The sequence below is a fragment of the Shewanella sp. SM101 genome, from assembly GCF_025654465.1.
GTDB lineage: Bacteria > Pseudomonadota > Gammaproteobacteria > Enterobacterales > Shewanellaceae > Shewanella > Shewanella oncorhynchi.
The window spans coordinates 1-57671 of sequence record NZ_JAKKRH010000006.1 but is presented as its reverse complement, the minus strand read 5'-3'; the positions used below and the strand labels follow the sequence as shown (position 1 = coordinate 57671).

The following is a 57671-nucleotide window of genomic DNA, read 5'->3' as shown; positions in this document are numbered from 1 at the left end:
CAATAATTCTATTTCCATAAAACAGGAGTGAGCATGCGCATTGCTATGATAGCCGCGATGGCAAACAATCGAGTCATCGGAAAAGATAATAAAATGCCATGGCATCTTCCAGAAGATCTACGTCACTTTAAAGCGATGACCCTAGGCAAGCCTGTTGTGATGGGACGTAAGACCTTTGAGTCAATCGGTAGGCCCCTTCCTCGTCGACATAACATAGTGATTTCACGCCAAACGGATCTGGTGATTGAGGGCGTGACCTGTGTGACCTCATTTGATGCAGCCAAACAAGCTGCTGGTGAGTGTGAAGAGTTAGTGGTTATAGGTGGTGGCCAGCTTTATGCCGAGTTATTGCCCTGCGCCGATATCTTATATTTGACGCAAATCAATCTTGAGGTGGAAGGCGATACATTTTTCCCCCACTGGGACGATGGGACTTGGAAGGAAACTGAATCTTTGTCGAGTATAAATGCGGCTGGTTTGGAATATCGCTTTATCAATTTGGTAAAAAAATGTTAAATTGCAGCTTCTGTTGTGTACCCTGTGTGTATGGGGTGTCAGTTTATCTAACGTATTGCATCATATCGGACATTTAGTTTTCACGGAAAGAGATAGCCTATTTCGTTATCCTAGATTTCGAACGAGAGCTAAAGCCAAGAGGTCAATATCATTTAGACAATAGATGCTGCCCATACAGAATTGATAATAAAACTATAAGAAAGTATTAAGGAGTATCGGATGCGTCTTATGCCTGTGGCCTTGGCTGCGTTGATTGGATTTAGTTCTATTGCTGTACCAACCTCTGCTGTTGCGGGGGAAGATCCACTCGTAGCGAGTCTTTGTGATTATGTAAAAGCTAACGACAAAAACCGCTTACGTAAAAAGTTAAAAGAAAGCCGCGTTAAGTTACGTCAGATTTACAGTGGTATCAGTTGCGATGGTGCAAGTCTATTGCGCACCGCTTACGGTGCGAGTGCGAACGATACCGGTGAGTTTGTGGCTAAGCGTTTGTCGGCGACTGAATTGAGTGTTGCTGAAGCTGATGGGATGACTATCCAAGCTTGGGCTGAAGCAAACGGTCATGGTGCTAGCCCAATTACCGCTGCAGTGAAAGAGCGTCTTGGCGCTGCTGCGGGCGGTGAAGAAGAGTAATGCGGATTTGAACTTAGCGGCACTTTAGCTCTATTTGCTGCTACGTTATATTAAGCGTCTAATATCAAGTATCTAGCATTAAGCTAGATAAAAATGCCAAACTTAAGTTTGGCATTTTTTATGGCCTTAATTTGTGCAAAGGCCGGACAGTTCGAGTCGTCAGTAAGATAGGCAAGTGAATTCGTCTCAAAAGAAAGGGCCGCTAAGCGACCCTAGGTTTTAGTGGTGATAAACATTAGACTCTAAATTCACCGACCGAAGCTTGGAGTTCTTCGGCTAATTTGGCGACTTGATGGCTAGACTGAGCCGTTTGATCTGCACCAATAGCGGTTTCTTCTGAAATTGCTGCAATATGCTCTAGTTTTTCAGAAACTTGCTGGCTTACTAAATTCTGTTCCTGCGCAGCATGGGCGATATGGGTGCCAGAATCATAGGCCTTATGCACAGATTGGCTAATGGTCTCGAGGGCAATGTTGGCTTGCTCCGTTTTTTCAACACAGGCGTTGGCTTGAGCGCGCCCCATATCCATGGCGGCAACGGCTTGCTCTGCACCTTGCTGCAACACTTCGATCATCTGTTGGATCTCTCGGGTCGACACTTGAGTGCGTGAGGCTAAACTACGCACTTCATCGGCAACTACCGCAAAACCACGACCTTGTTCACCCGCACGGGCGGCTTCAATAGCGGCGTTAAGGGCGAGTAGGTTAGTCTGTTCTGCAATACCACGGATCACATCCAAAATTGAGCCAATAGAGGCGCTGTCCGACTGCACTTTATTAATCACAACACCCGCTTTGGCCACTTCATCGGCTAAAGCCAAAATAGTCAGTTTGTTCTCTTGTGCAATGGCACGCATGTGCTGAGTTTCTTGATCAGCCTGTTTGATTTGCTCAAGGGCTTGATTGGCACTTAAAGACACCTGCTGAGCACTAGAGCTAAGTTCAGTTGTCGCAGTAGCCACTTGGTCAACTTGGCTTTTTTGTTCTTGTATGCCTGAGGTGGTTTGCGCTGTGATTGCTGATGTTTGTTCGGCTGCCGCGGCAAGTTGATTTGACCTATCTAAAATACCTATGATTAAACTGCGTAAGCTATCGACGAGACGATTACAGTTTTTTGCTAGTTCGGCAAATTCATCGTGTCCAGAGTCATCTAGTTTATGGGTAAGGTTGCCTGAGGCTAAGACGTTCAGGGCATTGTTCACTTGGCTGAGTGAGCGTTTTAACGGATTCACCACAGCAAAACTCACAATCACAGCGACAACGATTGCTATTAACACAACAATCATGGTTTGTATGCTGGCAGAGTCAATCTTGGCTATAGTGTCATTGCTCATGTTCGCGGCAACAAGTTCGATGTTATCGCTGACATCATTCATGTTGGAATTGATGACTTTCACATCATTTTCGATAATGCCTAGTTTTATCACAGCTTCTTTGGAGTGGGAGAGCTGACTCGATTTTAGCTGCAACATAGATTGCGGACCAGTGACGAGCGCTAATACTTTTTCGATATCTTTAGTGACCGAGCTTAAGGTATCCGCTTCGACGATACCTTGACCGTGACGATTCACATATTCAAGTTTGTTCTTGGTTTCGCTGATAATGTAGTCAAGTTCCTTTGAGATCAGTTCGTGCTTACTGTCTTCGTCATTTGTTACTAAATCTGCAATAGTGGTGATGATATTTCCGAGACTAGTATCAATAGCGCTGGCTGATGCAGCAAGACTCTGCTCATCGGGATTTTGACTGCTTTCTAAATCAACAATATCGAGCAGTTCTGATGAGGCATCATCGGCGGCATTTTCGAGCTTTTTCTTTAGTTCAACGAGCTGTTCTTGCTTGCTCAATGAGGCCTCACGTTCGGCGATCATGGCAATACTATCTCGCTCAAAGGTGGCAAAGCTGCCGCTTAATTGGGCAATTAAAGAAGATAGATTCTGCTGGCTCTTGACTAACTGAGTGAGGGTGGCAATTTCGTTTTTGAACTGAGTCCCATGGTCTTCGAACACTTTACGAATATTCGGGATATTTGCTGATCTAGGGGTGTTATAGGCAATGAGGATTTGTCTTTGTTGCTCACTCAATGCTTCACTAAGGTGGTTTGTCGATTTCAGCGCGGGCAAGCTTAATTCTTGCATCATAGCAGAGCTGGCTTTTAGGCTATTGTTGGTTAAATAAGATGTAAATCCTAGCAACACGAGTAAAAGTGTGACAATACCAAATCCGCCAATCACTCTGGTGGCTACATTAAATTTCATAGGATACTCCGATTTTTATTATATTTTTCCAAATGAAAACAGGGTGATATTCAGGGTTAGGCGGTTCAGTCTGTTATCGACTTTAAGCTGTTTTAGTTTAACTCTTTTTTAACTTTTTTTGCGTAATTTTTTGGTCTTTTTCAAGATGCCATAAGGTTAAGTGTTCACCCCAGCAACAGCCTGTATCTAAAGCCTTTAATTTAGTATCGTTGACTTTGCCCATCAGCGCAGCCCAATGGCCAAATACTAAGGTATGACTCTGACGCAGTGGCGAAGCAAACTCAAACCAAGGTTTGAGTTGTGGATTAGTACAGTTTTCAGGAGGTTGTTTGCAATCAAAATCAAGTCGGCCATCGACATAAAGATAGCGCATGCGTGTTAATGCATTGATGCAATAACGTAAGCGCTCTATGCCTATTGCACTTGGATCCCATTGCTCGGCGGTATCTGAATACATTTGGCTTATTAATGTCTCAAGATAATCATCGTGCTTGAGCGCGCGACTGACGAGTGCGGATTCTTCTCTTAATACCTCCAGCGACCACTGAGGTGGTACACCCGCATGACTCATAATGAGTTGGTGTTCAGGTAATTCACGCATAAGAGGTTGTTGTCTCAGCCAGTCAATTGAGGCTGAGATATCGGGGGATTCTAGAATTTCAGTGAGATTATCGCTGGGTTTAGCGCGCTTGAGCTTACCGTGTAATGCCATTAGATGGAGATCGTGGTTACCTAAAACCGTTTTAGCGGAATCACCTAAGGAGCGAAAAAAACGTAGGGTAGCTAAGGAGTCAGGTCCGCGTGCAACAAGATCACCTACAGCCCAGAGTTCATCGCGGGAAGGATTAAAATCGACCTTAGCTAGTAATTTTTGTAACTCAGCGAAACAGCCTTGAATATCACCAACAAAATAATGCGCCACAGTACCCCTTTCCTAACGATATTAATGTAGTAAGCCTGGGGTCGCTAAACGGAAGGGACGGATTGTCGCCTGAAAACGCTCACCCGATTCGCTGACCATACCATAAGTGCCGTGCATTATGCCAAGTGGCGTATCGAGCACAGTACCACTGGTGTATTGATAGGCAGTATTCGGCGCAATGGTTGGCGTTTCACCGACAACACCGGCACCTTGGACTTCACTGGTGTTGCCATTGGCATCAGTGATTATCCAGTGACGAGTTTCAAGTTTAGCCGCTTGCTCACCTAAATTGATGATAGTGATGGTGTAACTGAAGAGGTACTTTTCATCCTCGGGCGAGGACTGCTGCTCTATATACTCAGTTTTGACTTCGACCCGAATGGAGGTGTCCAATGCGCTCATTCTTGTTCCTAGGCTCTGGTATAAGGGCACCTAAGTGCCCAGACATATTTATGCTTTCTTATCGCAAACCATGTTAGCCATAGCAACATACTGCTGCACGCTAATCTGTTCTGGGCGTTGACTTGAGTCAATCCCTAACTGCTCGAACTCATCGTCAGATAACATGTGCTTTAAGTTATTACGCAGAGTCTTACGACGCATGTTGAATGCGGTAGTACAAAGGTGGCGCAGTACGGTCACATCTTTACAAGGGAACGGCTTTACGGCGTATGGCAATAAGCGTACGACTGCTGAGTCCACTTTAGGCGCAGGGGTAAAGCTGTGGGGCGGTACTTCGAGAACCGGAACCACTTGGCAGAAGTATTGTGCCATGACCGTTAAACGGCCATAGGCTTTACAGCCAGGGCTTGCCGATAGACGCAGGACTACTTCTTTTTGTAGCATAAAGTGCATGGTTTCAATCTGTTCGGCAAATTCGAACAGGTGGAACATCAGTGGCGTTGAAATATTGTAAGGTAAGTTACCGAATACTTTCATTTTTTTGCCAGGCACACTCAGTTGGCCAAAATCAAACTGCAGTGCATCACCTTGGTGAATAGTCAGTTTATTTTTAAGGACTGGGTGTTGATGTAAGCGTTCAACCAGATCGCGGTCGAGTTCGACGACAGTCAGATTATCCACAGCATCGGCTACAGGTTCTGTTAAGGCACCAAGGCCAGGGCCGATTTCGACCATCACATGGTGATTATCGGGTGCAATTGCACCCACAATGCGGTCAATCACATTGCCGTCGGTAAGGAAGTTTTGTCCGAAACGCTTTCTGGCCGTGTGGCCTAAATGTACTTTGTTGCTCATTAATAATGTAATCGTTTAGTTCTTTGAGGATAACTCAATGGCTTTATTCAGAGCACAGACAAAACTGCCAATATCGGCCTTGCCTGTACCCGCGAGATCGAGCGCCGTACCGTGGTCAACCGAGGTACGAATATAAGGTAAACCTAAGGTGATGTTTACCGATTTGCCAAATCCTTGTGACTTGAGAACGGGAAGTCCTTGGTCATGGTACATGGCCAAGACGACATCGGCGTCCTGTAAATATTTAGGTTGGAACAGAGTATCGGCCGGTAATGGGCCGACAATATTCATTTGGAACTCTTCACGCAACTCGTTGAGTGCAGGAATAATCACGTCGATTTCTTCACGCCCTAAATGGCCGTCTTCACCAGCGTGTGGATTGAGACCACAGACATAAATTTTCGGTGAAACTATGCCAAATTTACTGATGAGATCGGCATGTAGAATCTTGATAATATGCTGTAAGCGTTGGCGTGTTATGGCTTTTGCAACATAGGCCAGAGGAATATGGGTGGTCACGAGTGCCACTTGCAAACCTGGTGTTGCCAGCATCATCACTACATCGGGGCAATTTGCTTGATGGGCAAAAAACTCAGTATGGCCACTAAAGGAAATACCTGCTTGATTGATAATGCCTTTATGCACTGGGCCTGTCACGACAGCATCAAACTCGCCGCTCATGTTTTTTTCGCCCGCATAACGCAAGGTTTCAACTACATAAGTGCTGTTTTGCTCATCGAGCTGACCGCAAATCGATTCGCTCACTAATTTAAAGGGCGCTATGGTTAATGTGCCCGCTTCTTGTGGCTTAGGAGCTTGATTTGGCTGGTAAGGGCGGAAAGTCACTTGCAAACCGAGTCGTTTCGCACGGCTCGCAAGTAATTCTGGATCCGCACAAACGACTAACTCAGCAGGCCAAGCCTGCTGAGCGAGTTGTACGACTAAATCGGGGCCAATACCTGCGGGTTCGCCTGGGGTAACGGCAATACGTTTAGTGCTCAATTAGAATTAACCTCGATTGGTCTCTGGCTGGAAGATTTCAATGTATGCGTCTGAACGCATTTCGTCTAGCCAGTTTTGCAGTTCTTCGTTAAATTTGCGACGGAAGATCAACTGGTGCGCACGGTTGCTATTGAACTGATCCGTGGCGTCGGTTTTTCTGCGTTCTTCTAATTGAGTGATATGCCAACCGTGAGTCGTACGGAATGGCTCACTAATTTGGTCGTTTTTCAAACTATTGAGCGTTTGAGCAAACTCAGGTACGTAAATGCTTGGTTCTGCCCAACCTAATTCACCACCTTTTGTGGCCGAACCAGGATCTTCTGAGTACTGACGCGCTAGGTCTTCAAACTTAGCTTCACCTGAGCGGATTTGCTTCAGGAATTGCTCAAGCATGGCTTTAGCGCGGTCTTCTGACAGGATCGGCGATGGCTTGAGCAAAATGTGGCGCGCTCTAACTTCTTCGATTTCTTTGGTTTGTAGGCCGCGAGCATCCATGATCTTAATAATATGGAAACCTGCACCACTCTTAATCGGGCCGATAATGTCACCCATTTTCGCACCGTTAATCACTTCGGCGAACAGCGTTGGCATTTCGTTGATGTTCATATAATCCCAAATACCGCCTTCGAGTGCTTTAGGACCTGAAGAAGAAGCGATAGCGGTACGACGGAAATCCTCACCACTCTTCAAACGTTCTAAGACGATATTGGCGCGTTTGCTTGATGCTTCGAGTTGTTCACTGGTGGGGTTATTAGGCACGTCAATCAGGATGTGGCCAATTTGGTATTCCACATCTTTCATCCCTTGTTCTTGGATGAGTTTGACTAGGCTAGTAATTTCCTGTGGTGATACTTGAATACGGCGTTGTACTTGAATACGTTGAATTTCACCTAGAGTGATTTCTTCGCGCAATTGTTCGCGGTATTGGCTGAAACTTAAACCTTCGCTTTCAATTTTTTGTTGCATCTGCGCGACAGACATTTTTTGTTCGCGCGCGATGTTTTCAATCGCTTGGTCTAGTTGTAAGTCACCAATATTCAGCCCTATACGACTAGCCATTTGCAATTGTAGGCGAGTTAAGATTAAACGCTCAATCACCTGAGTGCGCAGGGCACTGTCAGAAGGTAACGATTGGTTTGCTGCTTTGGCATTCGCTTTAACAGTGTCAATCATGTTAGTGATTTCACTTTCGAGCACTATGCCGTCGTTAATTTGGACTGCAACGCGGTCTAGCGGCTGGGGTGCGGCCAATGTAGGCTGGCTGATCGCGAGTGCAAATAAAGCAAAAATCAGATGTTTACTGGGTTTCATCCACAAAATCCTTGGCACGTTCTAAGGTCAGGTTCGACGGCTTAATTGAAATAACTTTACCATTTATATCGAAATTACAGTGAGTTGCCCTAATGTAATTTTTTGGCGACGCATTTGAGTGCAAGGTTAGACCTTAAGATCCGTTTTTATTCGCTTTAGCAAAAGGTGAACGGTAAAGCACTCATTAATCTGTTTGGACTCTGAGTCCTTGTTGAGGTTCAGCAATCTATCACAATTCTTTGCTAATTCCTCAGATAAAGCGGTTTTCTGTAGTTAAACAGGCCGTCATTGAGCATATCGGATACGCCTAATGGGCCAGAACCACCGAGTCCCTTAATGATTAAGTTCAGGTAGACACCACTATCAAACTGCTCACGAGGATCAATTGTGGCAGAACCTATATTGTCGTCATAGTTGGTTTTAATACGGTAATGATAACTAAGTCTTACTGCGTAACAGCATGATTCGTACTGGATACCTGTGTAAGTTTCAATACTGCGACTTTCGTTAAGGTCATAATACCAATTACCAACAAAGTAGAGGTCGTCACTGATTGGCCAAGCGCCACGAACGCCCGCTTGGGAGATGTTCACTGTATCATTGGTATTTGAGTTCAATAAATCTGGGACATAGCGATAGCTAAATTGCAGCAATTTATTCGCTTCAGGTCTGAAATCTAAGGTGACTTCAGATTTTTTATTGTCACTGGTGTTGGTATCGTACTGAATCGCAGCCCCCATATACCAATCATGGGACAAGCGGGTATCTAACTCTGCAGCAAGTACTGAAGTTGATTGATTAGACTCAAAAATACTGTCTTCGTAACCGACTTTACTGTCTTGCAGATAAAAAATTTGTCCTAGGCTGAATTTAGTGGCTTCTTGGTTATGACTATCAAACAGACGTGTGGTAACACCTAGAGTGACTTGATTTGCATCGGAAATTCGATCCAGACCCGAGAAGCGACGATCACGGAATAGACCAAAGTAGTCGTCCTGTAATTGAGCTGTATCATAAATGCCTATGTTGCGTTGATCTTCGTAGCCGACATAAAGATATTGAAATTGTGGCTCGAGCGTTTGGCGGTAGTTTTGATCGAAAAGCTCAGTAAAACGTTCGAAGTTGATTTGACCATTAATCCGTACCTGCGGGATGGTGCGATTCACTGTATCGTCTAGTTCTTCACTTGGATTGTTATTTTGTTGCCAATAATTGGTCTGCATCAGCTTAACTTGGCTGGTGAGCGAGCCTGAAGGTCCATGTATTGGCAGAGTTACGCTCGGTGACATGTGCAAACGAGTCGCCGTATTAACATTGTTGTCCTGATGGGCAAAATTCGTTAGCTCTGAATTGAAACCAAAATCTAAATTGTTCCAAAAATCAGCAGCGCGATAGTTAAAGTTAACCTGAGGCATGACTTGATATGGTTTTTCATCCTCACCCAGTACTTTAATATCTTGTACTCGGGTGCTTAGATCCCAGTTACTTTCGAAGTAGCTGATTTCACCTATGCGTGATAACTGGTTATCGGTTGCACGGTTAACATCTGACTTTAAATCATTGAAATAATTGTTATCTGATACATCGGTAAAATTCGCTAACACGCGCCAATTTTTATCGATCGCCCCTTGATGCTGCCAGTTATATAGGTAGCGATTCGGGCTACCATCGATCAATTTGTCATTGCCTAGATATTCTAAATTGACTCGGCCATTTTGGGCTTCACCCGCCAGATAACCAAACTCTGTTTTAGTGAATAAACCACGGTTTGACATATAGCTAGGCGTAAATGTTAAATCGTACTCTGGGGCAATATTCCAATAATAGGGTGCAGAAATTTCGACACCATCAGTAGTGCTAGTGCTAAAACTAGGGTAGAGAAAGCCAGATTTACGTTTTTCTGAAACGGGAACTGTCATGTAGGGAATATAGAATACAGGTACACCGCCAATTCTTAGTTTGGCATTCCAAATTTCGCCCCATTCTTCTTCACTGTTGATCTTGATCTTTTCGGCCTCGAGTAGCCAAGACACATTGTCAGGAGGGCAAGTAGTGAAGTTGGTATTCGTTAAAATTAAATTGTTATTGATAGTAATTTGCAGTTTTTCGGCATCACCGTGAACTTGTTGGCCATGGATCCAATATTGTGCGCCTTTAAGGGTGGCACGGTTTGTCCGCATTTGAGCTTGTAAGGATTCGGCTGTAACGGTGAAGTTACTGTCTTGAAAGACTAAATTACCATTGGCATCAAACTGTTCAGTAGCTTGATCTAAAATCGCCTCATCGGCTGCTATGTGCCTATCGCCTTGGCTAAAAACCACATCGCCACGGAAAATCGCCTGCTTCCCCATTTCGGCATTGGTGTTATCAGACGCAATACGAATTTTGTTGAGTTCAGCCGCACTCATCCCTTGGGTTTGAGATACGATACGGGGTACTGGCGGTTCGATTAAGCATTGGGATGCCGAAGCGGTTAGAGAGTCGTCTGCCAGGACTAATTGCGGTAACAGGCTCAGGGCCAGAAGGTATCGGATCTGCATCTTTAGGTCAGTAATTATGATTTCTTATTCTGGACAAGTATGGATGGGGAAAGTTGCAATTGACAAACGCAACATCGCTTAATAAATCTCTCAATTTCTTAGCTGTTTCCAAATTCTATGCCAGCTATAATAAAGCAATTTTTCTTTAAGAGCCATGAAATGACTTTATCCGATCCGAGATTTCTTTCCCTTAATCAGTGGCTGAATGCTTATTTTTCCTGTGAGGTGATGCCTGTGTTGATTTCCGGAGACGCAAGTTTTAGGCGTTACTTTCGGATTTCGATGCCTGATGCTACCTTTATCGCCGCTGATTCACCGCCTCAGTTAGTGCCTATCGCCCCGTTTATTGCACTGTCGAATGCTTATTCAGCCGTGGGACTGACAGTTCCAAAAGTAATCCACGCCGATGCCGATTTGGGTTTTATGTTGATGAGTGATTTGGGCGATACCCAACTCTTATCTGTATTGACGGTACAAAATGTGGAAGGGTTTTACCGTCAGGCGCTCGATTTATTACCGCAAGTGGCCGCTGTGATTGAGTGCAAGAATCTTGATAGCGGTTTAGTTCAGGCATTACCTAACTACGATGAAGCCTTTGTGCGCCGTGAATTACACATTTTTACTGAGTGGCTGTTAGGAACACATCTTAATTTGTCTTTGGACGCGGCAGAGTTGCAGTTGCTGAATGATACTTTTGATCGCCTCGTCGGCAATGCGCTGTCTCAACCTAGTGTGGGAATGCATAGGGATTTCCATAGCCGTAATCTTATGCTGCAAGCGGACAAGCTGTGCGTGATTGATTTTCAGGATGCTGTCGTTGGTCCTGTGACTTACGATGCGGTATCACTACTACGCGATTGTTATATTCGTTGGCCACAGCCGTTAGTCGCAGACTTGATGCGGTATCATTATCAGCAAGCATTAGCGCTTGGTTTTATTCCCGCACAGACTCCTTTTGAGCAATATCAAACTTGGTTTGATCTCATGGGCTTACAGCGCCACATTAAGGCGGTGGGGATTTTTGCACGATTAAACTATCGCGATAGTAAACCTGCGTATATGGCGGATATTCCACTGACATTAACGTATATTGTCGACATCTCGCTGCAGTATCCCGAACTCGTGCCATTTGCACACTGGTTAACTCGTCGTGTGTTACCTGCGTTTACTGTGAGTCAGTCTTCATCTGAGGTTAAGCAATGAAAGCCATGATCTTGGCCGCTGGACGAGGGGAAAGGTTACGGCCGTTAACGGACAGTTTGCCTAAACCTATGGTGCCAGTGTTAGGTAAGCCGCTGATTGTTTATCATATTGAAAAACTTGCCGCGATAGGCATAGTCGATATCGTCATCAACCATGCTTGGCTAGGGCATAAGTTAGTCGAAGCTCTGGGCGATGGCAGCACTTTTGGGGTGCGCATTCGGTATAGCGCTGAAGAGAGTGCGTTAGAAACCGGCGGCGGTATTAAACGCGCTTTGTCTTTATTGTGTGAGGACGGAAGCGACGAACCTTTTTTAGTGATTAATGGTGATGTGTTTATTGATGCTTTACCGCCAATCACGCAACTGGCAGCGGATAGGCTCGCTCACTTATGGTTAGTGCCTAATCCTGAGCAGCATCCAAATGGCGATTTTGCTTTGAATGGTCATCAAGTGCAGGAGCGTGGTGATGTTAAGTACACGTTTTCGGGCATGGGTATTTATCACCCTGCGCTATTTCATGACACGCCGCAGGGCGCCTTTGCACTGGGTCCGTTGCTCCGATCGCAAATGGCTCAAGACAGAGTTAGTGGTGCCTTGTTTAATGGATTTTGGTGTGATGTCGGTACCATTGCACGATTGCAAGCGCTTGAACTAAGGTTAAAAAGTAACAAGTAAATTTCGGTGCTGGCATATCCATAGGATTAAGCTAGTGCATCAAATACATAATAGAAATCAGGAAATAAGATGCGGCTTTGGGGTAAGTTTTTTGGATTTGTCATTGGCTTTATGTTCGGCCGTATTTTTGGTGCACTGCTAGGTTTGTGGCTCGGTCATCTTTACGATAAGCGTGCGGCATCGGGCGTGGGTTTTCGACAGATTCTAGGGCAGGCTAAGAATCGCCAAGCCATTTTCTTTAATACCACATTTGCAGTAATGGGGCATGTGGCGAAAGCATCAGGACATGTTACCGAAACCGATATTCGCATTGCGACCTTATTAATGGATCAAATGCGTTTAACGGGGGAAGCCCGTAAAGAAGCGCAACAGGCATTTCGTGAGGGTAAATCGGCGGATTTTGATTTGCGCAGCAGCTTACAAGCTTTCCGTGTTATTACGATGGGACGCAAAGAGTTAGTGCAGATGTTCATCGAAATCCAGATCCAAACGGCACTGTCTGACGGTGAATTGGATCCTGCTGAGCACGCTATCTTGATGACGATTGCTCAAGAGTTAGGTTATGGTCGAGCGCAGTTAGATGAATTACTTAAACGCTGGCAGGCGGAGTTTCGTTTCCATCAAACATCGAGTGGCAATAAAACATCGATTACTGATGCCTACAGTTTACTTGGCATTACGAACGAAGCTAGCGACCAAGAAGTTAAGCGGGCTTACCGTAAATTGATGAATGAACATCATCCCGATAAGTTAGTGGCGAAAGGGTTGCCACCGGAAATGATGGAGCTCGCTAATCGTAAGGCTCAGGATATTCAAGCAGCCTATGACAGAGTCAAGTCTGAGCGCGGTATGCGTTAGCCTTGATTAAATTGGTTTTTGTAAAAGATAAGGAATTCATTATGAAAAACACTTACCGTTTGTTGCTGTTGGCGAGTTTGTTACCTGTTGCTATGTCTACGCAGGCCGAGGTGTTTATCGCTCCTTTTGGTGGTTATAGTCTGGGGGGCGGTCAATTTGATGTGAATCAATATGAGGTCAACACAGATCAAACTGGTGATAAGGCCGATGTGAAGGTCGAGGAGTCGAGCCATTACGGTTTGATGGTGGGTATTGGCACCAATGATCCCGGTAATATTTATCTTTTATATAGTCATCAAGCCTCTGAACTGAAAAGTGGCGGCTTGTTTACGCCAGACTTTCTTACCTCGTTAGATTTAGATTACATCCACTTGGGTGGCACTTTATATTTTCCCCGTGGTGATATCCAGCCCTATGTCACCGCCAGCGCGGGGATCACCCGCATGCTGCCTAGCGGTTGGTCGAGCGAAACGCGTTTCTCCATGGGGATTGGTGGCGGGGTAGAGTATCAAGTGACGCCACACTTTGGCCTGTTTGCGGATATTCGGGGTTATGCGACTTTTATCAACAGTGACACTTCGCTGTTTTGCAATGAAGATGAATGCCTATGGCACATTACGTCGGATGTGATGTGGCAGGCTCAGGCTAACCTTGGGCTCAAAGTCAGTTTTTAGATTTAACGCATCGTCTTAAAAGGAGATTTAGTGGCATGAAAATAGTCGTACTTGATGGTGAAACCTTAAATCCTGGCGATCTCAGCTGGCAATCCTTAAATGAATTAGGCGAGTTTGCGTGTTTTTCCCGCACGAGTGGCACTGATATTGTCGCGCGAGCCCAAGGTGCTGAAGTCATTCTCACCAATAAAACGCCGTTGACTGCAAAGACGCTAGCACAGCTTCCTAGTCTCAAATACATAGGCGTATTGGCCACGGGCACGAACGTTGTCGATATCGCGGCAGCTAAAGCGCAAGGTATAGTGGTCACTAATGTGCCCGCTTATGCGCCTGATGCCGTTGCGCAAATGGTGTTTGCCCATATTCTGCATCACACCCAAGCCGTGGCCGCCCATCATCAAGCTGTGGTCGATGGCCAGTGGGTGAACTGCCAAGATTTTTGTTTTACTTTAATGCCGTTGCAATCTTTAAAAGGCAAGACTTTAGGCTTAATAGGTTATGGCGATATCGGTCAGCAGGTGGGAACACTCGCCCTCGCATTCGGGATGAAAGTTCTTGTCAATACTCGTTCAATCATCAAGGATTTACCCCAAGGCGTGACGTGGGCGCAACGTGATACTGTGCTTAGCGAATCAGATATTATTTCGCTCCATTGTCCGCTTACTCCAGAAACTGAGCAATTTATCAATCAACAAACCCTCGCCTTGATGAAGCCTAATGCGCTGCTGATTAATACAGCGCGCGGTGGATTAATTGATGAAGCCGCGCTTGCTGCTGCGCTGGCTCAAGGCAAGTTATTTGCCGGCGTGGATGTGTTATCGACCGAGCCGCCCACTGCAGATAATCCCTTATTGCGTGCGCCTAATATCAGCATCAGCCCCCATAATGCGTGGGCGACGAAGGAAGCAAGACAAAGTCTACTCAATATCGCAGTGGCGAATTTGAACGGTTATTTAAAGGGTGAAGTGATTAACTGTGTAAACAGATAAAGCAATATACGTCACTATCAGAACCAGAAAACAGGTTAGGCGTTCTAAATGAACCGCCCTGTGCGGAGCCGCATGCAAGGTGGTGTGGGGGCTGGAGGTTGAAGGCTAGATACCTCCGGCTACCCGATTATGTAACTACTCAATTTCGTATTTTAATCCAGAAGCAAGCCAGCTACTAAAGTCCTTATAAACAAATTCTTTTAATTCAGGATCCATGCTGCCGTGGCCAATAATAGATACCTCAGGATCCTCTTCACTCAGCTTTAGGATGAAAGCTTCGCCTCCACCGTTGTCTCCAATGTTTATATATCCAGGCGCGTATCTTTTTGTTTCGTAGCACTCATTGCGCTCTATGATATCTTCTGGAAGATATAGGTGTACGTCTCCTTCAGATTCTATTTTGTGAGTTGATATGAACTCACGATACGACCTTGGTAGCTTCGCCCCAAAATACAGTTCTATATCTTCGATGTTCATGGTGAGACTTCACATAACGCCGCGCTCTGCGGCAAATTTGGAGCGCAGCGGAAAATTTGTCCGCCCTCGCGCTTTGTTAGCATTGCTACACTTCACGCTTGCAGGAATCCATTTCTTCTTTTGTAATTTCAATTTCATTTATTCGCAAAAGGCCAGAGGCAATCGCTGGTTCGAAATCCTGCATAAATCGATCGCTGCTTCGATGATTATTTTCTTCCTCTGGAACATTCAACCAAACAAAGTCGAGATGTACGCTTGCACCCTTAACATTTTGATAATGATTTAACTTAGAGAGCATCATATAAAGCCGCTCTCTAAACATCATGTGAATTCCACGATTTGGTCTAAACTCGATAAATATTTCTTTATCATCATTTTTGTAATAACCATCAAATATTGGCTGATGATTGCTTACTGGATCGATTCCATGAAACTGCGTAACAAGTTTTGCTTCACTTATAATATTTGACGCATGAATGCCTTTTTGTAGCACATATTTTTGCATTGCAACCAATTCAACTTTTCGCCAATCAACACGAAACTCTGGGCCTGAAGCCTCGATAACTCTTGATCGTTCATCGGATGCTTTAGCCTCAACTTCTTGCTCAGAGGCTCGCTCAACTGAGGCTCCCTTGCCTGCGTGATAATCCCCGTAGACATTTGTGTGTTGTTGAGTCTGATGCTGACTGCTTGAAATGGTAATCAACTGAGTTAGAAGTTCAGATTTCTCCTTTTCGAGTTTTTGAACCTCTTTTTCCTTTTTCTTGGCTTCACGGGTTATTGAAATCAACTTGCCAATGGAAAAGTTGTCGAAACTTTCCGACAAAATCAAAACAAGTAACAGCAGAAGCAAAGTAATAATGCCAGAGTTTATTTGTCCTTTGGGCTCAACGCTAAAGTAACTGAATCCGATCATCGAGGCCAATAGAAGACAGAAAAGTACTATTAGCACTCTCACAAACCAATTTTCTCTTTTATCAGGATTGTCCATAGATTCCCTTGATTGCTAACTTCTTAGTATTTATGCGCTGCGCTGTTTGCAGGGCATAAATCGCTTGTTGGACTTGGCCGCTGCCACATCCATGTCAATTGGTATGAATGATGCTATAGGAATTTGCTTTTTTGCGGTAGCGGTTTTTTATACAGTTTAGAGGGTAATCACTTGATATCGTTTTACCTTTCTCGTTTTTTCACACTTATTTTTTGCTGATGAATCGCTATCTAACGACTCAAAACTCTAAGGAATACACCTCCCCTCGGAGTTGCCGCAGGGCGAATAGACAAACTGCGTGAGTCTCGCCATGGAGGGCGAGCTAGCTTTCGCAGGTGCAGGGACGCATCCTTCGGAAGCGATAGCAAATTTGTCAATGAGCACAAGGGGCTTTCAACTACGTTGGGGGCGTCTTGGAGCATCCAAGGAGGATAGGACGAGCAGTCCTCCTTGGTCGGGTGTGGGGTGAAGCCCCACGACTTTGATTTTGATTAAAGTATTCAAACTACGAAAAAGATGGGATACATAATTTCTAAGTCGAACCATCAACTTTTCTATAGGCAAAGCTTTACTTGGCCGATTCCCTTTTGAACAGCAAAACACACTTTGGGGCAAAAGCTTTTAGCCAGATAAACAGTTCAATGGTCGTTAAGATTGTCACTGGGGAAACAATGGCAATTCCCCCTGCACACCAGCAATTCATCAGCTTAGCTTTAGCGCCTTTCTTTAGGAATATAAGAAAGGCTCTTTGTGTACTTACTGTTTACGTTTTCTTCTGCGCCATGTGTAAATCCCCAGCAGTGTTGCGATAACGGCAAAGCTCAAGACCACGGGCTTTTTCAGCTTGTGGTACAGGGCGTTCCATTCTGCCATTTCATTCGCCTGCGCTCGTTTTACTGCACCGTCAAAATCGGGCGCTTCACACTGCAAACCAAAGTTCTCGGCCCAAGGCACAAAGGGGCCGTTGGCGACGTATTTTTTGTAGTAACGCAGGGCAAGCTCTTGATCTCGATACAAGACCCAACCAGTGGCTTGGCAGAGTAGCGCTGCATAGGCTTGGCTGTTGTGGGGTACATGATCCGATGCCTTGTTGGCTAGTTCTGCTGCCGTGTAGCGATAATGGAAGCGTTTATCGGGAATTGCTTGGCTGGCGCTGATCCGCAGTTGTTCTTTCTCAGCCAGTTTGCTCGGCTCATTCCAATCACTTAGATCGAACACACCTTGGTAAATAGTGTAATCCGGGGCTAATTCAAATCCTAAGAGTTCCATGCCTTGGTGGCGGGCAAGTTCGGCAACAGCCCAATAGGCTTTCGCGCTATCAATGCCTTTTGTTTTTTTCGCTGCATTCAACTCTGTGCCGTAGGCAAGGGCGCTGTCATTCAGTTTAGGATTAGGGAAGTAAACTGGCGCTTCAGCTATCGCGCCTTCGCGTAATAGCCTGCGACCTAGCAAGTAGCGCAAGCGGTTGTTAATTGGCTCAATATTATCGTACCAGTCGCTGTCTTTAGGGTATTCAAAGGCGATAAATGGCACATGTTCGTCGACAAATAACTTAAGTTCAGCCGTGGTGAGCACGCGCTCCGCCACATAGGCGATGTCTTGCCAGTACTCATCACCGCTGGCGAGTAAGTGACTGAGCGCATCGACATATTCGCCACGCTCTAGTGACAACACTCCTTGCTCGGCACGAATACGACAGTAAGTGGCTGTATCTTCATCGGCATTAATGGCTTGTTGCTGAGTTTCTTTAGCGTCAACAGTGGCCGAGATCTTATTGAGTTGCTCAGGGAAGTGACGCGCTGCCTGAGCATAGGCCTTGGCCGCTTCTGCTTGATCGCCCTTTTGTAGCATTAATTTTGCGTTGAGCCACCAAGTGAGGCCGCTCGGTTTCGCTAGCGTTAATAGGCGCTCAGCACTGGCATAATCACCTAACTGGTAATAAATCGCCGCTAATTTATCGCCATGGTTGAGCTGTAAGCCATCGGTTGGAAATACTTTAAGGAGCTCTGCAACCTTTAATCCCATTTCTGAAAGCTGGCCATTGTAGGCGAATTCATTAGTGCTGCTTTGCCAATAGGCAATCAATAACTGTTGCACGCTCGCCTGTTGCAGTAGCGGCTTAAGTTCAGCAATCTCTTTACCCATCAAAGTGCGGCTTAACATCAATAAGGAATCATAACCGCCGCTATCGCCCTGTACTGATTGGGTGGCATAGAGCTCAATAGCTTTATTCAGTGCATCAGGGGTGAGAGTCATTTGCAGCTCTGACTCAGTTTCACCTGCCCCTTGATTGGTCAATTGCGGGAGCGGCTGGCCTTGGTGTAGCAGGATATAGGCTTGCTCACCTAAGCTCGCTAAACTCAAACGCAGGGGATCGGCGGCGCCTTGTGCGACTTCGGTTTGTAATTGTGTTAGGTAAGCATTGGCACGATTAAAATGTTCAGGATCAGCCGAAGTCTTGCTTAAGATAAGCTCAATACGCGACAGCGAATAGAGTGCCCACAGGCTACGAGATGCGCGTTCGTTTTGTGGTAATTTAATGATTTTGCTGAAATAGTTACTCGCCCTCTCATAATCTTTTGCTTCAAACGCTACGGCACCTAAAGTGTACCAAGTTAGCGCTTGTGGTAGATCTTTGTCTAACTTAGCGGCCATTTGCTCGGCTTCAATGGGGCCCGTTGCATCCCGCAAAGTGTTCACTAAAGCTAAATGGGCGTCACTTAACTCGCTGTTTTCAAAGGCGCGAGTTTGTGAAAGATAACGGCTATGCACTTCATCCCAGAGATATTCCTGTGCAGCGGGTGCATCTTGATACTGCCAAGGCAAAGGTTTTGCGAGGGCGGTGAGCTGCTGGCTGAAAGAGGTTTGCGGTAAATAACTGAGATTGCTCTGCCTATCCTGAGTGAGTTGCAAAGGAAAATCGGGGCCGCAGGCCAATAGCATAGGGGAAAATAAGCTTAAACAAATGAGCGTGGTCTTTTTAAGCATAAAAGCCCGATTGGGTGTTGCCATGGTAAACGATAGTTTTGGCTTATGGCGCATAAATTCCCTGTAAATATAATGACTCACAACGTGCCCAGCCTATCACTTTTTGGCCGCCAGGGTTGAGCATGTGTGTTTGAATGTCTCTGTTTGATTGCGGCATAGGCATGATTGCAGTGCGTGAAACTGTTTTGGTTGGTGTCAACGCTGCTGTATTCTCAGCTCGCCATTGCCACGTTAACAGCCCATCTTTTTGTATTACGCTATAGCCATTTTGCGCATCATACCCGCTGCAAGCTTGTCCCGCTAGCGACAAAATAGGAGGAATTTCACCTGCAATATTACCGTGATTCATTAAGCTCAGTTGGAATAGCTGTTGCTTGTGGATTTCCAGATTTTTTGGCTTATTTTCAGCGGCTAATATCGTTTGAGTTGTGGCCTTGTTATCGCTTGAGATCACTAATTCAATCTTAGCGGCAAGTTCACCTTGCTGTGCAACGGCGATTAAGGTGTTGAGTGGCCAAACCCTTTTATCCCCTTCCAGCGGCAGCCGAAACCAGATAATGCCTCTGAGTTTGGCATCTTTTTGAGTGTGTAGTTTTTGCACAAAGGCTTGTAATACTAGAGGGTCGGCCATCAGTTCCTGTACTACATTGACTGATTTGAGTTGATCGCGCAGCGGTGTTTCACTTTCAACTTTATAACCTGAAGCTGTACTGATGACCGCCGAACCATAGGCGGGGAGTGCAATAAGGTAAGGCACAGTGCTGATATTTGAGAGTTGCTGCACCCACTGCCAACCTTGAGTCGCATCGAATAGCCCGAGGCGTGGATCGCTTACGCTGTGAATTTGTAGCACCAGTTCATCGATACTGGTGAGTAACACGGGAAAATCGGCGCTACTGAGCCAAGCGGGCAGTGCAGTAATGCTGAGTTTGAGTTCTGTGGGTAACAGCGCTTTAAGCTTTTTAAGGAAATCCCGATAGGCTGGCAGTTTACTGTTGGCACTGTCGTGGTCGATTTCAACCCCCGCGATGTGCGTGCCTTTTGCCTGCCAAGTTGCTAGTACTTGGTTGATTTTATTGATCACTTGTTCATCATTTAAATACACGAACTGACCATCTAAGCGAATCACGGCAATTTTTGGCCTAGGATCTGCCTGCAACCAAGCATGATTGACCGCAACTTCAAACCAAATGTCTGCGCCATTGGTTTTGGGATGTGCTTGCAGCGCTAAAATACGTAATCCTTGAAATGCATCTTGGCTTTGCACTAATGCCGTTTGATTGGCGGGGCGCCATTGGCGCTGCCAGATATAGACTTCCTGCGCGAGTGGCGCTCGAAGCGTTGTTGCTTCTGTAGCGGCTTTTACTGCGACACTGGTATTTGGGCTAGCCGTGGTTTCGTTAGCGTTCGATGCGGGCTGGCAGGCGCTCACAAATACTGAAGCGCACAACAAAGCGCATAATAACCACTTATTTTGCTTAATTTTTTTAACTAGATTGCCCATATTGCTGCTATAAATTCCCTTTGGGATGAGGCATTACTATGCCCGAAAAATGCCACTTATACATCGCGGTCAAACTTCTGATAATGCCCACTAAGCTTGGTTTTCCTTTTGGTGCCTTGTTAATCAATATCAGAACTCAGATCTCAAAAATCAGGATCGACTTGAAAGCGCATCTGTTCACGGGTGACGGGATGTTGAAGTATCAATAAATCTGCATGCAGATGCAGGCGATTGGCACGAGTGCCGTACAGATCATCACCCAAAATGGGCGTATTTAGCCCTTCTGAGTGGGCGCAGTGAACTCTGAGTTGATGGGTTCGGCCCGTTTTTGGGGATAGATATACGCGGGCTGTACGTGCCATTTCATCGATATGGCTTAATTTCCAATAGGTTTGGGCTGCTTTGCCAAACTCATGGCAAACGAGTTGTCTCGGTCTATCGTCTAAATCGCCACGTAGGGGTAAAGAGATTTGTCCTGCGGCCTGTTTATCTGCCATTGCTGTAGGGATCCCTGCTAAAAGTGCCACATAACGCTTAGTGACTGTGCGCTGGATAAACTGTTTTTGCAGCTGTTTATGGGCGTCATTTGTCAATGCGATCACCATTAATCCCGAGGTCGACATATCGAGCCTGTGGACGATAAGTGGCCCTGTGGCATTGGGAAACGTTTGCCGCATGCGCGAATACACTGAGTCTTCAATCTCTTTGCCGGGCACTGATAAAAACTCGGCGGGTTTGTTCACAATCGCCATCGCCTCGTCTTGGTAGAGGATGCTTAAGGTTTTGCCTTCGGCGGGGTTCGTCAGCAGGGGATTATCATCGACAACAAGCCCTTCGAGCATATGCCCCAAGATAGGTTGGCATTTACGCAGACAGGCAGGATAAAACTGCTTATGTTGGCGAATTTCCGATTTTGGCGGTGCCCCCCACCAAAATTCGGCAATCGCTAATGGTTTAAGACCATGTTTAAAGGCGTAATGTAGCAACTTAGGGGCGGCACATTCCCCTGAGCCTGCTGGCGGTGTTAACTCAACCGTCCCGTTAAATATGCCGTTAAGGCTTTTTTCTGCGCCGCGAATATTCAAAAAACGATACTGCTCAAACAGCTTTTGCTGCAGCGTCGCCGAGAGCTGTTTACGCTGTAGTCTTAACGCGTCACGCTTATCAGTGAGCAGAGTTAACGCTTGGCTGATGGCATGGATACGTTCATCCCAATAGCGTTTAATATCTCTTAACTGATTCTTTTCATTAATGCTTTCTTGGCTGAGTTTAGCTTCGATTGCAGTATTTTCACGTAAAGTCTCATCAGTCGGATTGGCAGCCCATTGCACTGCGAGTTGATTGCGCTGCGTCTTACGGGATTGACGGCCGTCGATCATCACTTGCCTGTGGGCGGCAAGCTTGGCTTGTGCTTGAGCTTGCTCAGCGTTGAGTTCGCTCGATAGCCGAGGAATATCGGGGTGATTTTCTACTGCAAGTAGCTGCTCGTTAATTTGGTTGATTTGTAGATTTTCGGCGTGGAAAAAATTGTCCTTAGCCAGCATATCAAACACAGGTGGAACGAAGCGTGGCCAATGGTTCTGCTCAGCTAACTTGCCCGAAAATGCCGACAAATAGCCCACTTTCCCCTGCGGATCTTGCACTAAAAGCACACCAAACATTTTACCAATGGCACCGGTTAACTCCCCCGTGAGGCCAAAGTTATGTTGCCAATTGTTTTGAGTCTCAAGGTGGCGTTGTAATTCGTTGGCAGCGATCACGCACAGTGGATGCGGTTCGTAATAGAAAGGAAAGGTAAAACGCTGCGGTAGGGCATAGGCATCAATGGCTTGTGTGAAAGAGGTAAAGCAAGAAGGCTGAAGATGCATATTGGGGTCTACTGTTGGTTTTACTTATCTGGGTTAATTATCGGAGTTAATTATCTGGGTTAAGCCACAACTTAGATGAGGGCTAGCAAGAAAGGGCGCTAGTTTACTCCGCCTATTGGAGACGGTCACTTTTTATTGGTGCGGCTCTGTGTTGAAAAAGGGAAATGGCATTAAAGCGCATTTCCCTTTGATATGTAGCTTGTACTTAAAGCCAATTTTAAACGGTTAAACCCGCTTAAAAGATGACTTTCACTTTACTGGCGCTATCGAGTGCTTTGCTGATTGCGCTGTCGATATCGATATCACGGGCAAGCGCGACACCTAAACGGCGGCGACCATCAATATCGGGTTTGGCGAATAATCTAAGCTGAGTATTGACCGCTTCTAATGCCGCACCAATCCCTTGATAGCGGATATTGCTTGAGGTGCCTTCGGCCAAAATCACCGCCGAGGCACTTGGACCATGCTGATGGATATTGGGAATCGGCAGGCCGAGAATCGCTCTAACATGCAGGGCAAATTCCGATAAGTCTTGGCTGATGAGTGTGACTAAGCCTGTGTCGTGGGGTCTTGGCGAGACTTCAGAGAAATACACTTCATTGCCTTTAACAAACAGTTCTACGCCAAATAGTCCATAACCGCCAAGGGCTTCGACGACTTTGCTCGCAATCGCTTGGGATTTTGCTAACACTTCATCGGACATGGCTTGTGGCTGCCATGACTCGCGATAATCGCCATCTTCTTGCCTGTGGCCAATGGGCGCACAAAAATGAATGCCGTTGACTGCGCTGATGGTTAACAGGGTGATTTCATAATCGAAGGGAATAAAGCCTTCGACTATCACGCGACCGCCGCCGGCACGTCCGCCTTCTTGGGCGTATTGCCACGCTTTATGGCTTAGGGCGATATCGCGAATAACGCTTTGGCCTTTGCCCGAGGAGCTCATGACTGGCTTTACCACACAAGGCACGCCAATTTCACTAATCGCTTGATTAAATTCGGTTTCGGTATCACAGAAAAAATATGGCGAGGTTGGTAAACCTAAGGTTTCAGCGGCGAGACGACGAATACCTTCCCTGTCCATAGTGAGCTTTGTTGCCCGAGCTGTGGGGATAATATTCACCCCTTCGGCTTCCATGTCCACTAAGGTTTGGGTGGCGATGGCTTCAATCTCGGGGATGACTAAGTGCGGTTTTTCTAACTCGATAACCGCACGCAGGGCGTTGGCATCGAGCATATTGATCACATGGGAGCGATGCGCGACTTGCATGGCGGGGGCGTTGGCGTAACGGTCAACGCCAATCACTTCAACGCCTAAGCGTTGCAGTTCAATGGCCACTTCTTTGCCAAGTTCACCGCAGCCGAGCAACATGGCGCGTCGTGCGCCCTCAGTGTAGGGAGTGCCTATCATGTGTGGGTACCTTTGAGATTGTAGGGATGATGAGTTTTATGCTTGCGTTCTATGCCGCAATGATGTGGCTAGTTTAGCCTGAACAGGCTTTAGGATCATGGAGTAAATTGACAAGTGTGTCCCGGATCACTGGGGGCAAAAACGAAACAGCATATCTTTGGTTAATATTGGGGCTGAGGTTGAGAGTAAACTCAAATGTTAATGTTATGTTAGTAGCATGTTTGGAGACCATCCACTAATCTTTGGGATGGAATACATATTATTAATACAAGGAGATGCAGATGTTCTTAGATTACTTTGCGTTAGGTATTTTGTTTTTTGTCATCATTATTATGTTTTATGGTGTCATTGCCATTCATGATATCCCCTATGAAATAGCCAAAAAGCGTAATCATCCCCAGCAAGATGCATTACATATCGCTGGGTGGGTGAGTCTATTCACCCTACATGCAATTTGGCCATTTTTATGGATCTGGGCGACTTTATACCGTGAAGATCGCGGTTGGGGGTTCAATACTGTAATGAAGCGAGAATTAGTTTTAGAGGAGGATGTGAATTTATTGCGCGAGACAGTCAGAGGGCTTCAGACTCGGCTTGAACAGTTAGAGCAAATAACTCCCATGAATATAGCGCCTGCTGTGGATGCGATAAAAACAGACAAAGTTGAGGTATAACATGGATTTATTACTCATACTCACCTATGCGGCCGTGTGTATTGCTATCTTTAAAGTCTTTAAAATTCCGATGAATAAATGGACTGTTCCCACCGCAGTGCTGGGTGGGGTGTTCATTATTGGTGCCTTATTGCTCGTGATGAATTACAACCATCCTTATTCTCGTTTTGCCCGTGAATATTTTGTCACTATCCCTATCACACCCGCAGTAAAAGGCTTAGTGACTTCGGTGGAAGTGCAGCCTAATATGCCTGTTAAACAAGGGGATGTGTTATTTCGTCTCGATCCTATTCCCTTCGAAGCCGTTGTTAAACGTAAACGCGCTGCTTTGATGGAAGCAGAGCTCCAAGTGCCACAACTCGCCGCGGCGTGGGAGTCGGCTAAGGCTAATGTAGAGCGCGCTAGGGCCGATAAAGACCGTAATAAATCTGCCTTCGAGCGTTATGAGTTAGGTCGCAAGAAAGGGGGCGCGAATTCGCCTTTTACTGAACTGGAACTCGATAATAGGCGTCAATTGTACTTAGCCTCAGAGGCACAACTGACCGTCGCGAATGCTGAAGAACTGCGTGTCAGGCTGGCCTATGAATCTAATATTGATGGTGTTAATACCAAAGTGGCTGGCTTGCAAGCTGATTTAGCCAGTGCACTCTACGATTTAGAACAGACAGTCGTGCGGGCACCTGCAGATGGTGTGGTAACGCAAATGGCACTTCGTGCGGGAGCGATGGCAGTGCCTTTACCATTACGTCCCGTAATGAGCTTTATTCCCGATGAGCAGCGCTACTTTGCGGGGGCATTCTGGCAAAACTCGTTAATGCGTTTGCAGGAAGGTGATGAAGCTGAAGTGATATTGGATGCCGCTCCAGGACAAATCTTTAAGGGGAAAGTGGCGAAAATATTACCCGCTATGGCTGAAGGTGAAGTTCAAATGGGCGGCGCGCTGCAGTCATCGGCTCGTTTATTTCAAAATGGTCGCGTTATTGTGCTGATTGATATCGAAGATGATGCTATCCGTAAGCAATTTCCTGCGGGTGTTTCTGGGCAGGTTGCAATTTATACTGAACATTTCCATCATGTCGCTGTGATGCGTAAAGTATTGCTGAGGATGCAAGGTTGGTTGAATTACTTGTTTTTTGATGGACATTAACCCTTAATCGGTTAACTTTTGTCTGTTGTATCAAGTCCAGTTCGCTGGACTTTTTTGTGACACATTTTGGGGTGAATAAAAAGGAATTTGAAAGCATGCAAGATATTCACGATTTAACCTCAGTGCTGCGCTCCAATACGCCAATTGTAGTGATTGAAACCTATGAAGAATATCGCGTGGTTGAGCTGCTTAAGCGGGTCGCCAGTGTGCTCTATCAACCTGTGTTTACATGGAGCATCACCCAAGGCCTAGCACGGGTCGATAAGCCCTTGGCAGCGCAAAAGTTTAATAGCGAACCCACAGATCTGCTCGGGCAAATTAAATCAACCTCGCAGCAGGGAATTTATGTGCTGTGCGACTTCCATCCCTTTGTGATTGATGCACCTAAGAATGTTCGTTTGCTTAAAGAAATCGCCCTTGAGTACGAGACGCTGCAACACACCTTAGTGCTGGTGAGCCACGCCTTTGAAATCCCGCCTGAAATCAAACGTTATTGCGCATATTTTCACTTAACTTTGCCAAGTACAGTGCAATTGCAAAATCTGATTTATCTTGAAGTTGATAAAATTCGTCACCAAGGTACGCCGCTACAGGTCGATGATGCTGCTGTGGTCAAATTAGCCGATAATCTGCGGGGCGTGACTTTAGACGATGCCCGTCGTCTCGTACGCAAAGCCATAGTCAATGATGGTGCTATTACCTTGTCAGATATCGACGCTATCAATAAAGCCAAGTTTCAGCTACTCGATCTTAATGGTGTGCTGCAATTTGAATACGACACCAGTGATTTTTCACAGGTCGCAGGACTACATAATCTTAAAAAATGGCTCAAGCAGCGCTCGCCCATAGTGGCTGTCAGCGCCATTGACCAAGGCGGCCAGCCGACTCCAGTTCAGCACGTCAAAGCGCTCGATGCGCCCAAGGGGATTTTACTGCTGGGCGTTCAGGGCAGTGGTAAGAGCCTCGCGGCTAAGGCGGTTGCGGGCGTTTGGCAACGACCTTTGCTTAGGCTCGATATGGCAGCCTTATATAACAAATACATAGGCGAAACCGAGAAGAACCTGCGTAATGCACTGGATCTGGCTGACATGATGTCGCCCTGTGTGCTTTGGATAGATGAAATTGAAAAAGGCTTAAGCGGGAGTAGCAGTGATGAGGGAACATCGACGCGGATACTCGGCACCTTACTCACTTGGATGGCGGAGCGTAAATCTGAAGTGTTTGTGGTGGCTACCGCTAATGATATTCAAGTTCTGCCGCCAGAGTTGATGCGAAAGGGCAGGATGGATGAAATCTTTTTTGTCGATTTACCCGACGAAGCTATACGCAAAGCCATCTTCTTAATCCACTGTAAGCGCCGTGGAATCGATGTGGCGAGCTTAGATCTCGCCCTGTTATCGGCTCGTAGCCAAGGATTTTCCGGCGCCGAAATCGAACAAGCGGTTATTGCTGCCATGTATACCGCAAGAAGTGTCGAGTGCAGTGTCGACCAAGTGTTATTACTTGAAGAACTTAGTAAGACACGGCCTTTATCTGTGGTCATGAGCGATAAAATCAATGCGCTACGACAATGGGCTGCAGGCCGAACCGTGAATGCCCATGAGTAAGATTTTTGCTTGGTTCCATGAGTGCTAACTAGCATTTTTAAACGCTATATTGGCTTAGTTATTTTCGAGATTCCTAAGGTACTGTTATGAATGATGAGTCGTTTTACTGGATATTAGTGATACAAGGATAAGAGATTGAAAAGTATATATGAACTGATTGATATCGAAGACTCTGGCATAAAAGTAGTCAATGAAATGGTTGCTGGTGCTGAGCATTGTGTAGAGATACTGCCGCCTTCAAAGGATCGGGTTGAAGTACTTGAATCACTTCAGGTATCGACTCGTTCGGTATTAGGGGCAATTGCCTACGAAACCGGTGGGATTTTGATCGACAATGGATGGATTCGTTTTTTCGGCTCTGGACATGAAAGATTGTCTAGAAACCTTACTGATTGGAATAGAAGTGCACATTATCTTTTAGTGGCGAATGACGTAGTTGGTGGATTTTTTGCTATCAACGGCGGCGGTTTAGGCGCAGATGTTGGGAATATATACTATTGGTCGCCAGACTCAATTCATTGGGAAGGGTTAGAAATCGGGTTCGCAGATTTTTTTCAATGGTCAGCTACAAAGAGAATCAATGAGTTTTATGCGAGTTTAGGTAAAGAGCGCTTTCAAAAAACCTATTCACAGATAGCTACAGATAAATGCCTGAGCTTTTATCCATTTTTATGGGCAAAAGAAGGTTCTATTGAAATAAGCAGCGTGAAAGTGGTGTCAGTTGATGAAATGTATAGGCTGAAATTGGAATTATTAACCTCGGTTAGTTAATTCGTTTACCCGCTGATTTTATGAGTACTTCTGCAATAATTATTTGTTATAAACATCTAATATATTGATTGTTAGATGTAAATCTGCTTATCAGCTCTATTGATTCAACATGGATGGGCTGTATATGCCATCCATGATTAATCACTTCTTCGGAGGGGACAGCACCAAGATCTAGCTGACGTTTTTGGCGGTATCTTGGGCTTTCTCGTTACCGCTTACATCAAAAATCAAAGCTGTCGCTATCACCAAAAGCTGTCGCGGCAATGCCTAATGAGTGCTTTAGTGTTGGCGTGACAATATCTCTTTAAATGGTTTGAATCTTAGCGGTATCCACTCCCTGTGGTACCGCTAATGCTGCTTATTCCTATCATGATGACATTAGATAACCTGAACTCGGGATAATGAGTGTCGAAAAATCTAAATTTAACAAATTAAATAAATGATATAAGTTATTGGTTTGAAGGGAAAAATCTATTTTATGACTGAATGCGCAGATTTTTGCGCATATCAAGGCGCTCTGTCGTACGCCATAGCGAGCTATGGTTAGACAGAGCAACGCAGAGAGGCCCGAAAAGATGCCTATTCAGCGGCTCTGCTTATCCCGAGCTCAGGTTAGATATCAAAGGCGAGACTGCCCGGAGTCAGGAATGGCCAACTTAGACGCGTCGGTGAACTCTCACCCTGCGCACCAAAGAAGTAAGCTGTTCTTGGGGTAGCGTAAACCACACTGCCTTTTTGCAACCCGAGTTCCTGCAGATTATGGTGGGTGAATTTGGCTTCCCACAGTTCTTCGCTATGCCAGCCGTGTGGGGCTAATTCCAGTCTTACTTCGGCGCCAATGGGGGTCATGGCGACAATATTGAACGGCAAATTGGCCTGACTATTGGGCTTATTTGACAGCGCTAATTCGTGACTGCGTACATAGAGAACACCATCTTGCTGCAGTGTTTGCTGTTCTGGAGGTGTTAAAAATGCTTGACCATTTTCCCAACGTTTTTGTTGCCAACTGGCTTCAAAGACATTGACGTTACCAAGAAAATCAAACACAAAGCGACTATTGGGGTGCGAGTATAGCTCAGCAGGTGTATTAATCTGCTCTATATGACCATTGCTCATCACTACCACTCTATCTGAGAGCTCAAGCGCCTCATCCTGATCGTGGGTCACAAACACGCTGGTGAATTTCAATTCATCATGCAGGCTGCGTAGCCAGCGGCGTAGTTCTTTACGCACTTTAGCATCCAAGGCGCCAAAGGGTTCATCCAGTAGCAAGACTTCTGGTTGGGTCGCGAGTGCGCGGGCCAATGCAATTCGCTGTTTTTGTCCACCCGAGAGTTGTTCAGGATAGCGCTGTGCGAGGTGGCCTAGTTGTACTGTTTCTAGCAGCTGTGTCACTCGCTTATGAATTTCTGCCGCCGAAGGCCTTTGTTTTTTCGGCATGACTTCGAGTCCAAAAGCGACGTTATCGGCGACCGTCATATGGCGAAACAGCGCGTAGTTTTGAAACACAAAACCCACGCGTCTTTCACGCACATGCACTTGGGTGACATCTCGGTTGCCGAATTGAATTTGGCCGCTATCGGCTCCTTCAAGACCGGCAATAATCCGCAGCAGTGTGGTTTTGCCTGAACCTGATGGTCCCAGCAGACCAATCATTTCCCCTTCTTGAATATCGAGATTAAGTGGGGAAAGCGCCTGAAATTGGCCAAATTTCTTGGAAATATTAGTAAGACGAATACTCATAGTTGGCTCTGCTCTTTATTGTCATTGGCGGTTAAACTGCGTTGTTGCCGCCATTCCACTACGGCTTTTAGCATTAGGGTAAATAGGGCGATCAGGGCCAGTAATGACGCGCTCGCGAAGGCGGCTTCGGCCTGATAATCTTCGTACAATAATTGCACATGTAAAGGTAAGGTATTGGTTTCGCCGCGAATATTGCCAGACACGACAGCAACGGCACCAAATTCTCCTACGGCTCTGGCATTGGTGAGGATTACACCGTAAATCAGTGCCCATTTGATGTTGGGTAGGGTCACGCGGCGAAAAAGTTGCCACCATGACGCTCCAAGGATCACTGCAGCTTCTTCTTCCGATGCGCCCTGTTGTTGCATCAATGGGATCAGTTCTCTGGCTACAAAGGGGCAAGTGACAAAAATGGTCACTAATAGTATTCCCGGCCAAGCAAACATGATCTGCAGATCGTGCTCATATAGCCATTCGCCCAGCCAACCACTGTTGCCATAGAGTAGCAAATAGAGCAAACCTGCGACGACAGGGGAGACAGCAAATGGAATATCAATCAGCGTGATCAGTAACTTGCGACCGGGGAATTCAAAACGAGTCACGCTCCAGGCCAGCATGATTCCGAACACTAAATTGATCGGTACTGTGAGTGCTGCCACCAGCAGTGTTAAACCAATCGCATGCAGCGAATCCGGTTGAGTTAGGTGCCCAATATAACGCTCCCAACCTCCGACAAACGCTTGCTGAAAAATACTCACCAATGGTAATAGCAACAATAGCAAGCCCAAGAGCACGGCGAGGGTAATAAGGCTCCATTTGATCAGGGGCGCTTCACCGACTCTTAAGGGTTTAAATGAGTTCATATGCGCTCCTTATCGTCCATGAATGCGGCGCAGATAACGCGCCTGCCAGAGATTTATCAGCAGTAATAGCAGTAACGAGGTCATCAGAACCACTGAGGCAATGGCGCTGGCACCTGCAAAATCAAATTCTTGCAGGCGGACAAAGATCATTAACGAAGTGATTTCACTGATATAAGGCATATTGCCAGCGATAAAGATCACTGCACCAAACTCACCCAGACTGCGGGTAAAAGACAGTGCCGTTCCAATCATTAATGCTGGCCAAAGAGAGGGCAAAATAACCCTCCAGAATACCGAACGATCCGAGGCGCCAAGCGTCATTCCCGCTTCTTCTTCCTCGTGGGATAACTCTTCGAGAACGGGTTGTACTGTACGAACCACAAAGGGAATACTGGTGAAAATCATCGCGACCACTATGCCTAGCGGGGTGTAGGCAACTTTTATGCCCCATTCTGCTAATAGACTACCGATTTGGCCGTTTTCCGCATAAAGGGTGGCTAAGGTGATACCGGCAACGGCGGTCGGCAAGGCAAAGGGTAAATCTACCAAGGCATCTAAAATGCGTTTGCCGGGAAATTCATAACGCACGAGTACCCATGCGAGTAATAATCCGAAAAGGCAGTTAAATAATGATGCCGCGAGCGCCGATAGTATGGTAACTCGGTAACTGGCAACCACTCTGGGATCGGCAATCACGCCCCAGTATTCGGACCAGCTCATTGAACTGGTCTGCATAATTAAGCCTGTGGTCGGCAATAATAGGATTAGGCTGACAAAGAGTAGGGACACACCTAAGCTGATGGTAAAACCGGGAAGAACCCGCTTATGGCGTAAACGCCCGTTATTAAAAATCACAGAATAATCACCCGATCAGGTTAATTGCGTTAAACCAATACTATTTATACGGTTCGCTCGTTGTTGGCTCAAGCCATTTGTTGGATGCAATCTTTACGGCTAACACTGATTGATAAATGCCAATTAGCGATAAACCCGAGACTTTGCTCGGGTTCAATGTTGATATCTTACTACATTAAGGACGATATCAGCGCTTTAATAGCTCATCGAGTTTTGCACCGTTAGCAAACTGCGTTTTCATGGCATTATCCCAACCACCGATGATTTGCTCAACAGTCAGCAGGTCAACGGTAGGGAACTGTTTAGCAAACTCAGCTTTTACCTTTTCGTTGTGTACACGATAGCTGAATCCTGCCAGTAGACGTTGTGCTTCTTCACTGTAGAGATAATTCAAATACTCAGTTGCGAGTTCCTGTGTACCGTTACGCTTAGCATTTTTTTCAACTACAGCGACGGGGAACTCTGCCAGAATCGAGGTTTTTGGTACAACCACTTGGTAATCGTCCGTACCATACTGCTGGCGGATATTGTTCACTTCCGATTCAAAGGTAATTAATACATCACCGATCCCACGTTCAACAAAGGAGGTGGTCGCACCGCGGCCGCCAGTATCAAATACTGCGACATTACCGAGGAATTTTTTCAGGAATTGATCCAGTTTAGCCTGATTATCCTTACCATAGTTTTTCTGAGCATAACCTAATGCGGCTAAATAAGTGTAGCGAGCATTACCAGAGGTTTTTGGGTTAGGAAAGACTAGTTTAACGTCATCTCTCGCTAAATCGCCCCAGTCGCTGATTTGCTTTGGGTTACCCTTGCGCACCAAAAATGCAATGGTGGAATAGTAAGGTGAACTGGCGTTAGGCAGTAATTGTTGCCAATTTTCTGGGATCAATTTACCGCGATCGTGCAGAACTTGTACGTCAGTCACTTGATTAAACGTTACCACATCTGCGGGTAATCCCTGCAGAATCGAGCGTGCCTGTGCAGATGAGCCTGCATGGGATTGTTTAATTTCGACGGTTTTACCTGTTTTCTCTTCCCAATGTTTGGCAAAAACGGGGTTGTAGGCATTGAATAATTCCCGTGCGATATCATAAGAGGAATTAAGCAGGGTTTGATCTGCGGCAGTCACATTGAGTGAGGTTCCCAGAATGAGGGTTCCTAGCAGGGCCTTTATCAATTTTACGGACATTTTTAACTCCTTAATCTGGCAATTTTGTCAGCGTTATGGCACCTAGAGTAATAGAATTAATTGTTTATAAAAAGCCAGTTGAATAGAACTTTTTTGAATAACTATGAGCGATTTATTTTATGTTATAAGCAGTATTCACCGTGTTTGTCAGTGGTAACCGACTTAGAATAGGCTATCGCTTAGTTGTTTTTATCAAGTAAAGGATAATCCTAGTGTCTGACTTTCCGACAATTGAAGCCTGCATCGGGCAAACTCCGCTGGTTCGCTTGCAGCGGCTTAACTGTGGTACTTCCACTGTACTGTTAAAATTGGAAGGCAATAACCCCGCGGGTTCAGTAAAAGATCGTCCTGCACTCAATATGATTATTCAGGCCGAACTTCGCCAAGAAATAAGTCCTGGTGATACGCTTATTGAGGCAACGAGTGGCAATACTGGGATTGCGCTGGCGATGGCGGCGGCAATCAAAGGATACAAGATGATCCTGATTATGCCGAATAATTCGACTCAGGAGCGTAAGGATGCGATGCAAGCCTATGGCGCAGAGCTCATGCTAGTGGATAACATGGAGACTGCGCGGGATTTGGCGCTGCAGTTACAAAGCGAAGGCAAAGGTAAGGTGCTGGATCAATTTAATAACCAAGATAACGCTAATGCCCATTTCCTCACGACAGGCCCTGAGATCTGGCAACAGAGTCTAGGTAAAATTACCCACTTTGTGTCAAGTATGGGGACGACAGGTACCATAATGGGTGTGTCTAAATACCTTAAAAGTTGTAATCCCGACATCACTATCGTCGGCCTTCAGCCTGCCGATGGCAGTGCTATTCCAGGGATTCGGCGTTGGCCGCAGGCATATTTGCCTGGGATTTTTGATGCTTCTTGGGTTGATTTAGTTATGGATATTGAAGAGCAAGATGCAAAAGCCATGGCGAGAACCTTAGCGCGAGAGGAAGGGATTTGTGCTGGAGTCAGTTCGGGCGGTGCCGTGTTTGCTGCGCTGGAGATTGCTAAACAATATCCGGGTTCTGTGGTCGTGGCGATTGTCTGTGATAGGGGCGATCGTTACCTTTCGTCAGGGCTTTTTTCCTGAGTCCAAGATATTTTCGCCTAAGATATTTGACGACAAGCATTCTTCATTAGTAAAAATGGGCGGAATTCGCCCATTTTTATTGACTCTTTATAATCATTTTTTCGGTGGGAACTGCGCCAAAATTCGGCTGACGGCTTTGGCGGTATCTTGGGCTTTCTCATTGCCGCCTGCATCGAAATCATAACTGTCGCTACCACGCCAAATGAGCGCTTTGGTTTTTGGATCGACAATATCTATCTGAATAGTTTGAATTTTAGCGGTATCACTGCCCAGTGGTACCCCAACACTAGTACCGATTCCTATCCCACCTGAACGGCCGAATGTGCCTGTACCTAATCCAATAGATAGCCCTGAATCCTTAGGTTTATCTTGGGTCAGTAGGGCGTAGGCGACGTTAAAGTCGGGCGACGCTGTATTTTCTACAAATCCTTTTTGAGTCAACTGGTTGTTGATTTCTACTTGAATACGCTGGGCGCTGAGCGGGTCGTCCGTTGGCTGTGGCGTTAGCTGGGTAAAGCTATGTAGTGCGCTGAAGTCGTAATTGAGATCGTAATCGTTTTTCGGTTTACTGCTACAAGCGCTTAATAAGGCAACGGCGACGAGCAGACTGGCAAAGTGACGGTATCCCATGATAGTGCTCCAAGTTGTACAAACTCTGTTCAATGTGCCTTGATTAAGGTTGTTTCTGCAAGTACTTTAGATAAGTGTGTTGTATTTGAATCGCTTTGAATGCAATTCCACACGCTTTGTTTTTAGCAAGGCTCGTTTTGAGTATGGTTCATTTTTAGATAGGAATAGCGGCGGGTTATGGAACAGTTAGCCTTTTTTGATATCCCGAGTCCTTGTATCGGTGTGTGTGTTACCGATGCGCGCGGTTACTGTAATGGTTGCCTGCGAAGCCGTGACGAAAGATTCAATTGGTTAACGTTTTCAGATGCGCAAAAGTACGATGTCATTCGCCTGTGCACTCAACGTAAACGCCGTCGCCAGTTGGCGATGATGAAAGTACGGCAAGCACAAATTGAACAAGAAAGGGCGGCGTTAAATCCGCAGTTAAATTTTGAGCCTGAGCCCGAAGCCGATCTCGATTTTGGTGGCTTCGAGCTAGACTAATATTTTGAATTGCAAGTTAAATAGGCCAGTTAAATAGTCTTGTTTAACTGACTTGTTTTACTAGCTTGTAGAATTAGCGCGTTAGATGAATAACAGATCCGCAGCCGTTTAATCCCTATCCAATCCCTATTACAGCTTGCGCTTCTTCGGCCAGATTAAATTAAATCGGGTATGTTGCTCATCGCTGGTGACGCTGACATTCCCCTGGTGTCGCTGCATAATCCGTTTGATGATCGCAAGCCCCAAACCATGCCCTTTATTGCCATTTTGCACCGATTGGCTGCGATAAAAAGGCTCGAACACTTTCGGTAAATCCACCGAGGGGATAGGTTCGCCGTCGTTACTCACACTTAAATTAACCCTGTGCTGCGTTTGCTTAACCTCAATAATAATTTCAGTGCGGGCAAAGCGTTGGGCGTTGGTCAGTAAATTTTGCAGCGCACGTTCAATTAATGCCGGTTCCCCAAACAAGGGCAGTTTTTCGACTTCTGTCTTTAAGGTAATAGGCGTTGGACTCAAGGTTTCTAGGCGCTTAATGCTTTGATTGATGAGATTAATTAGATCGTATTCATCCAACTGGATACCTTCTCGCTGTGACTCTAAGCTGGCGTATGTCAGCAGTTCTTGGAGTAAGTCTTCCATTTCTTTAATATCAAGCTGCATCTCATCGAGAAAGTCTTGGCGCTTTTGTTCGTCCGAATCGGGCTGACAATACATGGGCATGAGTGCAAGGGCGAATTTGAGTCTTGCCAGCGGCGTGCGGATCTCATGGGAGACCGCATTAGACAGGTGTTTCTGGTTCTCAATCAAGGCGCTGATATGTCGCGCCATTTCGTTAAACGTATTGGCTAAGGGCTTAACTTGGGAGCGATTTGACAGGGTAATCCGCGTGTCCCATTTGGCTTCGCCAAATTCTTTGGTGGCCTTACGCAGTATGCTCAAATCCCGTGAAAGCGGGCCGACCCAAATTAGCGCAACAAGGGCGAGTGATAAATAAAAGAACAGGGTGAACAGGCTGCGAAGGTTGGCTCTGGGATCTATGTCCAGCGGCCCCGCCATTAAGACTTGATCGTCTACTCGAATAAATTGCAGCAAGCTATCATCATTGGCCGTGGTGGTGAACACCTTGCTTGTGCTTAACGCTTGATTATCTGCCAGTGCGACTTGATCTGCATTGAGTAATTGCAGTGGCATCACAGGGTTCGCAGGGATCGCCTCCAGATACCGTTGGCGGGCATCGGGAGGTAATTCCGCTAATAATTGCGCCAATGCCACTAACGGCGCATCGAGGGCATTATTGTCATCAACATTCTTCTGCCACAGGCTGTCGAGTGTCCAGCCAATCCCAAGCACGCTGAGACTGAGTAGCAGATATAAACTGATAAAGAGACGTTTCACTGTATGTGTGCTTAGTTATTCCAGGCTTCAGGCGCAAAGAGGTAACCTTGTCCCCAAACGGTTTTAATTCTGAAAGGTGTCTCGATATTATCGTTGAGTTTTTTACGTAATCTAGAGATACGCACGTCAATTTTTCGATCTTTGCCATCGAAATCAATATTGAGTAACAGCTGATAAATATACTGACGGCTGAGCACTTGGCCCGCTTGTGAGGCCAGTAACCACAGCAACTCGAATTCATGGCTGGTGAGATCGATTTCAGTTTCATTGAGGCGAATCGCGTGGGTATGCGGGTCGATACTCAGTTTACCAAAGGTCAAACAGTGGGATTCCGCCTGAGGTGGTTGATTCTGACGGCGCAGTAAGTTGTTGATCCGCGCCACTAACAGGGCAGGATCGACGGGCTTAACCACATAGTCATCGGCACCGAGTTCTAGTCCTTTGATTTGATCTTCGCTTGAGCCAAGTGCGCTCATCAATAGGATTGGGCCGGCAAAATAGTCGGGCAGTTTCTCACACAGGGTGAGGCCATCCATGCCCGGCAGCATAATGTCTAACAGTATGATATCTGGCTTGTAATTGATTAATCGCGTTAATACTGTGTCGCCACGGCGTTCAACTTCAACATGCATACCATGGGATTTTAGGTAATCTACAATCAAGTTTGCTAAGCGAACGTCGTCTTCAACCAATAATACTCTGTGGTTCGATTGTGGGCTTGTCATTAAAATAAACTCCAAGGGTTGCGGTAACGTCTGCGAACCTGAGGTTGTGATGCAGAAGTGATTTTAAGTTTGGCACCAGCCAAAGTTTGGTTACTGTCTTTACTCACCATGACAAATTGAATATCCGTCATAGTGTGGATTTTCATGCTTAACGTATGGGTTGAAACTGAATCACTGCACCATTTGGGATAGGCGGCATTGTCGGACAAAATACAGATAAGCTCATCTTTGGCGAGTTCCCACTGCAGTTCAATATAGACATCGCAGGCCTGAGTTTCTGAACTGGTAATACAAATTTCAGGTGTGAGTTTAAGTGACGAGTCGCGAGTTTTAGCTTGTGCAGAACTTGGGCCCATCAAGCCGAGGCTTAGACCAAGAAAGCAAAGCAAGCTTAACTGAGGCAGTGTCACTAACGTTAGAACCTATAGGCTGCGCCGATAAAGTAGGTGCTGCTATAGTCTTGGTCTAACAAGGGACTGGCGGCAATCTCATCGGCAATTAGAGTGTAACGAACTGCCAACAGTAGATCCCAATTGTCAGTTAATATGTAACGGGCCGTCATTTCCGCACCTTTATCCCAACCTGATTTTGCTTGATATCTTTCGCTCCAATAGGCGTTTTCACTGGGTCTAACGCTGTAATAATAATCCACTACGGCTTGGCTCTTCCAATCAAATACTAGCGCAAACTCAAAAATGAAACGATCGTAATCCCAGCCATAGGTCCATTTTATTTGTGCTTCTGAACCTTGATGAACATTAAACATATCATGAGTGTACGCCAATCTAATAATACCGAGCCGCGTATAGATGAATGCTTCGGCACCGCCAAGTAAGGTGAAGTTCCGAGTCTCTAAGGAATTAAACTCAGGCTCGGGCTCAGTCGATAAATACATACTATTTATGGCTTTGGCTTCAACTTGAGTGCCACGATTCAAAAAGATATTTGATGGGTCCCATTGATAGAAGTAGGCTCTATCTAAGCTATAACTTGTTACTAAGTTAATTGTAAAGCTTTCTTGCTCGGCTAAGGTATAACCTAAATTACCATTGTCGAAGAACCAGTGTTCGCCGTAATAGGCCACTGTTGGAATAAAGAACAATGGAATATCGTCAAAATCCCTGAGTGGATTGCTTTTTTGTCCCCAGCCTATGGCGATGCCTAGATCCCAGTTGTTCATCTCAATACATTGATTTTCTGGTGCACAGGCTTCTTTCGCCATTCCGATTGCAGGCAAAATACTTAAACTTGTAATGAGGACAAAAAGAATACGATACATGATTTAACGATTAAGGGCTGAGGTTAACAATACAGGAAAACAGATTAGCATTTTATGCTCAATTCAACAGTGGTTTCATTCACGCAGATGCAAAATGATACAGCTATCAATTAAATAATAAATTTATGGATTGCACAATATGTTGATAGTCATGCTAAAAGCTTATCTTGGCAGCTTTCGTACGGTTAATTGTAAATGTTAAATTTTGTGTTTTATAAGTTTCGAGTGTAACTGAAATGATGTTAATTATGATGTAAAAGCTGTGTTGCTTGGAAATAATAATGCCATTCGCAAGTGTGAATGGCACAGACTGAAGCCGAATAACCTACTTTGCGGTAATAACACAGAGATTAGAATGAAGATTAATTGACCTCAGTAACTGACTTGTAGCCCATTTCTGTCAATTGATCGTTTACACAATCAAGCACATATTGTTTTAGCTCAGCATTTTCGACTTGATCTTCAGAAGCCATCTGCTGGCACACTTCTTTTAGCTGAGCGAGATCTGCTGCTGGTGCAGGCGGTAAAGAGGAGTCGTCAGCAAAGGAAGTGAAACTTACTAATGCCAATAGAGTAAAAACAGCTGATAACTTATTCATTTTATTTCCTTTAGTTATGTATTGTTAACCACAGATTAAGAAGCATTCTCTTAATACCACTGTGCCAACATCAGCAATTTATCACTGCTATTCTGTTTTAGATATAAATAATTTTCACCTTTTTTGATTAAGGTTTTTTACCTTGTTTTCCCTTGATTCGCTTCAAGTAAATGGGCTGGCTGAGTGTACTTTATTTGCTCTAGTTTGATTCATTCTCAGCATCTTTTGCTGCTTGAGTTAGGTTCACCCCCCCCACTCTGAACTCATGCGTGCTAAGTTGGCTCTTCTGAACTTGTGTTTGAAATTAATTGATGAAACTCTGCACATAAACTTATGTGCTTAACTTATGCGCTTAATTGTGTGTACAGTAGAACTTGGATTTCTTTCAAAAGTGCTGCTTACATCACTTTAAGGACTTATTTGCGATAAAGTGCATTATTATCACTGTTTATGGTCGATTTTTAATGAAGGTTTAATCGCCGCTGTTAACTGAATTATGCGGTAGTTATAAGAAGTCATATAAAATGAGATATGACGCATGTTGTAGGCCGTTTTTTTCTAGAATATTGAATTAAAAAGAATTAATTTTTATGTGTTTTTTAGTTTAAATTTCATTTTACAGTTTATTATTTTAACTTTATGTTTTTATTGTTTATTTTTATGTGTTCGTTTGTTTTTGATGATTACATTGCTAAGATTATAGCTATCCTCTAGAATGCGCCGCTCTCGCAGGTGCGCGTGCATAAGATTAATGGCAAATGCTATTGATTTTTATTGAATTGTTGATTTTTCTCTAGGGGAACTCTGTGTCTACAAAACTGGCTAATCCAGCGCCATTAGGTTTAATGGGCTTTGGTATGACAACAATTTTGTTAAACATTCATAATGCGGGATATTTCCCTATTGATTCTATGATCTTAGCCATGGGGATTTTTTACGGTGGCATTGGTCAAGTGATTGTGGGGATTATGTGTTTCATGCGCGGCGATACTTTCGGTACGACGGCATTTACCTCATACGGTTTGTTTTGGTTAACGCTAGTGGGCCTCATTTTAATGCCTAATGCTGGCATTGCGGCGAGTCCAACGTATTTTATGGGCTGGTATTTAACGCTTTGGGGCATATTCACGGCATTTATGTTTGTGGGTTCTTTGCGTTATCCAAGAGCCAAACAGTTTGTGTTTGCTTCTTTGACTATCTTATTTTTTCTGCTGGCGGCGCGTGATTTTACGGGTAGCGCCTTGATTGGCACTATTGCGGGCTTTGAAGGGATACTTTGCGGCGCAAGTGCGATTTATTTTGCGATGGCGCAGGTGCTTAATAATGAGTATGGCCGTGCGATTTTACCGGTGGGTGAATTGAAAAAATAACAATTCGGCAATGCAGAGCTGTAAAAAAGGCTGATGAAGATCAGCCTTTTTTATGGGTGTTAGCTGTACTAGATTTTAGTTTTAATATAGGCCACAGCTGCTTCATCTAAGCTACGAAGGGAAACATAACTCGTGCCTGCCTTGTGGGTGATCAAGAAGCCTTTTTCAGTTTCTTTAATTCGGTAAATGTCGGTCCATAAAATTTGGCTGGTCACAGACATCGATTGAGTGTGAATCCCTTGCTCATCAATGGTGAGTGTGACCTCATTGCTGGCCGCTTTACTCATCATCTGACGCATCAACCACCATGCTTTGTGATACTTCACATTGAGCGCTTCGATAACACCTAACCCAACAAAAAAGTAAGCTAAATAAAGGCTAATATCGGTGAAAATAAGCGCGATACCTATCAGGGTTAATCCAATGGCTTTGTAGTAAGGTTTGAGCGTGGGATCTGGTACCACTGATTGCGTATAGCATTCATCGAAATGGGCTTTATCTAAAATATACGTTGTGGAGTATGAATAGGGCGTTGGCATCATGTCATCTAATTGAGGTGGCACTTAATGCGGGCTAGTGTAGCGATTACAGTGATGAAAGTAACTAACCTTGCTATTGCAAGCATGAATGAGCACTTTGGTGTTTTCAAATTCGACGTTCAAACCCGCTCGTTTATACAGGTCAAGATATGAGTTGGACAGAAATACGGCAACGGCTATATTAGTCTTGCCGTAAGCATTGTTCGATTTTCGTGATTTGACACAAGGAGTGCAAAACATCATGGCCTTAGTCCCCAAAGATTTTGTAAATTACAAATCAACGCCGGTTTTCAACCATGACAACGTCCCTAAAATGTTGCTGCACATGCACAATACTAAGGCTGGCGTATATGGGCAAATCCAAGTGTTAACGGGCAGCTTAAAGTTTTATGGCTATACGGGTAGCAGGGGCGAGTTAGATAAAGAAATTATTATTCGCGCAGGTGAAACCGCCATTTCACATCCTGAATATTGGCATAAAGTGGAGCTACTGACCGAAGATACTCAGTTTAGACTCCACTTTTATGCCCATAAGGATTCGGCCATTGTGGCGCAGCAACAATCCGAGCGAAGCGAATAGTGTCTAGTACCTAGCTCTTACACCCTATTCACTACAAGCGGTTCTTGGCTACTTCTTTTTAATAACGATTTACGCTAGCTAATAGCGATTTCGTTCCGTTGGAATATCAGTTAAATACTCCACAAATTCCACTTCAAAGCCATGGGCATCGAAGAAGTAAATATTGCGTCGATAGGGATCGTCCATACCATCTTTGGCAATAGGGAAACCTGCCTGGGTCAGTCTTGCTATCACAGCATCTAAGTTGTCGGTCACAAAGGCAAAATGTGCCAGTCCAATTTGATGACCTGCCAAATCGCGGTTTTCACCTTCACCATTGTCACTAAAAGCAATGTATTGATAATCATCGCCAAAATGAATCCAATTACGGGGTTTGCCGTACCAAGTGCCTTTATCGCCACCGCGAACACGCCAATGGGGGAAAGCCGCTTGATAAAAGCGCAGTGCTGCGGGGATGTCATCTACCACTAAATTGATATGCTCTAAATGAATCATAATGCGTTCCTTGTAATGATTTTAGTCTGTTGCTGGTGGTTAAAATCTCAAGCCGCTTACATACCGTAACAGTATTCCTGCTGTTTTGGGTACGCTTGATTGGCATGTTGTTCACGAATGGGGGCTAATGCTTGGGCGTATTGATGCAGCATATATAAGCTGTATTGCACTCTTTCCCTAAGCGCGATATCGCGGGCACTCTCAGGGATTGCATTGAGTACATGGCTGACATTTCGGATGATTAAGTGATCGGGTATGGGCACTAATTTATTGTTTTTAAGGGCATTCATCTTCACTTCAACGATAGGGTAGGTACCGCTAATACCATCCGATATTGAAACTAATAAGGCGGGTTTATGGGCGGTTTCTTCGCGAGTACACATCAACAAAAAGTTCTTCAGTAATGGTGATGCCATGCCGCCCCATTCTGGGGTGATCAGCACTAGCGCATCGGCTTCATCGACTCTGTGCTCTATTTCGGGCCAGTGTTCACCTTTGTTGTCTTCTTCTCCGTCCCAAAATGGCAGATTAAACAGGCATAGTTCTAAGTGATGTATCGTGTCGTAACCCATGCTGTGAGGAGATGAGAAACTGCTTTCGGCGATATAACGACCGACTTTAGCACTTTGTGAATCGGGTCTTTGGCTGGTGCTGATGATGAGTAATTTCATTAAGTAAACCTATTTGTTTATAAATCATTTGTAAGGTAATTGCTTTACTTAATCTTGTAAAGGATAAAGTAAATAAAAAAGTTTATTTAATCTGTTAAAGCAGCGGAGATTGGGAGATAATGCTTCGGCTGAAATCGGGGAGACTCAATGAAAACTACTGATAAGATTATTCAATTACTCAAGTTGCATGGCCCGCTTACCGCTAAAACCTTAGCGGAGGAATTGGCGTTAACGACTATGGGGGTGCGTCAACATCTGCAAGCTTTGGAAGATATGGGTGATGTGGATATTGAGGATCGAGTTGAAGGCCGCGGTCGCCCAACACGTTACTGGGGATTGACCGAACAAAGCCGTACTCACTTTGCCGATCGCCATGAGGAATTGACGGTACAGCTAATTGACTCGGTAAAAATGATCTTTGGCGACCAAGGCTTGGATAAGCTTATCGGTCACAGGGAGCAAAGTGCGTTAGTCCAATATCGTGCGGCAATGGAAGGTGCTACTGATATTCCGACACGTTTGGCCATACTTGCGAAATTACGCTCGAACGAAGGTTATATGGCGACCATGGAACACATCGATGGCGTGTATTTTTTACTCGAAAATCATTGTCCAATCTGCGCCGCAGCGACTAAGTGTTTGAACTTTTGCCGCTCTGAGTTGCAACTTTTCCAGCAGTTATTCGCTGATATTGCCGTGGTGAGCCGCGAAGAACATATCATCGAAGGTGCTCGCCGCTGTGCATATAAGATTGCGGTAATTAAAGTTGCGACGATAGCCTAGTAGTGCACTTAAGTTGTTTGCTTGAGGCGTTTTATCTGTGGGATAAAACGTCACTGAAAGCTAACGCTACATATTAAGCATTCGTTCTGGGCTTAAACTTAGGAGCTTAGGGCTTATCAGGTTCGTGATAGGCCAATAAGGTTTCGAAACGAGGATGTCCTTTAAGTTGTGAGAAATCAGCTTCATCCAACGCTAGCTCTTTGAAGGATGCGCTGTTATGGATGGCGCGTTCCAAATCAGAAATTGCCCTATCTTCAACACCTAAACACGCAAAGGCGCAGGCTCTTTGATAAAAAGCATGGGCGTTAGTCGGGTCAACTTCCAAAACACGATTACATAGGCTTTGTGCCCAATTAAATTCGCGCATTTCCATTGCGGCATCGGCCTTGTAGGTCAGCGCTTCCAAGTCTCCAGGTCGAATCGTGAGGATTTCATCGTAGACTTCAATTTTTTGTTCGGGTGTCTGGGCACTTTGGGCGCGTAGCCACAGATTATGAATTTCATTAATCACTTCTATTTCACGATTATTATCTGTGATAGTACGACTCTTATGCTTGAGTTCTTGCTCGAGTAATTTGAACTTTTCTTCGTATTGTTCGGCAATACTCTGCAGCTGATTCGCGGCCAGTTTGGCGGTATGTGTCTTGATTTCCCGTAGTGATTGCCAACCGATAAAGGCAACTAAAGAGGCGACGCCGGCGATCATATAAAAGAAGTAGGTGACAGTGACATTGGCGTAATTCATCGACTTGTCGGCAACGGCCAGTTCGCGATCTGTGATATCTATGGTGAGGCGCCGCTCAAGATCCTGTTGATCGTATCTGAGGGATTTGAGTTCATCGAAGACGTAGCGCTCTATCAGCGGTTTATCATGGATGGCGAAAGGTTGAGGCGCTTCAGGGGGATTTACTGCATCGCTCGCTTGAGTGAAGAATGAGCTCGCGAGTATCACTAAAAACAAGGCTAAAAATAGCAGGTTCGAACGTATCATAACGGGACTTGCAGATAAGTTTTTGATGCGGTAACCACTCACAATAAGATGAATTGAACGCCTAGCTTAACAAATTTTGCCTAGTTTGATCTAATTTTGCTCTAAATAAGCATCTGTGATGCTTACTGTATTGGCTCGCTATGACCTGAACTCGCATCCTGCTAGAATGGCTATCCCATTCATATTTCGTCATTTGTGGTGTTATGCAGTCTAAGCGCGGCCGACTCGATCGTTATCTCTGTACCCAGTTACACACTCACCGTAAAGCGGTACGTGAACTGTTACTCTTGGGCCGAGTACGCGTTGATGGATTGATAGTGAAGGACATGAATAGGCAAGTGGATGAGTTTTCTCACATCCAACTCGATGGGCAAATATTACAGGCCAACACGCCAGTTTATTTGATGTTGCATAAGCCGATTGGCGTGGTGAGCGCGACTAAAGATACTCAGCATAAAACCGTGATTGATTTGCTCGATTGCGAAGCCCGTGATGAGTTACATATCGCGGGTAGACTAGATTTAAATTCTTCGGGTTTGTTATTACTGACCAATGACAGCCGCTGGTCTGATGCACTAATGTCACCGACGCATAAGGTCGATAAAGTGTATCGCGTCACCTTAGCTAATCCATTAACTGAAGAATATATCGCCGCATTTGCCGAAGGTATGTATTTCAGCTTTGAAGATATAATGACTCAGCCTGCTAAATTGGTGATCCTTGCTGATCATGTTGCTGAAGTGACTTTAAAGGAAGGTAAGTACCATCAAATTAAGCGGATGTTTGGTCGCTTTCGAAACCCAGTTGTTGGTCTACATAGATTATCAATAGGTGATATTGTGTTGGATGAAGCTCTGGCGTCGGGCAAAAGTCGTGTGCTGACTGCCGCAGAAGTGGCTTCTATCCGCTGTAAACCGGTAGCTTAGAGACATAGAGCACTTCAATTTATTAGCCATTATTCTGCGGATTCTAAATATAAAAATGGACTTGAGAGTCAAGTGTCCCAAGCCCGTGACATGGGATTAGAGATCGGCGTGGGGGCCGAATACTTCATAGTGCATGTTTTCAGTTGATACACCCAGAACGAGTAATTGTTGCTTGATGGCTGACATGAATCCAATAGGCCCGCAGAAATAGTAACGTGCATGGGGAAGCAGTTGATCTGCGACTTTGCTTAATTCCATTTGTCCTTCAAAATCATAATCTGTACCTACCACATCGGTTGAACTCGGCTTGCGATACCAAACATGGCTCTTCAGATTATGATGTTGCTGGCGCTTGGTGTGAATAGCCTGTTTGAAACCATGTACATCACCTTGCTCACAGGCATGTAGCCAAGTAATAGCACTTGGATGTTGCAACTTGATCAATTGATTCAACATGCTTTTCATCGGTGTTTGACCCACTCCTGCCGAAATGAGCACTACGGGGATGTCCGCCCCGACTTCTAAGATAAAATCTCCCGCCGGCGGCATAACTGCAATTTTGTCACCGATATGCATGGTATCGTGTAGCAGATTAGACACTTGGCCACCTAATTCACGTTTCACACTGATGCGGTAGTTGTTGCCATTCGGTGCATCGGATAGGGAATATTGGCGGATTTCTTCATATGCTAAATTGGGATGTTTTAGCTTCAAACTTAAATACTGGCCGGGAATGAAATCTTTAACTGGCTTACCGTCTTCGGGCGTCAATATGAAGGAGGTAATGACTGTGGACTCAGTCTTTTTCGCACTAATGATAAACTGACGCTCACCCAACCAACCGCCATCTTGTTCTGCATGTGACTGATAAATTTGAGCTTCTCGTTGAATAAATATATCTGCTAAAAATCCATAGGCCTGCGCCCAAGCTTCTAATACTTCTTCTGTTACTGCATCGCCGCCTAACTCTTTAAGGGTGGCCAATAAGTGGCTGCCGACGATCGCATATTGCTCAGGCTTGATCAGAAAGCCTGTATGTTTTTGGGCAATGCGCTCGACAGTCGAACTTAGCACCGCTAAGTTTTCAATATTTTTAGCATAAGCCGCGACGGCGTTGAATAGGGCAACAGGCTGGCCACCAGAATGCTGGTGTGCCAAGTTAAATACATCTTTTAGTTCAGGATTATGTTTGAACATACGTTCATAAAAATGGGTCGTCAGCGCAGGGCCTGCGGATTCGAGTAAGGGGATAGTGCTCTTGATAACTTGGATTGTACGGCTGTCCAACATAGAAAATCCTTAACGTGCAAATATTATGAATGTTAAATAAGTTTAAAGATCTATTTGATTTGGATCAATAGTGATGATCGCAATTCGTGCTATCGATAAGCGTGATTAAGGTCATTTGAAGTGCTTTATCAAAGCGGGTATGAGATTGGGAAATGATAAATAAATATATTATTTCAATGTATTACAGAGGTAATGGGGGAGGTTAACTGCAACAGCAAAGCTTATTGCAGTCATAGTGTGGTTTTTTGACTTAGAGTTTAAATGCACTCACTTGATTGCGCATACTGTTGGCGAGTTTAGTTAAATTAACCACAGATTCACTTAATTCAGCCGCCGATGCGGTGGAATGTTCGGCAATATCGCTGATGGCAATAATACTACGATTAATGCTTTCGGCAACGCTACTTTGTTCTTCGGCAGCGGTCGCAATATGAGTATTAAGTTCAGTGATGCTATCTACTGAGGAGACGATTTCTTTCAGTGCTTGGCCTGCTTGATTAGCTTTATCATTAGCATCATCTACTTGATTTATACCTATTTCCATAGCGTTAACTGCTTCTTTAACGCCTTGTTGCAGTGTGGCAATCATGGCCTCAATTTCTTGGGTAGACTTTTGGGTGCGCTGCGCAAGGGTCCGCACTTCATCCGCAACGACTGCAAAGCCGCGGCCTTGTTCCCCCGCACGGGCTGCTTCAATGGCGGCATTTAATGCCAATAGATTGGTTTGCTCGGCAATGCTTTTTATCACATCGAGTACGCGGCCGATATTTTGGCTTTCATTAGACAGAAATCCAATGACTTGTGCCGTTTTTTGAATTTGATCAGATAATTGCGACATACTGCTAATCGATTGCATCACAATATTATTGCCATTGGCTGCATAGGTGTCGGCATCTTTGGCTGAATCTGCCGCCGCAGATGCGCTTTGGGCGACTTCTGCAACCGTTGCCGTCATCTCATTCATGGCCGTTGCAGTTTGCTCCGTTTCGGCTTGCTGCTGTTGCATACGTTTATTGGTTGCCTGCGTGAAGCTGCTTAACTCATTTGCTGAACTATTAACGGTATTTGCCGCTTCGGCAATCGAATGAAGAATGCCCCGCAAGTGTTCAATAACTTGGGTGAGGCTAGTGGATATTTGTCCTAGCTCATCGTGATTAAAAGTAGTGAATTTGACGGTAAGATCTGAGTCTTGATGGATTAGCTTAAGTTTACTGAGAATGTCATTAATAGGATTCATCACGCTGCGATTGACCCAGAGCCCAATCACAATACTGATAATCATGGCGGCACAGGCTAATGCTACAAAAATAGTGATTGAAGATTGGTAAATGGCATTCACACGATCTTTTTCTTCGCCTGCCACGCGAATTTGCAGTGCAATCAGTTCAGATATTTGGTTACTGATGGGGTCTATTACTTGGTAAAGCGGCAGGATATTGGCCGATAATTGGCTTGATACATCACCATTTAATCCTCTTAAGCGTGAGATCAGTGTGTCAATCTGTTGATTCGCGGGTGAGAACAGTACTTCGGCTTGTTTTACGAGTCGGGATTCTTCTGAGGTAAGTTCAGTGGCTAAGTATTTTTGCCAATGCTGGGTAATGGTAGATTTGGCACTGTCTAGTGCTTCAGCTGCTTGAGAGGCGGTGAAACCACCCGCGTTCGCCTTATTGACCGCATCGATAACATCGACCGCGTACTTATCAGCAATCACTTTTAAATCGTCTAGTGGCACAACTCTATCGCCATAGATACGTTCAACACCCGATTCAATTTTACCCATCATATTAATGGCGAGAAAACCAATCGTCATTAGCATTAAAAGGGGAACCAGAATGCCGATAAACATTTTTTGTTTTATTTGTAAACCGTTCATATGGATAGCCTCAGTGAACTAAAGAGTCCTTTAGGCAGAACTCTATCTATCCCTATGATGAGTCTGTAACAATAGGTATAGCAAATCTGAGGAAAGAGGGGGGAGTTACAGAAAATTTATTTTGCTTCAGATACAAAAAAACCTCGCTTGGCGAGGTTTAAATGTTGGTACAGATGAGAGGACTTGAACCTCCACGCCCTTGCGAGCACCAGCACCTGAAGCTGGCGTGTCTACCAATTCCACCACATCTGCATGGCTATTCGATATTTCATCGAATTGACAATCTTAACACTGTGAATCTTAACTTTTGAACTGCAATTTGGTACAGGTGAGAGGACTTGAACCTCCACGCCCTTGCGAGCACCAGCACCTGAAGCTGGCGTGTCTACCAATTCCACCACACCTGCACTGTACCTATCGCAGTTCTCTAACATAAGTCGCTATCGCAACCCATTTAAAGATGGTGCCCGAACCCGGAATCGAACCAGGGACACGAGGATTTTCAATCCTCTGCTCTACCGACTGAGCTATTCGGGCGACGGGCGCAATTTAAAGGCTTTTCGGGTTTTGAGTCAATAGATTTTTACTAAATAACGGAAAAAGTGACTCAGTTGGATAAGATTTACACGAAAGTGTCATTTGTGTTGGTATTGAGGATGTAAAAATAGCCAAACCACTATCCACACTGAGAACTTAGCGTTATCTATTTATGGCTTATTAGGGTCACCAAGCAAAAAAATGCCCCTATTAAAGGGGCATTCTCGGTTAGTTTGATAAGATTTCATTGTTTGGGAAGTTAGCTTGCATTACCATGAGCACGTTTTGCTTCAGCTTGCTCTGACCTAATTCGCCATAAGCTTCTATCATTATCTCTAATGCCCGTTCATTTGAAGGGGTGCCAGGGTATGTTTCCATTACAGATTGTGCTCGGATTGCTGCGGCGCTCCATGCATTCATCTTGAGATAATACTCGGCAACTTGAATTGAATATTTTGCTAAGCGATTCTTCAGCGCTAACATGCGTTTTTGCGCATCGGCGGCATATTTGCTGTTAGGGTAGGTTTTGATAAGACGATCAAAATCTTTGAAAGCATCTTGAGCATTTTTAGGGTCACGATCGGTTCGGTCGATATTAAGCATGTCGTGGAACATGTAATTGTCGGCTTGCATGTTCACTAAACCGCGCATATAGAACACATAGTCTACATCTGGATGAGTTGGATTAAGACGGATAAATCTGTCTATGTTCGCAATACCAGAAGCGACATCGTCCATTTTATAGTAAGCATATATCAGGTCTAACTGGACTTGAGTTTTGTGAGGTCCGAAGGGGAAGCGTGAGTCTAGCGCTTCCAAAGAACGGACAGCTTTAGAGTAATTGCCAAGCTCCATAGAGGTTCTTGCCTGAGTATAAAGTACATCAGGTGACGTTTTGGCGGCAATATCGTTATCATCAGGGCTGCTGCTACAGGCTGATAACGCTAGTGAAAATAGGACTAAGGTAACGCCTTTGGAAAATTTATACATACTTGAATTCAATTCTTTTTAAGTTGTAGTTAAGAATTTTTCCATTTCACTATAAAATAGAAAACATCCGATTGTAACAGATAGCACACATTTTTTGACCCCTAAATGGGGATACGGTTCCTATGACACAAGAGATTAATCTAAAAAGCGAGATTTCGGCAACACAAACTGGACTGAGATTAGATCAGGCCCTAGCAGAGTTGTTCCCAGATTACTCGCGCACGCGCATCAAGGAATGGATCCTATCTGATGCAGTTTATGTTGACGGCGTTGTCGTTAATAAGCCCCGAGAGAAAGTTTATGAGCTGCAACAGATACTCATAGATGCCACTCTTGAAGAAGAAGTTCACGCAGCGGCACAGGCCATTGATCTGGATATCGTCTATGAAGATGACGACATTATTGTGATCAACAAGCAAGCGGGACTCGTGGTTCACCCTGGTGCTGGCAATGCCGATGGCACTTTGATGAATGCACTGTTGCACCATTGTCCCGATATTGAGCATGTACCACGTGCTGGTATTGTGCACCGTCTGGACAAGGATACTACAGGTTTAATGGTTGTAGCCAAAACCGTTGAAGCGCAAACCCATTTAGTTGCCGCCTTGCAGGCCCGTGAAATCACTCGTGAATACGAAGCGATTGTGATGGGGACTATGACAGGTGGCGGTACTGTTGATGAGCCGATTGGTCGTCATCCAACGAAACGTACTCATATGGCGGTGCATCACTCAGGTAAACCTGCTGTGACGCATTATCGTGTGGCGGAAAAATTCCGTAACCACACTCGTCTAAGATTGCGCCTTGAATCGGGTCGTACTCACCAAATTCGTGTGCACATGGAATACATAGGCCACGTATTAGTGGGCGATCCTGTGTATGGTGGTCGTCCAAAACCGCCGAAATGGGCCAGCCCAGAGTTTTTTGATATTCTGAAAAACTTCAAGCGCCAAGCGCTGCACGCTGTGCGTCTTGAATTAGCGCACCCTGTGAGTTGTGAAATCATGAGCTGGCACGCGCCAATTCCTGAAGACATGGTGATTTTGACTAAAGCACTGCGTCAAGACACGGTCGAGCATCCGATCGAGTATTTGTAAGTGTTTAATCACGATTGGCCTGTTCCTGCTAATGTCGGTATCGCTATGACAAATCGTCATGGCGGTGTGAGCGTGCATCCCTATGATAGTTTGAATCTTGGACTGCACGTCGGTGATGCGCCTGAGCTGGTGATGGCTAATCGTGAATTACTCTGCAAACAATTAGCGTTAACCGCAGATCCTGTCTGGCTCGAGCAAGTGCATGGTACTCATGTGCTTAATTTAGATGCGCGGAGCTTAGCTCCTGCTGTGGATACACCGATTGCCGATGCCAGTTACAGCCAAACGGCTAGCCAAGTTTGCGCTATAATGACTGCCGATTGTTTACCTGTGTTGTTGTGTAATCAAGCGGGAACCGAAGTGGCTGCAGCCCATGCCGGTTGGCGTGGTTTATGTGATGGCGTGATTGAGGCCACCGCGGCGCAGTTTAGTTCACCTATGGATGAGTTGATTGCCTACCTCGGTCCGGCTATTGGTCCACAAAAATTTGAAGTCGGTGTTGAAGTACAGCAAGCCTTTTGTACTTTACATCCGCAAGCGGCAGTGTGTTTTATTCCAAGTGGTAACAAGTATCTTGCCGATATTATTGGCTTGGCTACATTACGCTTGAGTTTACTCGGGATAAACCATATTTATAGCGCAGATATCTGCACAGTCAGCGACACGGATTACTTCTCTTATCGTCGCGATAAGGTGACGGGACGCATGGCTTCATTGATCTGGCTTAAGTCTTAAGCTAATTCCCCTACAGTTTGTATTTATTTGCGCGTTATTCGCTTGAATTTGGCTAAATAGCCCCCATCTTTTAACTAACGAAATGTAATACCAATCCTATTTAGATCTCTCCATTAGCGGTACTGATTTTAAAACCACTAAATTGGCAAGATGTCTTGTGGATTGGCATATCTCTACTATATGAGTGTTAGGAGGCTGTATGCGACTCGATCGTATGACCAATAAATTTCAGCTTGCCATCTCTGATGCCCAGTCACTCGCACTTGGGCGTGATCATCAGTTTATTGAACCGCTGCATTTGATGATGGCATTGTTGAACCAAGATTCAGGTTCAATCCATCCCTTATTGACCCAAGCTGGCATTCGAGTGAGTGCGCTGCGATCGCTCTTGAGTCAAGAGCTGGAACGCTTACCTCAAGTTGAAGGGACTGGCGGCGATGTACAATTATCCCAAGGTTTAATCCGTTTATTAAATCTGTGCGATAAATTGGCGCAAAAGCGTAAAGATAAATATATCTCTAGCGAATTATTTGTATTAGCTGCGTTAGAAGGTGCCGATGCTCTTGCACAAGCGTTGAAAAAAGCCGGCGCGACCAAAGAGTTGATGGAACAAACCATTGAACAAATGCGCGGCGGCCAAAAAGTGGATGATCCGAACGCTGAAGATCAACGCCAAGCGTTGAAGAAGTTTACTATCGATCTCACCGAGCGAGCCGAACAAGGCAAGTTAGATCCTGTGATCGGCCGTGACGATGAAATTCGCCGTACGATCCAAGTGTTACAACGTCGCAGTAAAAATAACCCCGTCCTTATCGGTGAACCGGGTGTGGGTAAAACGGCGATTGTTGAAGGACTTGCCCAGCGTATCGTTAATGGTGAAGTCCCCGAGGGCATTAAAAATAAGCGTGTCTTATCCCTCGATATGGGCTCATTGATTGCGGGTGCTAAATATCGTGGTGAGTTCGAAGAGCGTTTAAAAGCGGTACTTAATGAGCTGGCGCAGGAAGAAGGTCAAGTGATCCTCTTCATCGACGAGCTACATACTATGGTCGGCGCCGGTAAAGGTGAAGGCGCAATGGATGCGGGTAACATGCTCAAACCTGCGTTAGCGCGTGGTGACTTGCACTGTGTGGGTGCGACAACGCTTGATGAGTATCGTCAGTATATTGAAAAAGATGCGGCGCTTGAACGTCGTTTCCAAAAAGTGCTGGTGGATGAGCCAAGCGTTGAAGACACCATCGCCATTTTGCGTGGCCTGAAAGAACGTTACGAGCTGCATCACCATGTGGAAATTACCGATCCGGCGATTGTGGCGGCGGCGACTATGTCGCACCGTTATGTGTCGGACCGTAAGTTACCCGATAAAGCGATCGATTTGATCGACGAAGCGGCATCGAGCATCCGCATGCAGATGGACTCAAAACCTGAGTCACTCGACCGGCTTGAACGACGTGCTATCCAGCTCAAACTGGAGGAGCAAGCGTTAGCCAAAGAAAATGATGAGGCGAGTCGTCGCAGGCTTGACCATCTGCAAGAGGAATTACGTGACGTTGAAGCTAAAGCTTCAGAGTTGAACGAAATTTGGCGTACTGAAAAAGCCGCACTAGCGGGAACTCAGCATATTAAAGCCGATCTCGAACAGGCTCGAATGGATTTAGAAGTGGCGCGTCGTGCGGGTGATTTAACTCGGATGTCTGAGTTGCAATACGGTCGTATTCCTGAGCTTGAAAAACAGCTCGATTTGGCATCGCAAGCCGAAATGCAGGACATGACGTTATTGCGTAACAAGGTCACTGAGTTCGAAATCGCCGAAGTCTTGTCGAAAGCGACGGGAATACCCGTATCGAAAATGCTTGAAGGTGAGCGCGAGAAATTACTGCAAATGGAAGTGGCGCTGCATGAGCGGGTGATAGGCCAAAACGAAGCCGTTGATGCGGTGGCAAACGCGATTCGTCGTAGTCGTGCGGGTCTTGCGGATCCGAATCGCCCGATTGGCTCTTTCCTGTTCTTAGGCCCAACGGGTGTAGGTAAAACTGAGCTGTGTAAATCACTGGCGAGGTTCTTATTTGATACCGAATCGGCCTTAGTGCGCATTGATATGTCTGAGTTTATGGAAAAACACTCAGTATCGCGCTTAGTGGGTGCGCCTCCAGGATACGTAGGTTATGAAGAGGGCGGTTACTTAACGGAAGCCGTTCGTCGTAAACCTTATTCGGTGATATTGCTCGACGAAGTCGAGAAAGCGCATCCCGATGTGTTTAACATTTTACTGCAAGTGCTTGATGATGGACGCTTAACCGATGGTCAAGGTCGTACTGTCGATTTTAGAAATACAGTGATCATCATGACCTCGAACTTAGGCTCCGACATTATCCAAGAAGGATTTGGTCAAGTGACCTATGCAGAGATGAAAGCGGCGGTAATGAATGTGGTCACTCACAGTTTCAGACCCGAGTTTTTAAACCGTATCGATGAATCTGTGGTGTTCCATCCATTGGATGCTGCCAATATCAAGCGTATTGCTTCGATACAGATTGCTTCCTTACGCCAACGTTTGGCTGAAAAGGACTATACATTGGAGATCACCGACGACGCATTATCACTGATTGCGGAAATTGGTTTCGATCCTGTGTATGGCGCAAGACCGTTGAAACGGGCATTGCAGCAAGAAGTCGAAAACCCGCTGGCGCAGAAATTACTGCGTGGTGACTTGTTACCGGGTAAACCGATCAAGGTCAGTTGTGCGGGTGGCGAGTTAGTGTTCGAGCAATAACCTGTGACCAGTAGCTAGTCACTTAGTGTGTTGTTTGAATGCGATACGTTAATCAAATGCTTGAAGTTGGATATGTTGAAATAGGCGAACTGAAATAAGCGTTCTTGAATGAACGAGCTTGAAATAAACTATCTTGCAATAAGAGATAGCGCTTTCTTAGTCAGTATCGCTCCCGCTTCACGCGCTAAAACGAAAGGAGCCGAGTTTTTAACTCGGCTCCTTTTTTATTGCGTTAGCGTTAATCGTTGTTCATTAATGTAGTGGCATAGTAAATTTGGCTACTTCTTATCACAGAAGAGTTTGATTCTTTCCAGCTGTTGGGCAATCGAGGCTTGGCGATCCTCCTCAGTCATAGCGACAGATTCACCCGAATCGGAAGTTTGGCGGATAAGCTTAGTGTGCGTCGAGAGAATATCTAAATTGTGTTTTGCACTCTCACAAATGGATTTAGCCTGTTGGGCGTCTTTTTCTTTAATCAGCGCAGCTGACTTTTCTAATTCATTGGCTTCAGCAGTTGGCTCAACTTTCTTTATCGGCGCGATAAAACCCACTTTCGCCTGCTCTAAATCTTCACTGTAGAGCTTGTCTGCTTTGATGTTTTCTTGTTGCGGGGCTTGTTGGCTGTAATGTGTCACACCATTTTCATCGACCCAAGTATAAATAACGCCCGCAGAAACGGGGCCAATGAAAAGGCCGAGCCAGAGCCATCGATAAAGTATTGTTCTGAACATGTTCACTTTTAACATCGAAATTATCCCTAACTGGTCTCTCATCGACATGATAATAAAATATGTTATCTTGAAAGCTAACTTCTCTTCACTGAACTAGCGTAATAAGTGTATGCAAAATTCTTCAAATCAAACAGTAAAGAATAAAGGTATCTATTTACTGCCTAATCTTTTTACGACAGCAGGATTGTTTTCTGGCTTTTATGCTGTGATAGCTTCCATGAATGCTAACTTTGAAGCTGCTGCAATAGCCATTTTTATTGCCATGATTTGTGATGGGCTCGATGGCCGAGTGGCAAGACTGACTAATACCCAAAGTGATTTTGGTGCCGAATACGACAGTATGGCCGATATGGTGTCCTTCGGAATGGCGCCAGCACTACTCGCCTACAATTGGGCATTAGCGGACTTAGGTAAAATTGGTTGGTTGGCGGCATTTATTTATTGTGCAGGTGCGGCACTCAGGCTCGCTCGATTTAATACGCAAGTTGGCGTTGCCGATAAGCGTTATTTTCAAGGTCTCGCCAGCCCGGCAGCCGCAGCTGTTATTGCCGGCAGTATTTGGCTTGGTAATCAATATAGTCTCGATGGAAGAAACATCAGTTGGATTGCGGCCCTTGTTACTGCGGCAACCGGTTTACTGATGGTCAGCAATTTCCGCTATCACTCCTTTAAAGAAATTGACTGGCGTGGCAAGGTTAACTTTATCGTGATCTTACTGGTCGTCGGTGTATTTGTGGTGGTGTCAGTTCAACCTGCATTGATCTTATGTGTCGGCTTCTACTTATATGCGATTTCAGGCCCGATCATTACTATCAGAACGGTAAGGAAACTCAAAGTCGCGCATATTGTCGGTGATGATACGGTGACGAATGTCGAGAACAATCACTCAACCCAAGCTGCAGCACAAACACAAAGCGCTACAAATATCGAAAAAGAAAAACAAGAAGAGCATAAATCTTAGGGCTCGTGCTTTTGATCAGTGCTTATCATTAGCTAGGTGCAAACAAGAGTAAGACATCACACTGGGCATAACGCTTTTAGAGGTTTGCGGATAGATATTACGAAAAATAGCTATCAACTTCTGTTTATGCCCATTCAATCTATTAAAACTCCAGCAATAGGCTATTCCTTCTGCCAAACTTATCAGCCCAAACAGCGATATTGCTCAGTATTGCAGTATATTTCTGCAGTTTGGTGGTTATTTATTCGCTTGGCGCAGATTGTTAAAAAAGCCCTTGCACAAAAAGTTTCACTGCCTATAATGCGCATCCACTGACACGGCAGACAGCGTTAAGCAGCCTGATGTGACAGTTCATTAATGAGTTTACTGATTGATGAGTGTTGAGAAATTTTGTAAAAACTCCTTGACGCGAAACGGGAAATGCGTAGAATACGCAGCCCTAGCCAACTGGAAGCGTTCGACGCTCAGTGTGGTACTCAAGTTCTCTTACGAATATTGAGTTGCTCTTTAACAAGATAAAACAAGAAATCTGTGTGGACACTCACAGGTGTTGAGTTAATCGAAACTGCTTAACCTTCGGGTTGGCAGTCAAAAATTTAAATCAATGTAACAATGAGTGTTCATAGTAATATGTACAGTTTGTTTCTGCTTTTAAGTGGGAACAAAAAAATCAGAATTCATTGAGCCGCTGATTCCTTCGGGATGAAGCAACAAAACTTTAATTGAAGAGTTTGATCATGGCTCAGATTGAACGCTGGCGGCAGGCCTAACACATGCAAGTCGAGCGGCAGCGGGAAGATAGCTTGCTATCTTTGCCGGCGAGCGGCGGACGGGTGAGTAATGCCTAGGGATCTGCCCAGTCGAGGGGGATAACAGTTGGAAACGACTGCTAATACCGCATACGCCCTACGGGGGAAAGGAGGGGACCTTCGGGCCTTCCGTGATTGGATGAACCTAGGTGGGATTAGCTAGTTGGTGAGGTAATGGCTCACCAAGGCGACGATCCCTAGCTGTTCTGAGAGGATGATCAGCCACACTGGGACTGAGACACGGCCCAGACTCCTACGGGAGGCAGCAGTGGGGAATATTGCACAATGGGGGGAACCCTGATGCAGCCATGCCGCGTGTGTGAAGAAGGCCTTCGGGTTGTAAAGCACTTTCAGTAGGGAGGAAAGGGTGTAGTTTAATACG

53 protein-coding genes, 3 tRNA genes and 1 rRNA gene (1 of these 57 running past the window's edge) are annotated in these 57671 nt (G+C 45.2%); 23 read left to right on the top strand and 34 right to left on the bottom strand.

From position 1 onward, the window contains the following. The 3 genes from L5M38_RS04855 to L5M38_RS04845 all read left to right on the top strand — a co-directional run. Positions 1-6 carry the final stretch of a threonine/serine exporter family protein gene (locus L5M38_RS04855; protein WP_113939894.1) on the top strand. It extends 468 nt beyond the left edge of the window, so only the last 6 of its 474 coding nucleotides appear in the window; its start codon lies off the left edge, out of view; its stop codon occupies positions 4-6. Between the two features lie 27 nt (positions 7-33). Then, positions 34-516 (top strand): type 3 dihydrofolate reductase, encoded by a 483-nt coding sequence (gene folA / locus L5M38_RS04850; RefSeq protein ID WP_263178470.1) that lies wholly within the window; start codon positions 34-36, stop codon positions 514-516. A 219-nt stretch (positions 517-735) separates the two neighbouring features. Beyond that, positions 736-1149: a DUF3718 domain-containing protein gene (locus L5M38_RS04845; RefSeq protein WP_105249997.1), complete on the top strand. Its 414-nt coding sequence runs from the start codon at positions 736-738 to the stop codon at positions 1147-1149. A 235-nt stretch (positions 1150-1384) separates the two neighbouring features. Here L5M38_RS04845 and L5M38_RS04840 read toward each other — a convergent pair whose 3' ends face one another. The 7 genes from L5M38_RS04840 to lptD all read right to left on the bottom strand — a co-directional run bounded on the left by L5M38_RS04840 (position 1385) and on the right by lptD (position 10438). After that, the gene (locus tag L5M38_RS04840) at positions 1385-3406 is read right to left on the bottom strand and encodes a methyl-accepting chemotaxis protein (RefSeq protein ID WP_105249996.1); all 2022 of its coding nucleotides are present in this window, start codon (positions 3404-3406) and stop codon (positions 1385-1387) included. 97 nt (positions 3407-3503) lie between these two features. Next, on the bottom strand, positions 3504-4328 hold the full coding sequence (locus tag L5M38_RS04835) for a symmetrical bis(5'-nucleosyl)-tetraphosphatase (RefSeq protein WP_263168054.1): 825 nt from the start codon (positions 4326-4328) through the stop codon (positions 3504-3506). A gap of 21 nt (positions 4329-4349) precedes the next feature. Beyond that, a complete protein-coding gene (gene apaG / locus L5M38_RS04830; protein ID WP_028761528.1) occupies positions 4350-4730 on the bottom strand; it encodes a Co2+/Mg2+ efflux protein ApaG in 381 nt (126 codons plus the stop codon). A 48-nt stretch (positions 4731-4778) separates the two neighbouring features. After that, positions 4779-5585 (bottom strand): 16S rRNA (adenine(1518)-N(6)/adenine(1519)-N(6))-dimethyltransferase RsmA, encoded by an 807-nt coding sequence (gene rsmA, locus L5M38_RS04825; protein WP_028761527.1) that lies wholly within the window; start codon positions 5583-5585, stop codon positions 4779-4781. A 15-nt stretch (positions 5586-5600) separates the two neighbouring features. Then, positions 5601-6587 carry a 4-hydroxythreonine-4-phosphate dehydrogenase PdxA gene (gene pdxA / locus L5M38_RS04820; RefSeq protein WP_105249994.1) on the bottom strand — a complete coding sequence of 329 codons (987 nt, stop codon included), beginning with the start codon at positions 6585-6587 and terminating at the stop codon, positions 5601-5603. Positions 6588-6593: 6 nt separating this feature from the next. After that, positions 6594-7898 (bottom strand): peptidylprolyl isomerase SurA, encoded by a 1305-nt coding sequence (gene surA, locus L5M38_RS04815; protein WP_105249993.1) that lies wholly within the window; start codon positions 7896-7898, stop codon positions 6594-6596. A gap of 242 nt (positions 7899-8140) precedes the next feature. Then, positions 8141-10438, bottom strand: a complete 2298-nt coding sequence (lptD, locus tag L5M38_RS04810) for an LPS assembly protein LptD (RefSeq protein ID WP_263178469.1) — start codon at positions 10436-10438, stop codon at positions 8141-8143. Between the two features lie 159 nt (positions 10439-10597). Here lptD and L5M38_RS04805 point away from each other — a divergent pair, with 159 nt between their 5' ends. The 5 genes from L5M38_RS04805 to L5M38_RS04785 all read left to right on the top strand — a co-directional run bounded on the left by L5M38_RS04805 (position 10598) and on the right by L5M38_RS04785 (position 14836). Continuing rightward, on the top strand, positions 10598-11641 hold the full coding sequence (locus tag L5M38_RS04805; RefSeq protein ID WP_263178468.1) for an aminoglycoside phosphotransferase family protein: 1044 nt from the start codon (positions 10598-10600) through the stop codon (positions 11639-11641). Continuing rightward, entirely contained in the window at positions 11638-12315 is a 678-nt protein-coding gene (murU, locus tag L5M38_RS04800) for an N-acetylmuramate alpha-1-phosphate uridylyltransferase MurU (RefSeq protein WP_263178467.1), read from the top strand. The genes L5M38_RS04805 and murU overlap by 4 nt, the downstream gene beginning before the upstream one ends. A gap of 69 nt (positions 12316-12384) precedes the next feature. Continuing rightward, the gene (gene djlA / locus L5M38_RS04795; protein WP_113939902.1) at positions 12385-13173 is read left to right on the top strand and encodes a co-chaperone DjlA; all 789 of its coding nucleotides are present in this window, start codon (positions 12385-12387) and stop codon (positions 13171-13173) included. 41 nt (positions 13174-13214) lie between these two features. Continuing rightward, the gene (locus L5M38_RS04790) at positions 13215-13847 is read left to right on the top strand and encodes an outer membrane beta-barrel protein (protein ID WP_028761520.1); all 633 of its coding nucleotides are present in this window, start codon (positions 13215-13217) and stop codon (positions 13845-13847) included. Positions 13848-13882: 35 nt separating this feature from the next. Next, positions 13883-14836, top strand: coding sequence for a D-2-hydroxyacid dehydrogenase (locus L5M38_RS04785; RefSeq protein WP_263178466.1), 954 nt, complete (start codon positions 13883-13885; stop codon positions 14834-14836). Between the two features lie 135 nt (positions 14837-14971). Here the strand turns inward: L5M38_RS04785 and L5M38_RS04780 are convergent, their stop codons facing one another. The 6 genes from L5M38_RS04780 to purT all read right to left on the bottom strand — a co-directional run bounded on the left by L5M38_RS04780 (position 14972) and on the right by purT (position 24075). Continuing rightward, the gene (locus L5M38_RS04780; protein ID WP_263178465.1) at positions 14972-15313 is read right to left on the bottom strand and encodes an SMI1/KNR4 family protein; all 342 of its coding nucleotides are present in this window, start codon (positions 15311-15313) and stop codon (positions 14972-14974) included. Between the two features lie 85 nt (positions 15314-15398). Then, positions 15399-16304, bottom strand: coding sequence for a hypothetical protein (locus L5M38_RS04775; protein WP_263178464.1), 906 nt, complete (start codon positions 16302-16304; stop codon positions 15399-15401). Positions 16305-17060: 756 nt separating this feature from the next. Beyond that, positions 17061-19346 (bottom strand): hypothetical protein, encoded by a 2286-nt coding sequence (locus L5M38_RS04770; RefSeq protein WP_263178463.1) that lies wholly within the window; start codon positions 19344-19346, stop codon positions 17061-17063. After that, the gene (locus L5M38_RS04765; RefSeq protein ID WP_263178462.1) at positions 19336-20796 is read right to left on the bottom strand and encodes a DUF3142 domain-containing protein; all 1461 of its coding nucleotides are present in this window, start codon (positions 20794-20796) and stop codon (positions 19336-19338) included. The genes L5M38_RS04770 and L5M38_RS04765 overlap by 11 nt, the downstream gene beginning before the upstream one ends. Positions 20797-20939: 143 nt before the next feature. Further along, complete coding sequence (locus tag L5M38_RS04760) at positions 20940-22664, bottom strand: RluA family pseudouridine synthase (RefSeq protein ID WP_263178461.1); 1725 nt, start codon at positions 22662-22664, stop codon at positions 20940-20942. A gap of 235 nt (positions 22665-22899) precedes the next feature. Continuing rightward, entirely contained in the window at positions 22900-24075 is a 1176-nt protein-coding gene (gene purT, locus L5M38_RS04755) for a formate-dependent phosphoribosylglycinamide formyltransferase (protein ID WP_263178460.1), read from the bottom strand. A 281-nt stretch (positions 24076-24356) separates the two neighbouring features. Between purT and L5M38_RS04750 the strand changes: the two genes are divergently transcribed. The 4 genes from L5M38_RS04750 to L5M38_RS04735 all read left to right on the top strand — a co-directional run bounded on the left by L5M38_RS04750 (position 24357) and on the right by L5M38_RS04735 (position 28274). Next, positions 24357-24749 (top strand): DUF3302 domain-containing protein, encoded by a 393-nt coding sequence (locus L5M38_RS04750; RefSeq protein ID WP_263178459.1) that lies wholly within the window; start codon positions 24357-24359, stop codon positions 24747-24749. 1 nt (position 24750) lies between these two features. Next, positions 24751-25896 (top strand): HlyD family secretion protein, encoded by a 1146-nt coding sequence (locus L5M38_RS04745; protein WP_263178458.1) that lies wholly within the window; start codon positions 24751-24753, stop codon positions 25894-25896. A gap of 95 nt (positions 25897-25991) precedes the next feature. After that, a complete protein-coding gene (locus L5M38_RS04740; protein ID WP_263178457.1) occupies positions 25992-27503 on the top strand; it encodes an AAA family ATPase in 1512 nt (503 codons plus the stop codon). A gap of 135 nt (positions 27504-27638) precedes the next feature. Next, positions 27639-28274 (top strand): DUF2625 domain-containing protein, encoded by a 636-nt coding sequence (locus L5M38_RS04735; protein WP_263141545.1) that lies wholly within the window; start codon positions 27639-27641, stop codon positions 28272-28274. 612 nt (positions 28275-28886) lie between these two features. Here L5M38_RS04735 and L5M38_RS04730 read toward each other — a convergent pair. From L5M38_RS04730 to cysP, 4 genes are all read right to left on the bottom strand, one after another. Beyond that, entirely contained in the window at positions 28887-30017 is a 1131-nt protein-coding gene (locus tag L5M38_RS04730; protein WP_131523841.1) for a sulfate/molybdate ABC transporter ATP-binding protein, read from the bottom strand. After that, complete coding sequence (gene cysW / locus L5M38_RS04725) at positions 30014-30880, bottom strand: sulfate ABC transporter permease subunit CysW (protein ID WP_263178456.1); 867 nt, start codon at positions 30878-30880, stop codon at positions 30014-30016. The genes L5M38_RS04730 and cysW overlap by 4 nt, the downstream gene beginning before the upstream one ends. Positions 30881-30889: 9 nt before the next feature. Next, complete coding sequence (gene cysT, locus L5M38_RS04720) at positions 30890-31735, bottom strand: sulfate/thiosulfate ABC transporter permease CysT (RefSeq protein ID WP_105249982.1); 846 nt, start codon at positions 31733-31735, stop codon at positions 30890-30892. A gap of 187 nt (positions 31736-31922) precedes the next feature. Continuing rightward, positions 31923-32930 (bottom strand): thiosulfate ABC transporter substrate-binding protein CysP, encoded by a 1008-nt coding sequence (cysP, locus tag L5M38_RS04715; protein WP_028759253.1) that lies wholly within the window; start codon positions 32928-32930, stop codon positions 31923-31925. A 212-nt stretch (positions 32931-33142) separates the two neighbouring features. Between cysP and cysM the strand changes: the two genes are divergently transcribed. Beyond that, on the top strand, positions 33143-34021 hold the full coding sequence (gene cysM, locus L5M38_RS04710) for a cysteine synthase CysM (RefSeq protein ID WP_105249981.1): 879 nt from the start codon (positions 33143-33145) through the stop codon (positions 34019-34021). A gap of 93 nt (positions 34022-34114) precedes the next feature. Here cysM and L5M38_RS04705 read toward each other — a convergent pair whose 3' ends face one another. Continuing rightward, the gene (locus L5M38_RS04705; protein WP_263168034.1) at positions 34115-34651 is read right to left on the bottom strand and encodes a DUF4136 domain-containing protein; all 537 of its coding nucleotides are present in this window, start codon (positions 34649-34651) and stop codon (positions 34115-34117) included. Positions 34652-34828: 177 nt separating this feature from the next. Between L5M38_RS04705 and L5M38_RS04700 the strand changes: the two genes are divergently transcribed. Then, positions 34829-35134, top strand: coding sequence for a DUF1289 domain-containing protein (locus tag L5M38_RS04700; RefSeq protein WP_263168033.1), 306 nt, complete (start codon positions 34829-34831; stop codon positions 35132-35134). Between the two features lie 129 nt (positions 35135-35263). On the opposite strand, the gene L5M38_RS04695 is transcribed toward L5M38_RS04700, so the two are convergent. From L5M38_RS04695 to L5M38_RS04675, 5 genes are all read right to left on the bottom strand, one after another. After that, the gene (locus tag L5M38_RS04695; protein WP_263168031.1) at positions 35264-36532 is read right to left on the bottom strand and encodes an ATP-binding protein; all 1269 of its coding nucleotides are present in this window, start codon (positions 36530-36532) and stop codon (positions 35264-35266) included. Positions 36533-36543: 11 nt separating this feature from the next. Then, a complete protein-coding gene (locus L5M38_RS04690) occupies positions 36544-37257 on the bottom strand; it encodes a response regulator (protein WP_006080570.1) in 714 nt (237 codons plus the stop codon). Then, entirely contained in the window at positions 37257-37667 is a 411-nt protein-coding gene (locus L5M38_RS04685; protein ID WP_006080572.1) for a DUF3019 domain-containing protein, read from the bottom strand. Before L5M38_RS04685 ends, L5M38_RS04690 begins: the two co-directional genes overlap by 1 nt. Positions 37668-37672: 5 nt before the next feature. After that, the gene (locus tag L5M38_RS04680; protein WP_263168029.1) at positions 37673-38536 is read right to left on the bottom strand and encodes a MipA/OmpV family protein; all 864 of its coding nucleotides are present in this window, start codon (positions 38534-38536) and stop codon (positions 37673-37675) included. A gap of 362 nt (positions 38537-38898) precedes the next feature. Then, on the bottom strand, positions 38899-39135 hold the full coding sequence (locus L5M38_RS04675) for a hypothetical protein (RefSeq protein WP_028759260.1): 237 nt from the start codon (positions 39133-39135) through the stop codon (positions 38899-38901). A gap of 806 nt (positions 39136-39941) precedes the next feature. Here L5M38_RS04675 and L5M38_RS04670 point away from each other — a divergent pair. Next, positions 39942-40505, top strand: a complete 564-nt coding sequence (locus tag L5M38_RS04670; RefSeq protein ID WP_173496958.1) for an acetate uptake transporter — start codon at positions 39942-39944, stop codon at positions 40503-40505. 68 nt (positions 40506-40573) lie between these two features. On the opposite strand, the gene L5M38_RS04665 is transcribed toward L5M38_RS04670, so the two are convergent. Beyond that, positions 40574-41044 (bottom strand): YcxB family protein, encoded by a 471-nt coding sequence (locus L5M38_RS04665; protein WP_219250433.1) that lies wholly within the window; start codon positions 41042-41044, stop codon positions 40574-40576. Positions 41045-41285: 241 nt separating this feature from the next. Between L5M38_RS04665 and L5M38_RS04660 the strand changes: the two genes are divergently transcribed. Then, positions 41286-41624: a DUF1971 domain-containing protein gene (locus L5M38_RS04660; protein ID WP_168825047.1), complete on the top strand. Its 339-nt coding sequence runs from the start codon at positions 41286-41288 to the stop codon at positions 41622-41624. A gap of 78 nt (positions 41625-41702) precedes the next feature. On the opposite strand, the gene L5M38_RS04655 is transcribed toward L5M38_RS04660, so the two are convergent. Together L5M38_RS04655 and L5M38_RS04650 are read right to left on the bottom strand one after the other, a co-directional pair. Continuing rightward, positions 41703-42119: a VOC family protein gene (locus L5M38_RS04655; RefSeq protein ID WP_113939921.1), complete on the bottom strand. Its 417-nt coding sequence runs from the start codon at positions 42117-42119 to the stop codon at positions 41703-41705. A 56-nt stretch (positions 42120-42175) separates the two neighbouring features. Next, complete coding sequence (locus L5M38_RS04650; RefSeq protein WP_263141525.1) at positions 42176-42790, bottom strand: NADPH-dependent FMN reductase; 615 nt, start codon at positions 42788-42790, stop codon at positions 42176-42178. Positions 42791-42937: 147 nt separating this feature from the next. On the opposite strand from L5M38_RS04650, the gene L5M38_RS04645 reads away from it, so the two are divergent. Beyond that, complete coding sequence (locus L5M38_RS04645; protein ID WP_263178455.1) at positions 42938-43573, top strand: helix-turn-helix transcriptional regulator; 636 nt, start codon at positions 42938-42940, stop codon at positions 43571-43573. Between the two features lie 106 nt (positions 43574-43679). Here L5M38_RS04645 and L5M38_RS04640 read toward each other — a convergent pair whose 3' ends face one another. Continuing rightward, entirely contained in the window at positions 43680-44606 is a 927-nt protein-coding gene (locus L5M38_RS04640; RefSeq protein WP_212601711.1) for a TPR end-of-group domain-containing protein, read from the bottom strand. A gap of 161 nt (positions 44607-44767) precedes the next feature. Between L5M38_RS04640 and L5M38_RS04635 the strand changes: the two genes are divergently transcribed. Beyond that, complete coding sequence (locus tag L5M38_RS04635) at positions 44768-45490, top strand: pseudouridine synthase (RefSeq protein ID WP_113939923.1); 723 nt, start codon at positions 44768-44770, stop codon at positions 45488-45490. Between the two features lie 96 nt (positions 45491-45586). On the opposite strand, the gene hmpA is transcribed toward L5M38_RS04635, so the two are convergent. The 6 genes from hmpA to L5M38_RS04605 all read right to left on the bottom strand — a co-directional run bounded on the left by hmpA (position 45587) and on the right by L5M38_RS04605 (position 50183). Next, on the bottom strand, positions 45587-46780 hold the full coding sequence (gene hmpA / locus L5M38_RS04630; RefSeq protein ID WP_263178454.1) for an NO-inducible flavohemoprotein: 1194 nt from the start codon (positions 46778-46780) through the stop codon (positions 45587-45589). A gap of 250 nt (positions 46781-47030) precedes the next feature. Further along, positions 47031-48656 carry a methyl-accepting chemotaxis protein gene (locus L5M38_RS04625; protein WP_263168023.1) on the bottom strand — a complete coding sequence of 542 codons (1626 nt, stop codon included), beginning with the start codon at positions 48654-48656 and terminating at the stop codon, positions 47031-47033. Positions 48657-48821: 165 nt separating this feature from the next. Next, positions 48822-48908: transfer RNA gene (locus L5M38_RS04620), tRNA-Leu, on the bottom strand. Positions 48909-48976: 68 nt separating this feature from the next. Further along, positions 48977-49063, bottom strand: a tRNA-Leu gene (locus tag L5M38_RS04615). A gap of 54 nt (positions 49064-49117) precedes the next feature. After that, positions 49118-49193: transfer RNA gene (locus tag L5M38_RS04610), tRNA-Phe, on the bottom strand. Between the two features lie 228 nt (positions 49194-49421). After that, entirely contained in the window at positions 49422-50183 is a 762-nt protein-coding gene (locus L5M38_RS04605) for an outer membrane protein assembly factor BamD (protein WP_105249967.1), read from the bottom strand. 122 nt (positions 50184-50305) lie between these two features. Between L5M38_RS04605 and rluD the strand changes: the two genes are divergently transcribed. From rluD to clpB, 3 genes are all read left to right on the top strand, one after another. Next, positions 50306-51280 (top strand): 23S rRNA pseudouridine(1911/1915/1917) synthase RluD, encoded by a 975-nt coding sequence (rluD, locus tag L5M38_RS04600; protein ID WP_105249966.1) that lies wholly within the window; start codon positions 50306-50308, stop codon positions 51278-51280. After that, the gene (pgeF, locus tag L5M38_RS04595; RefSeq protein WP_263178453.1) at positions 51281-52015 is read left to right on the top strand and encodes a peptidoglycan editing factor PgeF; all 735 of its coding nucleotides are present in this window, start codon (positions 51281-51283) and stop codon (positions 52013-52015) included. It abuts the gene before it with no gap. Between the two features lie 199 nt (positions 52016-52214). After that, positions 52215-54788 (top strand): ATP-dependent chaperone ClpB, encoded by a 2574-nt coding sequence (clpB, locus tag L5M38_RS04590; protein WP_198573010.1) that lies wholly within the window; start codon positions 52215-52217, stop codon positions 54786-54788. 278 nt (positions 54789-55066) lie between these two features. Here the strand turns inward: clpB and L5M38_RS04585 are convergent, their stop codons facing one another. Further along, positions 55067-55534 carry a DUF4124 domain-containing protein gene (locus L5M38_RS04585; RefSeq protein ID WP_263178452.1) on the bottom strand — a complete coding sequence of 156 codons (468 nt, stop codon included), beginning with the start codon at positions 55532-55534 and terminating at the stop codon, positions 55067-55069. 94 nt (positions 55535-55628) lie between these two features. Between L5M38_RS04585 and pssA the strand changes: the two genes are divergently transcribed. After that, positions 55629-56480 carry a CDP-diacylglycerol--serine O-phosphatidyltransferase gene (gene pssA, locus L5M38_RS04580; RefSeq protein ID WP_263178451.1) on the top strand — a complete coding sequence of 284 codons (852 nt, stop codon included), beginning with the start codon at positions 55629-55631 and terminating at the stop codon, positions 56478-56480. Positions 56481-57199: 719 nt separating this feature from the next. Further along, positions 57200-57671, top strand: a 16S ribosomal RNA gene (locus L5M38_RS04575); the annotation flags it as partial.

Coding starts and splice junctions, on each gene's coding strand:
- folA (WP_263178470.1), top strand. CDS start 34: ATGCGCATTGCTATGATAGCCGCGATGGCAAACAATCGAGTCATCGGA.
- L5M38_RS04845 (WP_105249997.1), top strand. CDS start 736: ATGCGTCTTATGCCTGTGGCCTTGGCTGCGTTGATTGGATTTAGTTCT.
- L5M38_RS04840 (WP_105249996.1), bottom strand. CDS start 3,406: ATGAAATTTAATGTAGCCACCAGAGTGATTGGCGGATTTGGTATTGTC.
- apaG (WP_028761528.1), bottom strand. CDS start 4,730: ATGAGCGCATTGGACACCTCCATTCGGGTCGAAGTCAAAACTGAGTAT.
- rsmA (WP_028761527.1), bottom strand. CDS start 5,585: ATGAGCAACAAAGTACATTTAGGCCACACGGCCAGAAAGCGTTTCGGA.
- surA (WP_105249993.1), bottom strand. CDS start 7,898: ATGAAACCCAGTAAACATCTGATTTTTGCTTTATTTGCACTCGCGATC.
- lptD (WP_263178469.1), bottom strand. CDS start 10,438: ATGCAGATCCGATACCTTCTGGCCCTGAGCCTGTTACCGCAATTAGTC.
- L5M38_RS04805 (WP_263178468.1), top strand. CDS start 10,598: ATGACTTTATCCGATCCGAGATTTCTTTCCCTTAATCAGTGGCTGAAT.
- murU (WP_263178467.1), top strand. CDS start 11,638: ATGAAAGCCATGATCTTGGCCGCTGGACGAGGGGAAAGGTTACGGCCG.
- djlA (WP_113939902.1), top strand. CDS start 12,385: ATGCGGCTTTGGGGTAAGTTTTTTGGATTTGTCATTGGCTTTATGTTC.
- L5M38_RS04790 (WP_028761520.1), top strand. CDS start 13,215: ATGAAAAACACTTACCGTTTGTTGCTGTTGGCGAGTTTGTTACCTGTT.
- L5M38_RS04785 (WP_263178466.1), top strand. CDS start 13,883: ATGAAAATAGTCGTACTTGATGGTGAAACCTTAAATCCTGGCGATCTC.
- L5M38_RS04780 (WP_263178465.1), bottom strand. CDS start 15,313: ATGAACATCGAAGATATAGAACTGTATTTTGGGGCGAAGCTACCAAGG.
- L5M38_RS04775 (WP_263178464.1), bottom strand. CDS start 16,304: ATGGACAATCCTGATAAAAGAGAAAATTGGTTTGTGAGAGTGCTAATA.
- L5M38_RS04770 (WP_263178463.1), bottom strand. CDS start 19,346: ATGCGCCATAAGCCAAAACTATCGTTTACCATGGCAACACCCAATCGG.
- L5M38_RS04765 (WP_263178462.1), bottom strand. CDS start 20,796: ATGGGCAATCTAGTTAAAAAAATTAAGCAAAATAAGTGGTTATTATGC.
- L5M38_RS04760 (WP_263178461.1), bottom strand. CDS start 22,664: ATGCATCTTCAGCCTTCTTGCTTTACCTCTTTCACACAAGCCATTGAT.
- purT (WP_263178460.1), bottom strand. CDS start 24,075: ATGATAGGCACTCCCTACACTGAGGGCGCACGACGCGCCATGTTGCTC.
- L5M38_RS04750 (WP_263178459.1), top strand. CDS start 24,357: ATGTTCTTAGATTACTTTGCGTTAGGTATTTTGTTTTTTGTCATCATT.
- L5M38_RS04745 (WP_263178458.1), top strand. CDS start 24,751: ATGGATTTATTACTCATACTCACCTATGCGGCCGTGTGTATTGCTATC.
- L5M38_RS04740 (WP_263178457.1), top strand. CDS start 25,992: ATGCAAGATATTCACGATTTAACCTCAGTGCTGCGCTCCAATACGCCA.
- L5M38_RS04730 (WP_131523841.1), bottom strand. CDS start 30,017: ATGAGTATTCGTCTTACTAATATTTCCAAGAAATTTGGCCAATTTCAG.
- cysW (WP_263178456.1), bottom strand. CDS start 30,880: ATGAACTCATTTAAACCCTTAAGAGTCGGTGAAGCGCCCCTGATCAAA.
- cysP (WP_028759253.1), bottom strand. CDS start 32,930: ATGTCCGTAAAATTGATAAAGGCCCTGCTAGGAACCCTCATTCTGGGA.
- L5M38_RS04705 (WP_263168034.1), bottom strand. CDS start 34,651: ATGGGATACCGTCACTTTGCCAGTCTGCTCGTCGCCGTTGCCTTATTA.
- L5M38_RS04700 (WP_263168033.1), top strand. CDS start 34,829: ATGGAACAGTTAGCCTTTTTTGATATCCCGAGTCCTTGTATCGGTGTG.
- L5M38_RS04690 (WP_006080570.1), bottom strand. CDS start 37,257: ATGACAAGCCCACAATCGAACCACAGAGTATTATTGGTTGAAGACGAC.
- L5M38_RS04680 (WP_263168029.1), bottom strand. CDS start 38,536: ATGTATCGTATTCTTTTTGTCCTCATTACAAGTTTAAGTATTTTGCCT.
- L5M38_RS04675 (WP_028759260.1), bottom strand. CDS start 39,135: ATGAATAAGTTATCAGCTGTTTTTACTCTATTGGCATTAGTAAGTTTC.
- L5M38_RS04665 (WP_219250433.1), bottom strand. CDS start 41,044: ATGCCAACGCCCTATTCATACTCCACAACGTATATTTTAGATAAAGCC.
- L5M38_RS04660 (WP_168825047.1), top strand. CDS start 41,286: ATGGCCTTAGTCCCCAAAGATTTTGTAAATTACAAATCAACGCCGGTT.
- L5M38_RS04655 (WP_113939921.1), bottom strand. CDS start 42,119: ATGATTCATTTAGAGCATATCAATTTAGTGGTAGATGACATCCCCGCA.
- L5M38_RS04650 (WP_263141525.1), bottom strand. CDS start 42,790: ATGAAATTACTCATCATCAGCACCAGCCAAAGACCCGATTCACAAAGT.
- L5M38_RS04645 (WP_263178455.1), top strand. CDS start 42,938: ATGAAAACTACTGATAAGATTATTCAATTACTCAAGTTGCATGGCCCG.
- L5M38_RS04635 (WP_113939923.1), top strand. CDS start 44,768: ATGCAGTCTAAGCGCGGCCGACTCGATCGTTATCTCTGTACCCAGTTA.
- hmpA (WP_263178454.1), bottom strand. CDS start 46,780: ATGTTGGACAGCCGTACAATCCAAGTTATCAAGAGCACTATCCCCTTA.
- L5M38_RS04625 (WP_263168023.1), bottom strand. CDS start 48,656: ATGAACGGTTTACAAATAAAACAAAAAATGTTTATCGGCATTCTGGTT.
- L5M38_RS04605 (WP_105249967.1), bottom strand. CDS start 50,183: ATGTATAAATTTTCCAAAGGCGTTACCTTAGTCCTATTTTCACTAGCG.
- rluD (WP_105249966.1), top strand. CDS start 50,306: ATGACACAAGAGATTAATCTAAAAAGCGAGATTTCGGCAACACAAACT.
- clpB (WP_198573010.1), top strand. CDS start 52,215: ATGCGACTCGATCGTATGACCAATAAATTTCAGCTTGCCATCTCTGAT.
- L5M38_RS04585 (WP_263178452.1), bottom strand. CDS start 55,534: ATGTTAAAAGTGAACATGTTCAGAACAATACTTTATCGATGGCTCTGG.
- pssA (WP_263178451.1), top strand. CDS start 55,629: ATGCAAAATTCTTCAAATCAAACAGTAAAGAATAAAGGTATCTATTTA.